The sequence below is a fragment of the Bacillus sp. AFS023182 genome (assembly GCF_002560575.1).
Classification (GTDB): domain Bacteria; phylum Bacillota; class Bacilli; order Bacillales; family Bacillaceae_G; genus Bacillus_A; species Bacillus_A arachidis.
Window position 1 is genome coordinate 115,163 of sequence record NZ_NTRO01000004.1, and the last position, 56,022, is coordinate 171,184.

Annotated in this window: 68 protein-coding genes and 2 pseudogenes (2 of these 70 only partly in view); 52 read left to right on the forward strand and 18 right to left on the reverse strand. The window is 36.5% G+C overall.

Going from position 1 to position 56,022, the window contains the following annotated elements; translation table 11 throughout:
* Both CN288_RS02255 and CN288_RS02260 read left to right on the forward strand, forming a co-directional pair.
* Positions 1–299 carry the 3' portion of a shikimate kinase gene (locus CN288_RS02255; protein ID WP_090687483.1) on the forward strand. Its footprint begins 199 nt before the window's first position, so only the last 299 of its 498 coding nucleotides appear in the window; its start codon lies beyond the left edge, outside the window; the stop codon is at positions 297–299.
* A 35-nt stretch (positions 300–334) separates the two neighbouring features.
* Positions 335–535 (forward strand): YqzE family protein, encoded by a 201-nt coding sequence (locus tag CN288_RS02260; protein WP_026589949.1) that lies wholly within the window; start codon positions 335–337, stop codon positions 533–535.
* 166 nt (positions 536–701) lie between these two features.
* On the opposite strand, the gene CN288_RS02265 is transcribed toward CN288_RS02260, so the two are convergent.
* Entirely contained in the window at positions 702–1,334 is a 633-nt protein-coding gene (locus CN288_RS02265) for a VC0807 family protein (protein ID WP_026589950.1), read from the reverse strand.
* A 354-nt stretch (positions 1,335–1,688) separates the two neighbouring features.
* Positions 1,689–1,796: a GTP pyrophosphokinase gene (locus CN288_RS29980; protein WP_307802265.1), complete on the reverse strand. Its 108-nt coding sequence runs from the start codon at positions 1,794–1,796 to the stop codon at positions 1,689–1,691.
* A gap of 84 nt (positions 1,797–1,880) precedes the next feature.
* Between CN288_RS29980 and CN288_RS02275 the strand changes: the two genes are divergently transcribed.
* The gene (locus tag CN288_RS02275; protein WP_026589951.1) at positions 1,881–2,108 is read left to right on the forward strand and encodes a hypothetical protein; all 228 of its coding nucleotides are present in this window, start codon (positions 1,881–1,883) and stop codon (positions 2,106–2,108) included.
* Between the two features lie 91 nt (positions 2,109–2,199).
* Complete coding sequence (locus CN288_RS28580) at positions 2,200–2,346, forward strand: hypothetical protein (RefSeq protein ID WP_000064866.1); 147 nt, start codon at positions 2,200–2,202, stop codon at positions 2,344–2,346.
* 13 nt (positions 2,347–2,359) lie between these two features.
* Here the strand turns inward: CN288_RS28580 and CN288_RS02285 are convergent, their stop codons facing one another.
* Together CN288_RS02285 and CN288_RS02290 are read right to left on the reverse strand one after the other, a co-directional pair.
* Positions 2,360–3,172: a YqhG family protein gene (locus CN288_RS02285; RefSeq protein WP_026589952.1), complete on the reverse strand. Its 813-nt coding sequence runs from the start codon at positions 3,170–3,172 to the stop codon at positions 2,360–2,362.
* The gene (locus tag CN288_RS02290) at positions 3,159–4,841 is read right to left on the reverse strand and encodes a DEAD/DEAH box helicase (RefSeq protein ID WP_026589953.1); all 1,683 of its coding nucleotides are present in this window, start codon (positions 4,839–4,841) and stop codon (positions 3,159–3,161) included. Before CN288_RS02290 ends, CN288_RS02285 begins: the two co-directional genes overlap by 14 nt.
* A 349-nt stretch (positions 4,842–5,190) precedes the next feature.
* Between CN288_RS02290 and gcvT the strand changes: the two genes are divergently transcribed.
* The 5 genes from gcvT to CN288_RS02315 all read left to right on the forward strand — a co-directional run bounded on the left by gcvT (position 5,191) and on the right by CN288_RS02315 (position 9,883).
* Complete coding sequence (gene gcvT / locus CN288_RS02295) at positions 5,191–6,291, forward strand: glycine cleavage system aminomethyltransferase GcvT (protein ID WP_026589954.1); 1,101 nt, start codon at positions 5,191–5,193, stop codon at positions 6,289–6,291.
* Between the two features lie 20 nt (positions 6,292–6,311).
* Positions 6,312–7,655, forward strand: coding sequence for an aminomethyl-transferring glycine dehydrogenase subunit 1 (gene gcvPA, locus CN288_RS02300; RefSeq protein ID WP_026589955.1), 1,344 nt, complete (start codon positions 6,312–6,314; stop codon positions 7,653–7,655).
* Positions 7,652–9,127 carry an aminomethyl-transferring glycine dehydrogenase subunit 2 gene (gene gcvPB / locus CN288_RS02305; RefSeq protein ID WP_026589956.1) on the forward strand — a complete coding sequence of 492 codons (1,476 nt, stop codon included), beginning with the start codon at positions 7,652–7,654 and terminating at the stop codon, positions 9,125–9,127. Before gcvPA ends, gcvPB begins: the two co-directional genes overlap by 4 nt.
* Before the next feature lie 269 nt (positions 9,128–9,396).
* Complete coding sequence (locus CN288_RS02310) at positions 9,397–9,621, forward strand: DUF3929 family protein (RefSeq protein ID WP_026589957.1); 225 nt, start codon at positions 9,397–9,399, stop codon at positions 9,619–9,621.
* A gap of 70 nt (positions 9,622–9,691) precedes the next feature.
* Positions 9,692–9,883: a hypothetical protein gene (locus CN288_RS02315; protein WP_026589958.1), complete on the forward strand. Its 192-nt coding sequence runs from the start codon at positions 9,692–9,694 to the stop codon at positions 9,881–9,883.
* 604 nt (positions 9,884–10,487) lie between these two features.
* Here CN288_RS02315 and CN288_RS02325 read toward each other — a convergent pair.
* The 5 genes from CN288_RS02325 to CN288_RS02345 all read right to left on the reverse strand — a co-directional run bounded on the left by CN288_RS02325 (position 10,488) and on the right by CN288_RS02345 (position 13,131).
* Entirely contained in the window at positions 10,488–10,742 is a 255-nt protein-coding gene (locus CN288_RS02325; protein ID WP_026589959.1) for a DUF3975 family protein, read from the reverse strand.
* A 15-nt stretch (positions 10,743–10,757) separates the two neighbouring features.
* On the reverse strand, positions 10,758–11,072 hold the full coding sequence (locus CN288_RS02330; protein WP_026589960.1) for a DMT family transporter: 315 nt from the start codon (positions 11,070–11,072) through the stop codon (positions 10,758–10,760).
* 1 nt (position 11,073) lies between these two features.
* Positions 11,074–11,406 (reverse strand): DMT family transporter, encoded by a 333-nt coding sequence (locus tag CN288_RS02335; protein WP_026589961.1) that lies wholly within the window; start codon positions 11,404–11,406, stop codon positions 11,074–11,076.
* 72 nt (positions 11,407–11,478) lie between these two features.
* Positions 11,479–12,060: a TetR/AcrR family transcriptional regulator gene (locus CN288_RS02340; protein WP_026589962.1), complete on the reverse strand. Its 582-nt coding sequence runs from the start codon at positions 12,058–12,060 to the stop codon at positions 11,479–11,481.
* Positions 12,061–12,153: 93 nt separating this feature from the next.
* Complete coding sequence (locus CN288_RS02345) at positions 12,154–13,131, reverse strand: LacI family DNA-binding transcriptional regulator (protein ID WP_026589963.1); 978 nt, start codon at positions 13,129–13,131, stop codon at positions 12,154–12,156.
* Between the two features lie 330 nt (positions 13,132–13,461).
* Here CN288_RS02345 and CN288_RS02350 point away from each other — a divergent pair, with 330 nt between their 5' ends.
* Positions 13,462–14,007, forward strand: coding sequence for a hypothetical protein (locus CN288_RS02350; protein ID WP_035414449.1), 546 nt, complete (start codon positions 13,462–13,464; stop codon positions 14,005–14,007).
* 29 nt (positions 14,008–14,036) lie between these two features.
* Here the strand turns inward: CN288_RS02350 and CN288_RS02355 are convergent, their stop codons facing one another.
* Positions 14,037–14,420 (reverse strand): rhodanese-like domain-containing protein, encoded by a 384-nt coding sequence (locus tag CN288_RS02355; RefSeq protein ID WP_026589965.1) that lies wholly within the window; start codon positions 14,418–14,420, stop codon positions 14,037–14,039.
* Between the two features lie 170 nt (positions 14,421–14,590).
* Between CN288_RS02355 and CN288_RS02360 the strand changes: the two genes are divergently transcribed.
* Complete coding sequence (locus CN288_RS02360; protein ID WP_026589966.1) at positions 14,591–15,427, forward strand: lipoate--protein ligase family protein; 837 nt, start codon at positions 14,591–14,593, stop codon at positions 15,425–15,427.
* 25 nt (positions 15,428–15,452) lie between these two features.
* On the opposite strand, the gene CN288_RS02365 is transcribed toward CN288_RS02360, so the two are convergent.
* Complete coding sequence (locus tag CN288_RS02365; RefSeq protein WP_026589967.1) at positions 15,453–16,295, reverse strand: hypothetical protein; 843 nt, start codon at positions 16,293–16,295, stop codon at positions 15,453–15,455.
* Positions 16,296–16,641: 346 nt separating this feature from the next.
* Here CN288_RS02365 and CN288_RS30150 point away from each other — a divergent pair, with 346 nt between their 5' ends.
* From CN288_RS30150 to CN288_RS02380, 4 genes and pseudogenes are all read left to right on the forward strand, one after another.
* Positions 16,642–16,713 (forward strand): hypothetical protein, encoded by a 72-nt coding sequence (locus CN288_RS30150; RefSeq protein ID WP_441296542.1) that lies wholly within the window; start codon positions 16,642–16,644, stop codon positions 16,711–16,713.
* 12 nt (positions 16,714–16,725) lie between these two features.
* A pseudogene (locus tag CN288_RS30155) lies at positions 16,726–16,800 on the forward strand (spore photoproduct lyase family protein); the annotation flags it as partial.
* Positions 16,801–17,024: 224 nt separating this feature from the next.
* Positions 17,025–17,453, forward strand: coding sequence for a transcriptional regulator MntR (gene mntR / locus CN288_RS02375; RefSeq protein WP_026589968.1), 429 nt, complete (start codon positions 17,025–17,027; stop codon positions 17,451–17,453).
* 104 nt (positions 17,454–17,557) lie between these two features.
* On the forward strand, positions 17,558–18,214 hold the full coding sequence (locus CN288_RS02380; protein ID WP_035414365.1) for an HAD family hydrolase: 657 nt from the start codon (positions 17,558–17,560) through the stop codon (positions 18,212–18,214).
* Between the two features lie 16 nt (positions 18,215–18,230).
* Here the strand turns inward: CN288_RS02380 and CN288_RS02385 are convergent, their stop codons facing one another.
* Both CN288_RS02385 and CN288_RS02390 read right to left on the reverse strand, forming a co-directional pair.
* The gene (locus tag CN288_RS02385; RefSeq protein ID WP_026589970.1) at positions 18,231–18,632 is read right to left on the reverse strand and encodes an SA1362 family protein; all 402 of its coding nucleotides are present in this window, start codon (positions 18,630–18,632) and stop codon (positions 18,231–18,233) included.
* Between the two features lie 82 nt (positions 18,633–18,714).
* A complete protein-coding gene (locus CN288_RS02390) occupies positions 18,715–19,635 on the reverse strand; it encodes a DUF1385 domain-containing protein (protein ID WP_026589971.1) in 921 nt (306 codons plus the stop codon).
* A gap of 243 nt (positions 19,636–19,878) precedes the next feature.
* On the opposite strand from CN288_RS02390, the gene CN288_RS02395 reads away from it, so the two are divergent.
* The 4 genes from CN288_RS02395 (at position 19,879) to efp (ending at position 22,502) form a co-directional block, all read left to right on the forward strand.
* Complete coding sequence (locus CN288_RS02395; protein ID WP_026589972.1) at positions 19,879–20,343, forward strand: YqhR family membrane protein; 465 nt, start codon at positions 19,879–19,881, stop codon at positions 20,341–20,343.
* A gap of 73 nt (positions 20,344–20,416) precedes the next feature.
* Positions 20,417–20,857, forward strand: a complete 441-nt coding sequence (gene aroQ / locus CN288_RS02400) for a type II 3-dehydroquinate dehydratase (RefSeq protein ID WP_026589973.1) — start codon at positions 20,417–20,419, stop codon at positions 20,855–20,857.
* 5 nt (positions 20,858–20,862) lie between these two features.
* Positions 20,863–21,924 carry a Xaa-Pro dipeptidase gene (gene pepQ / locus CN288_RS02405; RefSeq protein ID WP_026589974.1) on the forward strand — a complete coding sequence of 354 codons (1,062 nt, stop codon included), beginning with the start codon at positions 20,863–20,865 and terminating at the stop codon, positions 21,922–21,924.
* 20 nt (positions 21,925–21,944) lie between these two features.
* Positions 21,945–22,502 (forward strand): elongation factor P, encoded by a 558-nt coding sequence (gene efp / locus CN288_RS02410; protein WP_026589975.1) that lies wholly within the window; start codon positions 21,945–21,947, stop codon positions 22,500–22,502.
* Between the two features lie 37 nt (positions 22,503–22,539).
* Here efp and CN288_RS02415 read toward each other — a convergent pair whose 3' ends face one another.
* Positions 22,540–22,851 carry a hypothetical protein gene (locus CN288_RS02415; RefSeq protein ID WP_026589976.1) on the reverse strand — a complete coding sequence of 104 codons (312 nt, stop codon included), beginning with the start codon at positions 22,849–22,851 and terminating at the stop codon, positions 22,540–22,542.
* A gap of 53 nt (positions 22,852–22,904) precedes the next feature.
* Positions 22,905–23,429, reverse strand: a pseudogene (locus tag CN288_RS28585) (GNAT family N-acetyltransferase).
* A 220-nt stretch (positions 23,430–23,649) separates the two neighbouring features.
* On the opposite strand from CN288_RS28585, the gene CN288_RS02425 reads away from it, so the two are divergent.
* From CN288_RS02425 to CN288_RS02465, 9 genes are read left to right on the forward strand one after another with little or no spacing between them, the layout of a single operon-like run.
* Entirely contained in the window at positions 23,650–23,931 is a 282-nt protein-coding gene (locus CN288_RS02425; protein WP_026589977.1) for a YqhV family protein, read from the forward strand.
* A gap of 27 nt (positions 23,932–23,958) precedes the next feature.
* Positions 23,959–24,885 (forward strand): stage III sporulation protein AA, encoded by a 927-nt coding sequence (spoIIIAA, locus tag CN288_RS02430; protein WP_098301773.1) that lies wholly within the window; start codon positions 23,959–23,961, stop codon positions 24,883–24,885.
* Positions 24,879–25,394, forward strand: a complete 516-nt coding sequence (gene spoIIIAB / locus CN288_RS02435; RefSeq protein ID WP_026589979.1) for a stage III sporulation protein SpoIIIAB — start codon at positions 24,879–24,881, stop codon at positions 25,392–25,394. Before spoIIIAA ends, spoIIIAB begins: the two co-directional genes overlap by 7 nt.
* A gap of 12 nt (positions 25,395–25,406) precedes the next feature.
* Entirely contained in the window at positions 25,407–25,610 is a 204-nt protein-coding gene (gene spoIIIAC, locus CN288_RS02440) for a stage III sporulation protein AC (RefSeq protein WP_000020914.1), read from the forward strand.
* A gap of 23 nt (positions 25,611–25,633) precedes the next feature.
* The gene (spoIIIAD, locus tag CN288_RS02445) at positions 25,634–26,017 is read left to right on the forward strand and encodes a stage III sporulation protein AD (RefSeq protein WP_081810938.1); all 384 of its coding nucleotides are present in this window, start codon (positions 25,634–25,636) and stop codon (positions 26,015–26,017) included.
* Positions 26,018–26,027: 10 nt separating this feature from the next.
* Positions 26,028–27,200 carry a stage III sporulation protein AE gene (gene spoIIIAE / locus CN288_RS02450; protein WP_026589981.1) on the forward strand — a complete coding sequence of 391 codons (1,173 nt, stop codon included), beginning with the start codon at positions 26,028–26,030 and terminating at the stop codon, positions 27,198–27,200.
* Between the two features lie 12 nt (positions 27,201–27,212).
* A complete protein-coding gene (gene spoIIIAF, locus CN288_RS02455) occupies positions 27,213–27,845 on the forward strand; it encodes a stage III sporulation protein AF (protein ID WP_026589982.1) in 633 nt (210 codons plus the stop codon).
* Positions 27,835–28,500: a stage III sporulation protein AG gene (spoIIIAG, locus tag CN288_RS02460; protein WP_026589983.1), complete on the forward strand. Its 666-nt coding sequence runs from the start codon at positions 27,835–27,837 to the stop codon at positions 28,498–28,500. The genes spoIIIAF and spoIIIAG overlap by 11 nt, the downstream gene beginning before the upstream one ends.
* A 12-nt stretch (positions 28,501–28,512) precedes the next feature.
* Positions 28,513–29,163 carry a SpoIIIAH-like family protein gene (locus CN288_RS02465; RefSeq protein ID WP_026589984.1) on the forward strand — a complete coding sequence of 217 codons (651 nt, stop codon included), beginning with the start codon at positions 28,513–28,515 and terminating at the stop codon, positions 29,161–29,163.
* 38 nt (positions 29,164–29,201) lie between these two features.
* Here the strand turns inward: CN288_RS02465 and CN288_RS02470 are convergent, their stop codons facing one another.
* Entirely contained in the window at positions 29,202–29,399 is a 198-nt protein-coding gene (locus CN288_RS02470; protein ID WP_090687456.1) for a DNA recombination protein RecO, read from the reverse strand.
* A gap of 591 nt (positions 29,400–29,990) precedes the next feature.
* Here CN288_RS02470 and accB point away from each other — a divergent pair.
* The 15 genes from accB to CN288_RS02550 all read left to right on the forward strand — a co-directional run bounded on the left by accB (position 29,991) and on the right by CN288_RS02550 (position 45,343).
* On the forward strand, positions 29,991–30,479 hold the full coding sequence (gene accB, locus CN288_RS02475; RefSeq protein ID WP_026589985.1) for an acetyl-CoA carboxylase biotin carboxyl carrier protein: 489 nt from the start codon (positions 29,991–29,993) through the stop codon (positions 30,477–30,479).
* Positions 30,480–30,495: 16 nt separating this feature from the next.
* A complete protein-coding gene (gene accC / locus CN288_RS02480) occupies positions 30,496–31,848 on the forward strand; it encodes an acetyl-CoA carboxylase biotin carboxylase subunit (RefSeq protein ID WP_098301774.1) in 1,353 nt (450 codons plus the stop codon).
* A 23-nt stretch (positions 31,849–31,871) separates the two neighbouring features.
* On the forward strand, positions 31,872–32,264 hold the full coding sequence (locus tag CN288_RS02485) for an Asp23/Gls24 family envelope stress response protein (protein WP_026589987.1): 393 nt from the start codon (positions 31,872–31,874) through the stop codon (positions 32,262–32,264).
* A gap of 345 nt (positions 32,265–32,609) precedes the next feature.
* A complete protein-coding gene (gene nusB / locus CN288_RS02490; RefSeq protein ID WP_026589988.1) occupies positions 32,610–33,002 on the forward strand; it encodes a N utilization substance protein NusB in 393 nt (130 codons plus the stop codon).
* Positions 33,003–33,025: 23 nt separating this feature from the next.
* Complete coding sequence (folD, locus tag CN288_RS02495) at positions 33,026–33,886, forward strand: bifunctional methylenetetrahydrofolate dehydrogenase/methenyltetrahydrofolate cyclohydrolase FolD (protein WP_026589989.1); 861 nt, start codon at positions 33,026–33,028, stop codon at positions 33,884–33,886.
* 26 nt (positions 33,887–33,912) lie between these two features.
* Entirely contained in the window at positions 33,913–35,271 is a 1,359-nt protein-coding gene (xseA, locus tag CN288_RS02500; protein WP_026589990.1) for an exodeoxyribonuclease VII large subunit, read from the forward strand.
* Complete coding sequence (gene xseB, locus CN288_RS02505; protein ID WP_026589991.1) at positions 35,261–35,491, forward strand: exodeoxyribonuclease VII small subunit; 231 nt, start codon at positions 35,261–35,263, stop codon at positions 35,489–35,491. Before xseA ends, xseB begins: the two co-directional genes overlap by 11 nt.
* A complete protein-coding gene (locus CN288_RS02510; RefSeq protein WP_026589992.1) occupies positions 35,491–36,384 on the forward strand; it encodes a polyprenyl synthetase family protein in 894 nt (297 codons plus the stop codon). Before xseB ends, CN288_RS02510 begins: the two co-directional genes overlap by 1 nt.
* 365 nt (positions 36,385–36,749) lie before the next feature.
* On the forward strand, positions 36,750–38,642 hold the full coding sequence (dxs, locus tag CN288_RS02515; protein ID WP_026589993.1) for a 1-deoxy-D-xylulose-5-phosphate synthase: 1,893 nt from the start codon (positions 36,750–36,752) through the stop codon (positions 38,640–38,642).
* A gap of 3 nt (positions 38,643–38,645) precedes the next feature.
* Positions 38,646–39,485 (forward strand): TlyA family RNA methyltransferase, encoded by an 840-nt coding sequence (locus CN288_RS02520; protein WP_026589994.1) that lies wholly within the window; start codon positions 38,646–38,648, stop codon positions 39,483–39,485.
* A 142-nt stretch (positions 39,486–39,627) separates the two neighbouring features.
* Positions 39,628–40,077 carry an arginine repressor ArgR gene (gene argR / locus CN288_RS02525; RefSeq protein ID WP_017150893.1) on the forward strand — a complete coding sequence of 150 codons (450 nt, stop codon included), beginning with the start codon at positions 39,628–39,630 and terminating at the stop codon, positions 40,075–40,077.
* A 263-nt stretch (positions 40,078–40,340) separates the two neighbouring features.
* Positions 40,341–42,080 (forward strand): DNA repair protein RecN, encoded by a 1,740-nt coding sequence (gene recN, locus CN288_RS02530; protein WP_090687450.1) that lies wholly within the window; start codon positions 40,341–40,343, stop codon positions 42,078–42,080.
* 117 nt (positions 42,081–42,197) lie between these two features.
* Positions 42,198–43,499 (forward strand): SpoIVB peptidase, encoded by a 1,302-nt coding sequence (gene spoIVB, locus CN288_RS02535; protein WP_026589996.1) that lies wholly within the window; start codon positions 42,198–42,200, stop codon positions 43,497–43,499.
* Between the two features lie 296 nt (positions 43,500–43,795).
* The gene (spo0A, locus tag CN288_RS02545) at positions 43,796–44,590 is read left to right on the forward strand and encodes a sporulation transcription factor Spo0A (protein WP_026589997.1); all 795 of its coding nucleotides are present in this window, start codon (positions 43,796–43,798) and stop codon (positions 44,588–44,590) included.
* A 222-nt stretch (positions 44,591–44,812) separates the two neighbouring features.
* Positions 44,813–45,343 carry a hypothetical protein gene (locus tag CN288_RS02550; RefSeq protein WP_051588523.1) on the forward strand — a complete coding sequence of 177 codons (531 nt, stop codon included), beginning with the start codon at positions 44,813–44,815 and terminating at the stop codon, positions 45,341–45,343.
* 197 nt (positions 45,344–45,540) lie between these two features.
* Here CN288_RS02550 and CN288_RS02555 read toward each other — a convergent pair whose 3' ends face one another.
* Positions 45,541–45,687 carry a YycC family protein gene (locus tag CN288_RS02555; protein ID WP_081810939.1) on the reverse strand — a complete coding sequence of 49 codons (147 nt, stop codon included), beginning with the start codon at positions 45,685–45,687 and terminating at the stop codon, positions 45,541–45,543.
* A 50-nt stretch (positions 45,688–45,737) separates the two neighbouring features.
* On the opposite strand from CN288_RS02555, the gene CN288_RS02560 reads away from it, so the two are divergent.
* Positions 45,738–46,466, forward strand: a complete 729-nt coding sequence (locus CN288_RS02560; RefSeq protein WP_026589998.1) for a glycerophosphodiester phosphodiesterase — start codon at positions 45,738–45,740, stop codon at positions 46,464–46,466.
* Between the two features lie 38 nt (positions 46,467–46,504).
* Here the strand turns inward: CN288_RS02560 and CN288_RS02565 are convergent, their stop codons facing one another.
* Entirely contained in the window at positions 46,505–46,738 is a 234-nt protein-coding gene (locus tag CN288_RS02565) for a DUF2627 domain-containing protein (RefSeq protein ID WP_026589999.1), read from the reverse strand.
* A 138-nt stretch (positions 46,739–46,876) separates the two neighbouring features.
* Between CN288_RS02565 and CN288_RS02570 the strand changes: the two genes are divergently transcribed.
* The 8 genes from CN288_RS02570 to CN288_RS02610 form a co-directional block, all read left to right on the forward strand.
* A complete protein-coding gene (locus CN288_RS02570) occupies positions 46,877–48,949 on the forward strand; it encodes a sigma-54 interaction domain-containing protein (protein ID WP_098301775.1) in 2,073 nt (690 codons plus the stop codon).
* Positions 48,950–49,144: 195 nt separating this feature from the next.
* Positions 49,145–50,044 carry a phosphate butyryltransferase gene (gene yqiS, locus CN288_RS02580; RefSeq protein WP_098301776.1) on the forward strand — a complete coding sequence of 300 codons (900 nt, stop codon included), beginning with the start codon at positions 49,145–49,147 and terminating at the stop codon, positions 50,042–50,044.
* Between the two features lie 35 nt (positions 50,045–50,079).
* Positions 50,080–51,180 (forward strand): leucine dehydrogenase, encoded by a 1,101-nt coding sequence (locus CN288_RS02585; protein WP_098301777.1) that lies wholly within the window; start codon positions 50,080–50,082, stop codon positions 51,178–51,180.
* 87 nt (positions 51,181–51,267) lie between these two features.
* Positions 51,268–52,371 (forward strand): butyrate kinase, encoded by a 1,104-nt coding sequence (buk, locus tag CN288_RS02590; RefSeq protein WP_026590003.1) that lies wholly within the window; start codon positions 51,268–51,270, stop codon positions 52,369–52,371.
* A 4-nt stretch (positions 52,372–52,375) separates the two neighbouring features.
* A complete protein-coding gene (gene lpdA, locus CN288_RS02595) occupies positions 52,376–53,797 on the forward strand; it encodes a dihydrolipoyl dehydrogenase (protein ID WP_090687442.1) in 1,422 nt (473 codons plus the stop codon).
* Positions 53,798–53,823: 26 nt separating this feature from the next.
* Complete coding sequence (bfmBAA, locus tag CN288_RS02600; RefSeq protein WP_026590005.1) at positions 53,824–54,825, forward strand: 3-methyl-2-oxobutanoate dehydrogenase subunit alpha; 1,002 nt, start codon at positions 53,824–53,826, stop codon at positions 54,823–54,825.
* A gap of 13 nt (positions 54,826–54,838) precedes the next feature.
* Positions 54,839–55,822 (forward strand): 3-methyl-2-oxobutanoate dehydrogenase subunit beta, encoded by a 984-nt coding sequence (gene bfmBAB / locus CN288_RS02605; RefSeq protein ID WP_026590006.1) that lies wholly within the window; start codon positions 54,839–54,841, stop codon positions 55,820–55,822.
* 15 nt (positions 55,823–55,837) lie between these two features.
* Positions 55,838–56,022: the beginning of a dihydrolipoamide acetyltransferase family protein gene (locus CN288_RS02610; protein WP_098301778.1), read on the forward strand. 1,129 nt of this gene lie beyond the right edge of the window; only the first 185 of its 1,314 coding nucleotides appear in the window; the start codon lies at positions 55,838–55,840; its stop codon lies beyond the right edge, outside the window.

A 56,022-nucleotide genomic window follows, 5' to 3' on the forward strand; every position in this document is an offset into this window, starting at 1 on the left:
TACCGACGAGTGACTTAATTATTACAAGTGGTGGAGGGATCGTTGAGCGAGCTGAGAATCGTCAGTGGATGAAAGAGAATGGAACGATTGTGTATTTATATTGTGATCCGTATGTTATTGCAGAACGTCTTCGCGGGGATACAACGCGTCCATTATTTCAAAAAGAGAATATAGAGGCGTTTGTAGAGAAGTTTGAAAAACGCCGAGTATATTATGAAGAAGCAGATATACATATTGATACAACAAATAAAAGTGTGAAAGAGATTATGGAAGAACTAGAGAAAAAGATTAATGAATAAAAAAATGGACATACTAATCAAGTAGAGGTGATAATATGTCTACTAATGATTATGTGCGTTTTGTAACGCAACAATTTGTATCATATATGGATGCTCCAAAAGAGGATCGAAAGCAGAAAAAACAACAACGCCGCTCTGAAAAAGCACCATTTTTAAACAGATGGTTTGGTATGATACCACTTAGTGCTGCTTTGTTTTATCAAAACGTAAAGAAGAAAAGAAAGCAATCAAGTTAATAAATGAGTGGAATGATTTACCACTAGTAAATATACTAGGGCGGTATAGGGCAATTTTGGCGATGGGTGTATACTTGTCATTGATTCAACAGAGAGACCTAATAAAAATTCCCCAGTGCAATATTGCACTGGGGAATTTTTATTATTTCTTTTGATAGTTTCCAACTTATTGTGTAGATTCTGTTTGTTCAGTTACTGCGTATATTTTATTATTAACCCATACAAATCCTATTCCAATACATATGGAGATCCCCCAGCCAACAGCGGTCATGATTGCTCGCATTTCACCATATCCTTCTACACCAAAAACAGAAATGAAATAGATTTTTAAAAAGCTTTTTAAAATGAATTGGAGACCGAAAAATAGTGTTAAATATTTCAAGGCCGGATATATACGTTTGTCACGGTAAAGAGCGCGACTTTTATCTCGGTCATGTCCTTGCAAGACTGCGATATCAGCAGCGAAATATAACATGAGCGGTTTTTTAATAAAGATTGTACAGATGACAATGCAGCCGAGTACGATATGATAATATGCGTCGTTCCAAAGCATTCGCGCAGCAGAGCCAGATAGTATGTCTACTGTCGTGTTAGCAATGAGGGTAATCAAAATAAAGAACCCTGTAACGTTGAACTGTTTTTCTTTCTTAAAGCAGTACAGTGTATAAAGAATTCCCGGTACCGAGGAAATAAGCATTGCATAATAAGGATCAATATGTGCTTTTGCAAATTTCCAAATGACAAAAGGGAAGACGAGGTAAAAGACAATATCGAATATGGCTTTCTTATTTTGATTCATTATAGACCTCCTTAAGTAATAGATATATTTTACAATATAATTTCTGAATATTGTACAGGATTAGTTGATAATTAAAGTTAATAAACGATATCCCACTTCTTTTTAGTTGAAAGAGAGGATTTAGCGATGCATAGAAGTAATTAGAGTTTATTCCTACCTCATGTCAAGTAAAAACAGAAAAAGAAGCAAACACGTGAAATCATCTTCCCTTCTTCGCGGTGGTGATTTTAATTTGAGAACTTGTATACAAGTGGTAGGTTAATGTTTCGGAAACGTTTTGAGCGTGTACGAAATGAAGCAAAAGTCATAATTTAGTAGAAATAAAAAAGATTGCCCCTAGCGTGGTAATCTTTTTTAGTATATAATAATTAAAACGCTTTCATTTTTAAGGGTTTGTTCACAAAATTGACGAAAACTTAAGTTATTCCTATCGTCATGTTGTTTTATAATGAAACTAATCATCTATACATGCATACAATATTGTGAAATAAATAACATAAATAATCTATATAAATGTAAACGTTATCAAAGAGAGAGGTGGAGACAATGAGTAAATTTTTCTTCAATCATAATCCAGCAACAATAGAAGATGGAAGGCTTGTAGAATATGCTGAAATTATTTATGGTGAAGGTGGCCGTTCTGTATTAGAAAATTTAATGGTGAAAGCATCTATCAGGTTGCGTGATCGTTATCCGCATAAATCTGACGAACAGATCTCTTATCTTGTAAATCAAGGCTTACACGATATGTTTCAAAAATATGTGAAGGAATAAGAGGAGCGAAAAGCTTCTCTTATTTTTGTATAAGGATTGCACCACTAGCTGACAATAAGAATGAATTTGAAAAACATAAGGGGTGAAAAAAATGAGTAATGGCGTAGGACGTTCAAAAAAGAATCTTCCAACAGATGCAAACCATGTGAGTGCAAAAGATAGGGAATATCAAAAGCGAATGACAGAAAAACAGCAACAAGAACATAATGATGGCCGGAAGTATAATGGGAAAATATAAGAAAAGCTCCTTCTCATATGAAGGGGCTTTTCTCATGAAAAAAATGTTTAGCGGTTACATAGAAGAGGCCGCCATTTATAATTTGCATTGTAATCCGCGGTTCGTATTGTTCTTGTAAGGCTTGCTTTTCTATTTCATAGCTTTCGGGAAGCTCTTCACTTCCCTCATAAAAGCGATTAAGAAGCGATAAATCATGGTTCCAACGTACCCGTGCTTCTTCAGCCCATGTATGATCATCTGCTGCGATGAAGTTTTTTAATGCATCTTCTATTCGCTGTAGTCCACTTTGCGGTTTAATAATTGGAGTGAGTGTAAAACTGAAATCCGGTATTTTTGGTGTGAGCCGAATTTTCGCTAATGTTTCATGAAAGTTTGTAATCATCGTTCCAGAAATAAGATGAATCCCGATGGAATGAAGCATGTCTTTCTTTCGATCGCATTGATAACATACTTTTACATTGACGCCAAGCCATGGGTGAAGTGGTGTATGAGTTGTACTACCTAAATTCACTTCTTCGAATAAGCGTATGTATGAACCGAGTTCTTTTGTTGTTTGAAAAATTTGATGTAGACGAGGGGAGCCATAGTGAATAAGCTCACCTTCCTCACTGTCACTCTCTGGGTTTGTAATGAGAGTAAGTTTCATCGGATTTGGGATACCACCTGTTTTCTCGAGGTAATGCCAATAAAAAGGTCGATTCATCAATAGTTTATCCATCTCAATTGTTAATTGTACATCTAGTAGATGAGGGGAACGCTGGGAAATCTCACAGTCGTTTGCTTCGAAAAAATCCCATAAGTAATTATGAATTTCATGTTGCTGCATAACCTTGCACCTCAGCTTCGTTTCTCTTCGCGAAGTCGATGATAGATGTTAAATTTTCCATCTTGATTCGAATTTCTCCTTCGCTCTTTGACCCTGCAAAAATTTCTTGAATATGTGCATCGATATTTTTCATATTGATTCTTGTTAAAATCTCATCAAGTTCACCGATGACTCGCTCAAATAAATTAATTTTTTCATATAGAAGTTTTAAAATATGTTCTTCAACTGTATGTTTCGTTGCTAAGTTATAAATATGAACATCATTTTTTTGACCAAGCCTATGAATACGTCCAATGCGCTGTTCAAGCCGCATCGGATTCCAAGGCAAGTCATAGTTAATCATATGGCTACAAAATTGTAGGTTAATCCCTTCACCGCCTGCTTCAGTTGCGATTAACACTTGCGCATGATTTTGGAAGAGTTCTTTCATCCAATCTTTTTTTCCTCGTTTGAATCCACCTCGAAAGGGAACCGATGAAATACCATGCTGTTTTAAAAACCATTGTAAATACATTTGCGTTGCTCTGTATTCTGTAAAGATGACGACTTTATCATTAATTTCTTTTATAAGCTCTAGTGCTTGATTTGCTTTTGAATTAAAAGGAATATGGTTGATTTTGTCCATTAAAACATCGATATATGGGTCTGATATATAATTCACATTTTCTTTTTTCCTTTTTTCCACGTGTTTTTTGAGTGAATAATAAACTGCTTCACGGCTACTACATACTTCTCGTTTCAAAGTTAATGATGAAAAGGCAGAGGTAAAAGCGTCTTGTCCTTTCCAATTTTCAATTGCATTATATAACGCTTGCTCTTCCTCATTAAAATCAATAAATATTGTGCGAACATGCCTTTTCGGCCATTCGATACCTGTACCATTTCGCCGATTTCTTACCATCACTTTATTAATGAGCGCTTTTAAATCTTCATCTGACTCTGCTGAGCGATTTTTCGATGCATAATATTCCTCGAAGTTAGATTGATTGCCTAAATGTCCTGGTTTTAATAAGGAAACGAGATTGAAAATTTCATCAATTTTGTTTTGAACAGGTGTTGCAGTTAGTAATAAGCAAAACTTCTTTTTCAGTCGTTGTGCAAATTCATAGTTTTTTGTTTTGTTATTTTTAAGTTTGTGTGCTTCATCAATAATAATAAGGTCATATTCTAAGTTTAAAACGATGTCACGATGAGGTGAACGTTTTGCTGTATCAATTGATGAAACAATAACATCAGCTTGCTCCCATGAATAACTTTTCCTCTGAGCAACAGCGGGGATAAAAAATTTTGTATTCAACTCATATGCCCACTGTGAAACAAGGGAAGCAGGAACGAGTATTAATACTTTTTTTACAAGACCTCGCACCATATATTCTTTTAAAATCAGACCCGCTTCAATTGTTTTTCCAAGTCCAACCTCATCTGCTAGTATTGCCTTTCCATTCATTTGTTCAATCACAGTTTGTGCGACTTCCAACTGATGAGGAAGCGGTGTGAAGTGGGATAAATGTTTTGGTGCTTGCAAGCCATCAAATGTAGGGACAAGCAACGATCTTTCTGTTTCATAAGCTAAATTATACAGTTCCCAATTTGTCCAAGGACCGTCCTCATCAATTCGTTTTAAAAAATTATTTTTCCAAGTCCGATCTACGGAAATATCGACATTCATTAAAACTCTCCCACCTTCTGTAAACTAAAACGGTTATTGTTATACCCTTCACCAGAACGTTAATTTCTAGCGTTTTTAGGTGAAGTCATTTTCGTAAGTGTAAGATTAAAAAATTCCAAATTATTTTTTATGCTAGAATATTGATGAAATAGATCGAAAAATGTTAGGATAATGTTGTGAAATGTGTGGAATCTTTCGTATTTTATCCAAGAAAGTACTTTTTTATTTACGCTTTCATAAAAAAATACATTGAGATTCCGTATATCCCATCTTTTCTGAATAAAAAATGTTTAGATACGGGAAGCCAACTTTTAATGATTTGTCATAGACAGCATAAGGGGGAAAGAACATGATTACATTACAACGTACACCGCTATTTGATGTTTACGCGAAGTATGGTGGGAAAACAATCGACTTTGGTGGTTGGGAATTACCAGTTCAATTTTCAAGCATTAAAGAAGAGCACGAGGCTGTTCGTACAGCAGCGGGTCTGTTTGATGTGTCTCACATGGGAGAAGTTGAAGTCACAGGTACAGATAGTTTAGCATTTTTACAACGTGTTGTTACAAATGATGTTTCTACCTTAAAGGTAGGAGGAGCACAATATACAGCAATGTGTTACGAAAATGGTGGCACTGTAGATGATTTATTAATCTACAAGCGTGGTGAAGAAGACTATTTATTAGTAATCAACGCATCGAATATCGAGAAAGATTACGAATGGTTAGCAAGTCATGTAATTGGCGATACGAAGGTAGTCAATGTTTCTAGTGAAATTGCACAACTTGCAATTCAAGGACCAAAAGCAGAAGGCATTTTACAAAAAGTTGTGTCAGAAGATTTAAAAGAGATTAAGTTCTTTAAATTTAAAAACGAAGTTCTTGTAGACGGTACCCCTGCACTTGTATCTCGCACTGGTTATACAGGTGAAGATGGATTTGAAATTTACTGCAAGAGTGAAGACGCTGCAAAACTTTGGGAGAAACTTCTTGAAGTTGGAGAAGAAGACGGCTTAAAACCATGTGGTTTAGGAGCTCGTGATACACTTCGTTTTGAAGCAACGCTTCCACTTTATGGTCAAGAACTATCAAAAGATATTACACCAATTGAAGCTGGAATTGGCTTTGCAGTAAAAACAAATAAGGAAGTAGATTTCTTTGGAAAAGAAACATTAAAAGAATACAAAGAAAACGGTGCACCTCGTAAATTAGTCGGCATTGAAGTAATTGAACGCGGTATTCCTCGTACACATTATCCTGTATATGTAGGCGAAGAAAAAATCGGGGAAGTTACAAGTGGTACACAATCTCCAACGTTAAAGAAAAGTATTGGTTTAGCATTAGTTGATGTAAAATACGCAGCAGTTGATACAGAAGTAGAAATTGAGATTCGTAATAAACGTGTTAAAGCAGTAGTTGTTCCAACACCATTTTACAAACGTTCAAAGTAACGGGGAGAGGGGTAGATTTCATGTTGCATCGTTATCTTCCAATGACAGAAGAAGACAAAAAAGAAATGTTACAAACGATCGGTGTTCAAACGATCGATGAATTATTTTCTGATATTCCAGAAAGTGTTCGTTTCAAAGGGGATTTAAACATTAAACAAGCAAAGTCAGAACCAGAACTTTTAAAAGAACTGTCTGATATGGCTCGTAAAAATGCCAACTTAAAAGAATATGCATCTTTCTTAGGAGCAGGTGTATACGATCATTATGCTCCAGTAATTGTTGATCATGTTCTTTCTCGTTCAGAATTTTATACAGCGTATACGCCATACCAACCTGAAATTTCACAAGGAGAATTACAAGCAATTTTTGAATTTCAAACAATGATTTGTGAATTAACAGGAATGGATGTAGCAAACTCCTCTATGTATGACGGAGGTACGGCATTAGCAGAAGCAGCGATGCTAGCTGCAGGTCATACTCGTAAAAAGAGAATTCTTGTTTCTAAAGCAGTTCATCCAGAATCAAGAGCGGTACTTGAAACATATGCAAAAGGTCAACATCTTGAAGTTGTTGAAATTGATTATAAAAACGGTGTAACAGATTTAGACGTATTACAAAGTGAAGTGGACGATACAGTAGCTTGTGTAATTGTTCAATATCCAAACTTCTTCGGACAAGTGGAAAAATTAGCTGCTATTGAAAAAATCGTTCATCAGCAAAAATCATTATTTATCGTTTCTTCAAACCCATTATCATTAGGTGCTTTAACACCACCAGGGAAATTGGGTGCTGATATTGTCATCGGTGATGCACAACCATTTGGTATCCCAACACAGTTTGGTGGACCACACTGCGGTTATTTTGCAACAACGAAAACATTTATGCGTAAAATTCCAGGACGTCTTGTAGGACAAACTGTGGATTCAGATGGCAAACGTGGCTTCGTACTAACATTACAAGCTCGTGAGCAACATATTCGTCGTGATAAAGCGACATCTAACATTTGTTCAAACCAAGCACTAAATGCATTAGCGGCATCTGTAGCAATGACAGCGCTTGGAAGACAAGGTGTGAAAGAAATGGCACGCCAAAACATTTCGAAGGCACAATACGCAAAACGCCAATTTGAAGAAAAAGGATTTACTGTAATATTTGCCGGACCATTCTTCAATGAGTTTGTTGTAGATTGCAAGCGTCCAGTACAAGAAGTAAATGATGCATTAGTACAAAAGAATATTATCGGTGGTTACGACCTAGGCCGTGATTATAAAGAATTAGAGAATCATATGCTACTAGCTGTAACAGAACTTCGTACAAAAGAAGAAATTGACACACTTGTAAACGAAATGGGGGCTATCCAATGAAGAACCAAGACCAAGCACTTATTTTTGAAATGAGTAGAAAAGGACGCGTAGGATATAGCTTACCCCAATTAGATGTAGAAGAAGTGAAATTAGAAGATGTGTTTGAGAACGATTATATTCGTTCAGAAGATGCAGAGCTTCCAGAAGTATCTGAACTAGACATTATGCGTCATTACACAGCGCTTTCAAACCGTAATCACGGTGTTGATTCTGGATTCTATCCATTAGGATCTTGTACGATGAAGTACAATCCAAAAATTAACGAAAACGTGGCACGTTTCCCAGGATTTGCACACATTCATCCGCTTCAAGATGAAAAAACAGTGCAAGGTGCAATGGAATTAATGTATGACTTACAAGAACATTTAATTGAAATCACAGGAATGGATACTGTTACACTTCAACCAGCAGCTGGTGCACATGGGGAATGGACAGGATTAATGCTAATCCGTGCATATCATGAAGCAAATGGTGATTATAACCGTACAAAAGTTATTGTTCCTGACTCTGCGCACGGAACAAATCCAGCATCTGCAACAGTAGCAGGTTTTGAAACAATTACAGTTAAATCAAATGAAAATGGCCTTGTTGACTTAGAAGATTTAAAACGTGTTGTGAATGAAGAGACAGCAGCACTTATGTTAACAAATCCAAATACACTTGGTTTATTTGAAGAAAATATTTTAGAAATGGCAGAAATCGTTCATAATGCGGGTGGGAAATTGTATTATGATGGTGCGAACTTAAATGCAGTATTAAGCCAAGCACGTCCTGGCGATATGGGATTTGACGTTGTACATTTAAACCTTCATAAAACATTTACAGGTCCACATGGTGGCGGTGGCCCGGGCTCTGGCCCAGTAGGTGTAAAAGAAGATTTAATTCCGTTCTTACCAAAACCAATTTTAGAGAAAACAGAAAATGGCTATCACTTTAACTACGATCGTCCACAAGCGATTGGACGCGTGAAACCATTCTATGGAAACTTTGGTATCAACGTTCGTGCTTATACGTATATTCGTTCTATGGGTCCAGATGGTCTACGTGCAGTAACAGAATATGCTGTATTAAATGCAAACTATATGATGAGAAGATTAGCACCATTCTACGATCTTCCATTTGATAGACATTGTAAGCATGAATTTGTATTATCAGGACGTCGTCAAAAGAAACTTGGCGTACGTACGTTAGATATCGCAAAACGTCTGCTTGATTTTGGCTACCATCCACCAACAATTTACTTCCCGTTAAACGTGGAAGAATGTATTATGATTGAGCCAACAGAAACAGAATCAAAAGAAACATTAGATGGATTCATTGATAAGATGATTCAAATCGCAAAAGAAGCAGAAGAAAATCCAGAAGTTGTACAAGAAGCACCACATACAACAGTAATTAAACGTCTTGATGAAACAATGGCTGCTCGTAAACCAGTGTTACGTTATCAAAAGCCAGCTCCTGTACAAGTTTGAGTACATGTGAAATGAAAAGAACTCGCTATACGCGGGTTCTTTTTTTTGTGGAGAATCTGTGCAGAAATTATGAAAATAATGTAAATAATTTTTATGTTTTATGTAACAGTGTAGAGGAAAGTTGTTTTTTAGGCTTTTTTGTTGAAAAAGTCGGTTTGATAAAATTGTGTATTTTTGTTAGAATTTTATTGAAATTAAGAGGGCGTAATGAGAGAGACATAACTCATTTTTATGTATATGTGAAAAAACGAACAATTTGGGGTGAGGAAATGGGCTATAAGTGTTACAGGATGGTGTATCATTTAGAAAACGGTAAAACGATTAAAGATATAAAGGAATTTTGTTATCGAGATCATGGGAAAATGTTAGAACGTGTAGCACATCGTGTAATGGATAACGAAGAAGTGACGGCGATTGATAAACAAGGAACAATTATTTCAATAGCTTGTGATGACATTGTAAAGGTAGAACTTGATTATATAAAAGAAAGTTAACCTTGAGTCATATCGAATTATTCGATAAAATATACTGTTGAATGGTGAAGTGAGAAGAGAGGAGCTTATTATGGGTAGTACAAGACACTTTTATATGTTTATTTTAGCGTTTGTACTTGTTGTGGCATTAACGGTATATTTAATTGTTGATAGCAGCTGGTACAATGCGGTGCATCCGGCATTTCTTATTTTTATGTACATAGGAATTGCGGTTGTTAGTTTTGGGATGAGAGACGAAATGTTAGATCGCTTTGAGAAGTGATACATATATGGAAGACCAACAGGGAATTGTTGGTCTTTTTTTCTTGTCCAAAATAAGGAGTTTGTTACTATAGCTGATGTAATTATATGTATATGCGTTGTTTTTGGATGGGATTTTATAAAAAGGTGTCTCATTATAAGACACCTTTTTTCAATAAGAGAAATAACACAGAAGTAACTTATAAACAGAAACGGTGCTCGGCATATCTTTTGGCGCATGTAATATGAGGCTGAAACATATAACAAAGAAAAGAAATAAGAAAAATAACAATAGGATATGTTTATGTATGGAATTTTGCATGTAATCAGCTCCTTTTTGTGTAGTATGCCCTAAAGGAGTGAAGATATAGTTAGATTTGAAAAAATGGGGAAGAGACATGTAATGAGGAAACAGAGGTTAAAAGGGAGAATATTAATGAAATCTGCATTGTTCTTTCCTTAAATCTTAGTATGCTTGATTTTTACTCGGATATTGATATTTTAAAAAGGTGAATAATATTATCGGTACTAGTGTTTTTATTCTTGGAATACTATGCCTTATTGTATCGAATTTCTTTAAAAATCCAAAATATAGGAATCATTAAGGGTGAAAAAAGACAGTCACTTCACTTTTCGGAAGAACTGTCTTTTTTACTTAATTTGCCCCAAATCTTGGCGATACTCCAAATGATAAGAATTGTAATAGAGGCAATTATCGACCAAACGATGGATGCAATTTCAAGCGCCATGTTCGGAAGGAATGTAAGAACAGAAATTGCTTTATGAAATAGCCATTCTATAATATGAAAGCTTATTTGCAGTAGAATAACGATTCCGAGTATAATCCCAGTTAGGATTTGTTTTCCTTTTGCTTTCCACATGACGATCACCCCACGTTAGCTCATTAATTTTAAGCCAACTGCCCCGCATAAAATGCAGCTTAAAAAGGCAAGGCGACGCCAATCAGCTGATTCGCGGAATAAAAGAATGCCTAGCAGCGCACTTCCGGCAGTCCCAATTCCAGTCCAAATCGCGTAAGCTGTTCCCATCGGTAACGAGTTCATTGCTAGTGATAAGAAGAAGAAGCTTACGCCGAAGTTAGCAATTAAAATAAGTTTTGGTGCCCAGCCTTTCTTTTCAGTGGCTACTTTCATAAACAGTACACCAACAATCTCACAAATACCAGCAATAATTAAAAATACCCATGCCATTTTATGCAGCCTCCTTCTCTTCTTGTTCACCTGTTACTCGTTTTAAACCAATTACTCCAAAGAAAATTAAACCAATTAATAAAACTTTTATAATTGAAAAAGGTTCTCCGAAAATAAAAATCTCTGTAAGAACGATTCCGCCAGCCCCGATTCCTGTAAACACAGCATATACAGTTCCTACAGGTAAATCTTTATAAGCTTTAAACAATAGGACGAAACTTATTGCGATTAAAAGAGCAACACCGATCCATTCAATTGGTGTTGTTGCGTGCTTTAGTCCAATCACCCAAAAAATTTCAATAATGCCAGCTAAAATTACATAAATCCATGCCATATATTATTTCTCCTTCCTACCAGTCGTTAGGTAAAGGGCTGAAAAACGACGCATTGCTAAGTAAGCAATCCGTCATTTTGAAAGACCATTCCAAAATACTTTCCAAGAGGCGTTTAAGCGGGTCTTAAAGCGATTTAAACCTGCGAATAGTAGTTCAACCATAAGACCGTCAATTAAGCATAAATAAGCCTCTAAAGCGTCTTTTATTTCAATATTATGCAGTTCACCTTGTTCGTTTGCTCGTTTGAATACAGGAAATAAAAGTTCTCTGATGTTTTCAATGTGAGCATTTGCTTTTTCAATAATTTGTTCGCGAAATGCATCCGGCGGAAAATAAGAAGTGCGTAACCAAAACATTGATTCTTCACTTTCACCAAATCGCTTTGCGTAACCTTTCAATAAGTTTACAAGTAATGCTTCAGTAGATGATTCTGAAAAATTTTCCATATCATCTGTAAAGCATTGTAAATCTTTTTGCAAGGCTGCTTCTAAGCAGGTGAAATATAATTCTTCTTTTCCTTTAAAGTGTGCGTAAATTGATGGTTTTTTAATCCCGACCTCTTGAGCAATATTTGCTAATGAAGTCCCTTCATAGCCATAGCGTGCGAAATGAGAAAGTGCTACAGCTTTAATGCGGTTTGCTGTCATCTTCATCCCCTACCTACCGTTCGTTAGTTTGAGTATAAAAGAAAGAAAAAATAAAGTCAATAAGGAAAACTCTAAAAAGAGCACCTAATTTGGTACTCTTTACACGGTTTGACGCTCAATTAATCGGAAAGAGAGCTCTTTTGAATCAATAGTCATTTGTTCATTTTGTATTTGTTTATAAAACATTGAAAATGCATGAAATCCCATACTTAATCCCGGATGTTCAATAGTTGTAATTTCTAGTGCTTCAGAAACTTCGTGGTTATCAAATCCTAGTATTGCGATATCATCTGGAACGCGTAGACCTTGTTTTTTTGCTTCCGTTAATAAACCAGCTGCAACTTGATCGTTTGCAGCAAAGATAGCAGTTGGGCGTTCCTTCATTTTTAATATGTTTTGCATAACTTTGGAACCGTCTTTCATCGTGTAGCATTGATAGAACATCCAGTTTTTATGTACCATTTTTCCAGATGAATGGAGTGCATCAAAAAATGCTTGTTTTCTTTGCATTGTGTTGGCACTATTTTCACGAGCTAGACAAACACCGATGTGACTATGTCCTTTGTGTAATAAGTATTCTGTACCAATACGAAATCCTTCATAATGATTAACATAAACAGATGAAATAAGTGGATGCATCATCTTTTCACAAGAAATAATAGGAGCAAATTTTGCATAAGGTTCAATTGTCTCCCATGAGCTTGTACGTGAGCAAATAATCATGCCATCAAATTGCTTCATTTTCATCATTTCTAGAACACGAAGTTCCTCCTTACTATCATAGTTGGTTTGACAAAGATTAATATGATAGCCCGCAGCCAATGCTTCATTTCCAATCCCTTCAATAATGGTACTGAAATAGGGTAAGTTGATAAAAGGAAGCATTACCCCCACTGTAAATGTTTTCCCTCTTAATAAATGAACTGCATTTATATTTTTTGCATAATTTAATTCTTCAACAGCATCTAAAACGCGTTTTCGCTTTTCATCGCTGACGTAGGGATGGTCATTTAGCACGCGCGAAACCGTCGTGATAGATACCCCAGCGATTTTCGCAATTTGTTTTATATTTGCCATATGTATCACCTCTTCGTTCATTATATAGGCAAATAGATAGGAATGGAAAAAAATAATGGGAAAAGCTTGACCTGAAAAGCTTTTCACAATCTATGTTATAAAAGACCTACTGTTATTCGCGTCACCTTTTTATTTTGGGCGTAAGAGTAGCAGGAAGTCTTTTTTTGTCTAAATAAAAATGCTGTGTCAAAATCTGTGAGATAAACGGGGAAAGTTTTCAAAGGGAGAGTTGACAGGTGGAGCGAATATGAACAACATATTAACGCTTTGTTCGCAAAAGGAGCGGGATGAAAGGGCGGAAACAAATTGAAAAAAAGAATCATTTGTTTCGTGTTTTCTAGTATGTTACTGAGTTCATGTTCATTCCAACAAACAGCGAAAGAGGAAAAACAATTTGTGGGAAATGCGGATGGAGCTGTAGATCTTGTATCTGGTCCCATTTCGTTAAAGGATACAAAAAAATATTTTTCGGAAGCATTTAAAGTTCCGACATATTTGCCGTACGATGTTATGAGTGGTGTAAAAGGAGAAGTAAGAACAATTGGAAAGAAGAACGCGGTCTTAACGATTAAATATAAACAACAGGAAAAAAGAAGAAAAGATTATATAGAATTAACAGTTGCTAACTTTTCCTATAGTTTTCCGTATATTGTAGAACAAAATCGATTTCAGGAACAGATGAAGTTGAATAATGGGGCAACTGCTTATTTTAAAAATAGGGATGAATTTGAACAAGGGGAAGAATTTGCAACGCTCATATGGAAAGAGAAAGGATTAGAATATCAATTGTTATATCGCAATGTAGAATTAAGAAATGAAGAAGTAGTAAAACAAAACTTAGCATATATTGCGAACAACATGGAAGAAAAGAACTAGCTGATGAGTCATGCTAGTTCTTCAAAATATTATTTCTTTTTAATTCTGCCTGTCCAAGATTTAAATCCACCTTGTAATTGGTAGAAATCTTTGTAACCCTGTTTTTTTAGATATTGAGCCGCACGTCCTGTACGGAATCCACTTTGACAGTATAAATAAACAGGTTGGTCTTTACGTAGCTCTTTGTAACGCATACGGATTTGTGATAGCGGAATATTACGAGCACCTAAAATATGACCAGCGTTAAATTCATCTGCTTCACGAATATCGATAAGCTGTGCTTTACGGTAGCCAGCGCGAAATTCTTCTTCTGAAAGTGTTTTAATCAATTTCTTCTGATAGAAAAACATCCATACAGAGTAGCCGATGAATGCTAGAACTACGGCTAGTATAATAATTAAGTTTGTTGACACGATTCTATCGCTCCCTTTTTTCTTATCCTACTTTCAATATTATAATGCCCGTATGTATTTATGCAACAGGTTCGTTCGGTGAGAAGAAGAAATTTCGTATTCTTTCACAAATTTTGTCGAATTTGTTAGACTAGATATTGTGAAAAATAATTGGTTACATGAGGTGCAGGATGGGAAAAGAAAAATGGTGCTATATTAACTCTGGTCAATGTTCACCGGCATTCAATATGGCGTTAGATGAATGTTTATTAAATTGGCAAAGTGAAAAGAAAATGCCACCAACAATTCGTTTTTATGAATGGGAAGTGCCAACATTAACAGTGGGGTATTTTCAACGTGTAGAAAAAGATATCAATATGGATGTAGTAAAAGAGAAGGAATATGGATTTGTTCGCCGTCAAACAGGTGGTAGGGGAGTATTGCACGATAAGGAATTAACGTACAGTGTTATTGTCTCTGAAGATCATCCGAATATGCCTAGAACAGTTACAGAAGCGTATCGCGTAATTTCTCAAGGGCTACTTGAAGGTTTTAAGGCGCTAGGATTAGAAGCGTACTATGCGGTTCCAAAAACAGAAGCGGATCGTGAAAATTTAAAAAATCCACGTTCAGGTGTATGTTTTGACGCTCCGTCTTGGTATGAAATTGTTGTAGAAGGCCGGAAAATTGCTGGAAGTGCACAAACGCGCCAAAAAGGAGTTATCCTACAGCATGGATCTATTCCGTTAGAAATTGATTTAGATGAGCTGTATGACTTATTTTTATTCCCAAATGAGCGAGTGAAAGAGCGTATGAAGAGCATGTTTTCTTCTAAAGCGGTCGCAATCAATGAATTAACAGACCGTACATTTACGATTGAACAGTTGATTGAAGCGTTCCAAGTTGGATTTGAAAAAGGCTTAGATGTGGAGCTAGTCCCGTATGAACTAACGGAAGAACAGCTTCAAGAAGTGCAAACATTAGCAAAAGAAAAATATGAGAGCGATGAGTGGAATTATAAAAAATAAGGAGGTGGNNCCACCTCCTTATTTTTTATAGTAAATTCAGTACTTTTTCTACTTTAATCCCTTTTTCTTGTAAAGAACGAAGGCGATTTACGACATCCATAATTTCTTTATCAAAAGTAACGCTAATACCTTGGCTTTGTAATTCTTCTTTTAAATTTTCAATAGAATCATCTATATCGATGCCAAGCTCGTAATCTTGACATACTTCAATTGTCTTTTTCACAAGTTTTACATAATTTTCTTGTAGTTTTGAGTTTGTTTCAGCCGCAGTTGTTTGTTTCGGCTTTGTAGGCATAACCGTAACTGTTTCTTTCTTTGCGACTGGAGTAGGTACTTCATTTTTTATAGGTGCTGGTTTAGGTGCCGCTACAACTGTTTCTGAACGCACTGGTTTAGGTGCTGGTGCCGGAATAGGTTTAGGCGTTGCAACAGGTTCCTCAACACGTGTAATAGGTTTAGGTGACGCTGTAACTACCTTTGGTGCCTCTACGACTACTTCCTTCTTTGGCGCAGCTTCTACTGGTGTTATTTCTTGTTCTGCAGCTTCTTTATTTTCTTTGCTCCACATAACGCGTTCAATTTCTAGAGAAACATTATTTTTGTTCATTGCTGTTAATGTAACTTTACCAACTTCAGCGTTTCCAGTGAAATCAACAATTTTATAAATGACACTCTTGTTCCAATCCACGTTTCCGCTCAAAAATAATTCTTCGTTACATTTCGGCGTTAAGCCCTCGATTTTAATTTCTGCGTTTACACCGTTTTCACTATATACCATAATTAGCGAAGCATTTACATCTTCGTCTGCTAACATTAGTTCACGAACCATTTTGCCGGTGCGTACTTGCGTTTTCTTCTTAAGTGACATCAAATTTCTCCTCTCAAAAATTCAGTAATAATAAAAAAATCGTATAACGAAAAATAATTGCTCACGAAGATTTATGATACCGATAATAAAAGCATCACGTCAACAATTTACGTTAATTATTTTGTATTTTTCTTTTTTTCTTTATGAAATTTTTCAGTTTGTAAAATTAGACAGAAGAAAAACAGCGTTATTAGTGTACTGTTGCTCATACTAAAAGCAGGGGGAAAGTTATATAAAGCTATTTATGCCAAAGGTTGTTTATTTTGAAATACAGGCACTTGAGTAATTATATGATAAGTTTACATGGATGGGTCTAGAAATTTGAGAGACAACATCCCATAATCAGATTCGTGATTTATCTGAAGAGAATGATTTGCAGAAATATCGTAATGCGAAAACGATTGAGTGTATTGGATAGAGTGAATAAGATCGTCTTCGTTACATTACGAAATATTCGCATGTAGATCATTTGTTGGATGCAAAGCATAATGGAAAACACGTTTTCGCTTTGTAGTGAGGTTAGAGGAGACAATAAGGGGATGTATTCACAAAAATTTTCCAAATACTGAAATTCAATATTCCGTATAGGGGAATTTGTACTATACAGATTCTTTTTTTGTTTCAGGGCATTTGATCGGTTCGACTCTTGTCATGATACCCTTTCTGGTGTATCATTTTATTGATTGCTTCGTGCGGAAAATATAAAATGAAATTGGATGGAGGAAACCGATGCCTACCCCTAGTATGGAAGATTATATTGAACAAATTTATTTGTTGATTGATGAAAAGGGATATGCCCGCGTGTCTGATATTGCTGAAGCGCTTAGTGTACATCCATCCTCTGTAACGAAAATGGTACAAAAATTAGATAAAGATGAGTATCTAATTTATGAAAAATATAGAGGGCTTGTATTAACAACAAAAGGGAAAAAAATCGGGGAGCGTCTTGTATATCGTCATGAGTTATTAGAACAATTTATGCGTATTATCGGTGTGGATGAAAGTAAGATTTATAATGATGTAGAAGGAATTGAACATCATTTAAGTTGGGAAGCTATTGACCGCATTGGTGATTTAGTACAATATTTTGAGCAAGATGAGCTTCGAATTGAAACACTTCGCGGCGTTCAAAAAGCAAATGAAGAGCAGGGAAAGTAAAGGGAACGAAGTGCGTTTCCTTTTTTGTTTAGAAAAGGAAATTCCTTTATTTAAATTGAATATATAGAGATGTGAAAAATCGTTTTGTAAAAGGTGGGATAGGAATGAAAGCAATTATTTTTGACTTTGATGGATTAATTGTAGATACAGAGACAATTTGGTTCCAATCTTTTCAGGAAGTGATTCACGAATATGGTGGTGAGTTACCTCTAGAAGAGTTTGCGAAATGTATTGGAACAACAGATGAAGTACTTTATACATATATTGAACAACAATTGAAAGAGCAATTTAATAAAAAATTGCTAAAAGAAAAAGTTTCGGCGTTACATCAAGAGAAAATGAAAATACCAGTCGTTCGTGATGGTGTGAAAGAATATTTAGAAGAAGCAAAAAGTCTTGGAGTAAAAATTGGTTTAGCTTCTAGTTCTTCAAGAAAGTGGGTTATCGGATTTTTAGAAGATTTAGGGATTCGAGAGTATTTTGAAGTTATTAAAACAAAAGAAGATGTTGAGAAAGTAAAACCGGATCCAGCACTGTATAAGGCAGCTATTGAAGAATTGAAAGTTGATGCATCAGAAGCTGTTGTGTTTGAGGATTCAGTGAATGGATTGAAAGCAGCGATTGCAGCGGAATTAAAATGTGTCGTTGTTCCTAATGAAGTTACAAAGACTTTGCAGTTTGAAAATCACCATCTTCGCTTAGGGAGTATGAAAGAAAAGAGTTTAACAGAAGTGCTTCAATATGTGAGAGAGCATAAATGAAAAAAGACCGCATTTCCTAAAAGGAAGCGCGGTCTTTCTTTTTATTTTTTTTACCCTCAATCACGGTTAAATGGGATTGTTTTCGCTTCCGCTTTAACAATGATGAATTGCTTTTCTTAACTTTGTCATCAGAAGCATTTCGTTTTAATAAAGAATTGCTTAGGGGTGCTACATTTTGTTTTCCGTATTTTCGGTTCGATTGTTTCGCAGCACGCTTATAAGAGTTTTGCGAATTGGCGGAACCGCTGGAATTTGTAAACATTTTATATAATACATAAAAGACACCAACAACAAGTAACATGATGACAATGTTTTTAACCATTCCATATGGATCAGTAATTGCAGATGATACGAGACCAAATATTGCTAGCCCAATAATAAGTACGAATAAAGCGAACGTAAACGAACGACCGTTCATAGGGAACACCTCCTAAATAACATATATTAAAATTAGTATATTAGCGACAAGGAAAGGAGTTGAGTACCATTTTAAAAAATTATTATTGTTTTTTCTCCAAACGTAATAATTCTTCAAAGGATGCAATCGCAACTTCAACTTGATCATCTTCTGGTTCTTTTGTTGTTAATAGTTGCAGCCATAATCCTGGGTATCCTAATACACGTAAGATTGGAATATCTCGTAATCGATTTGTAAACTGTAAGACTTCAAAAGAAATACCTAGAACAACTGGAATTAATAGAATTCGGTTTACGACTCTGACCCAAAGCGGATCAGTTGGAACAAGAAAGTAGACAAACATTCCGATAATGACTGTAAATATAATGAAACTACTACCACAACGATAATGAAGGCGAGTTTGTTTTTGGACATTTGCTACTGTCAGCGGAAGATTGTTTTCATAAGCGTTGATAACCTTGTGTTCCGCACCGTGATATTGAAACACACGCTTAATGATCGGAGTTAGGGACACAATATATATATAGCTCAGTAAAAGGATGAGCTTAATGATGCTTTCGACAATAATTTGCCCAGTGTGAGATGGGAAAAATGGTCTTGTCAATTCTGCTAAAAGTGCGGGAACTGCTGTGAAAATAACTTTACCGAATATGAACGATAAGACACCGACTGCGGCTACTCCTAATATCATCGTTAATTTGGATTGTTCTTCTTGTTTGTTTACAAGCTGTTCATCGTCTTCAGGATGAACGTCAAATCGTTCTGAAGCAAAGTTTAAGTGCTTTGCTCCATTAGCACTTGCATCAATGATAGCGGCGATACCACGTAGAAATGGAATCTTCTTTAGCGTAGATAATACTTTATTCTGCACACGTCGTAGTCGATAAAATTCGATTGATTTATCTTTACGACGAACCGCTGTAACAGTATATTCTCTACCACCAAACATAACTCCTTCTATGACCGCTTGCCCACCGTATATTTGTTTTGTCTCCTCTGCCATGTTAACACCAACCTGTATTTGTTTCTCTCTTATGTAGAAAAGAGGCAATTGTCACACTTGGTTCTGTCATTGTGAGATTTGACAATCACCGAGTTTCCTTTATTTTATCGACAAACACAAGCTGCTGACAAGAAAAATTGTTGCAGGAGCCAGACATTTCTTATTCTTTTTATAGACAAAATTCGCATGATTTAAACATGCTTCAAAATAGTTTCGGACATACTAGTAAGCGGAGGTGTTGATGTGAAGCAAGAACAATCAGGAATAAATAAATTTGTACAGATTGGTTTGTTTGGCGGTTTTTTTTGGGGAAGTATATGGTATTTTCTTCATGTTTTTTCATTTACAGAAGCTGGACCAAACTATTTGCTTTTACCATTTGCGTTTGGATCATGGAAAGAAGGCGTTTGGGGAAATGTATTAGGTATTGTCTGTATTGGGATTCTCTCTATTTTGGTGGCCTTTCTCTATAAGGTTCTTTTTAAAAGATTTGAAGGGATACTACCTGGGATCATTTATGGTTTCTTTTGGTGGAGTATTTTATTTTTGGGGCTAGGTTCTATTGCACCTGTTATAAAAAATGCACTTCATTTACCAAAAGAAACAATTGTCACAACGATATGTATTTTTATTTTATATGGTGTATTTATCACATATTCTGTTTCGTTTGAAGCGAACAACATGAATCAAGGGGAAGGGGCAGAGTAGACAAACTATTCAAATAAGTGACTCCTGTGTTAAAATGTTGTATAGACATTTTTATATTAAGGAGTTTACAAATATGAAAAGATTACTCCTCGTTAACGGTCCTAATCTAAATCGCCTTGGTGTCCGAGAGGTGAATGTATATGGGAAAGGAACGTTAGCGACACTTGAAACAGAGATGAAGCAAGAAGCAGAGAAATTGGGAGTGGAGTTAGAATGTTTTCAATCGAATCATGAAGGTGTTCTTATTGACATCATTCATGAGGCCGATGACATATATGAAGGAATCATTCTAAATCCAGGAGCATTTACGCATTATAGCTATGCGATTCGGGATGCGATTGCGAGCATTTCGATTCCGGTTATTGAAGTACATATTTCCAACATACACCAGCGCGAATCGTTTCGCCATGAATCTGTGACGGCAGCTGCCACTACAGGACAAATTGTTGGATTTGGTTTTTATGGCTATAAGTTAGCGTTATTTGCATTAATGGAGAAACTTAGGGAGGCATAAAACTGATGGAAAAGATCACGAAGTTAAGAAGTGCATTTGATGAAGCTGGTATTGATGGTATTTTATTAACGAATGAATATAGTCGTAGATATATGACGAACTTTACAGGGACAGCTGGTGTTGTACTTATTTCTAACGATCGTGCTTTATTTATTACAGATTTCCGCTATGTAGAGCAAGCTAGTAAACAAGCTGTTAGTTATGAGATTGTACAACATACAGGACTAATTCTGGATGAAGTTGCGAAACAAGTGAAAAACTTGGGGATTCAAAAGCTTGGCTTTGAGCAAGATGATCTTACATATAGCTCTTATACAGCACATAAAGAAGCCGTTGAAGCGGAATTTGTTCCAACTTCTGGGCTTGTAGAAAAGTTACGCTTGATTAAGACGGATTCAGAGATTAAGATATTAAAGGAAGCTGCACAGATTGCAGATGCTGCCTTTGAACATATTCTATCATTCATTCGCCCAGGCGTATCTGAAATTGAAGTGTCAAATGAACTTGAATTTTTCATGAGAAAACAAGGAGCAACATCTTCTTCGTTTGATATTATCGTTGCTTCAGGACTTCGTTCAGCACTGCCGCATGGTGTGGCATCTGAAAAAGTGATAGAAAAAGGAGATTTCGTAACATTAGACTTCGGTGCTTATTATAAAGGATATTGCTCTGATATTACACGTACGATTGCAGTCGGCGAACCATCTGATAAATTAAAAGAAATTTATAATGTCGTTTTAGAAGCGCAAATCCGTGGTGTAAACGGCATTAAAGCTGGTTTAACTGGTCGTGAAGCAGATGCATTAACACGTGACTACATAACGGAAAAAGGATACGGTGAATATTTTGGGCATTCTACTGGTCATGGAGTGGGTCTTGAGATTCATGAAGCACCAGGTTTAGCGTTCCGCTCTGAAACGGTACTTGAGCCTGGTATGGCTGTAACAGTAGAGCCAGGTATTTATATTCCAGGTGTTGGTGGTGTGCGTATCGAGGACGATATCATCATAACAAGTGAAGGTAATGAAGTAATCACGAAGTCTCCGAAAGAACTTATTATTTTGTAATACACAGGAGGATTTTTTGCATGATTTCAGTAAATGATTTTCGTACAGGTTTAACAATTTCAGTGGACAATGGCCTTTGGCAAGTTCTAGATTTCCAACACGTAAAGCCAGGTAAAGGTGCTGCGTTCGTTCGTTCTAAATTACGTAACCTTCGCACAGGTTCTGTTCAAGAAAAAACATTCCGTGCAGGTGAAAAGGTAGAAAAAGCACATATCGAAAACCGTCGTATGCAATACTTATACGCGAGCGGTGAGTCTCACGTATTCATGGATAACGGAACTTATGAGCAAATCGAACTTGGTGAAACTCAAATCGAGCGCGAGCTAAAATTCTTAAAAGAAAATATGGAAGTAGCTATTATGACATACCAAGGCGAAGTACTTGGGGTTGAACTTCCAAATACTGTAGAGTTAAAAGTTGTTGAAACAGAGCCAGGTATTAAAGGTGACACAGCTTCTAACGTAACAAAACCAGCTACATTAGAAACTGGTCTTGTTGTACAAGTACCAATCTTCATTAACGAAGGCGAAATGCTGATCATCAACACAGGTGAAGGTAAATACGTTTCTCGTGCATAGTTAGAAAAAGCACTCGTGATCATCACGAGTGCTTTTTCTATATGAAATAAGGTAAGTAATAAATAACACTTATAATAAGGCTAATCACTACAAGAATGGATGTTCCGAATGTGAAAGGATTCCAATTGATCTGAAATGGCCTTATTTCTCCTGTCTCTACGCCAGTCATTCCCTTATATACTGCGTGATCCATATTCGCATTGCGGTTCATATTTAAAGTAGTGAGCCAAGAAACTCCAAATATACTCAGACTACTTAGGAAGAATACCTCCATAAATGACCAATCTACTATTTTAGAAAATAAAAAAATACCGATTACTTCCAATATAATTATGTAAAGAGCACGCATAAGGTTCATTCTAATCACCTCTCTATTTTTTAAAAGTAACTTCCTTATCAGCATCAATCATTTTGTTGTAACCACCTTAAAAAATTTTTTCGAGATACGGCATGTAGTACACAAGGAACTTTTGTTTCTTATTCTAATAAAGCGTGTTCCTTTGGGAATTGCTCCTCCATATGTAATGAAATATAAGGTAACTTTTCCTGCGCTTTTAAAGAACGAACATTCGCCGTTTTTGCACCGGAAAATACATATATAAGATCTAATTCTTCAAATGCAATTTTAAATATTTCTTTTTTAGCAGCCTCATTGTAACCTTGCCCCCAATAAGGATAACCGAGCCAACTACCAATATGAGATGTCTTTTTTTGGTGATCAATATGTTTGAGAGAAGTAATGCCAATTATTTCTTTTTTTCATTGACAATTATTCTGGATAGAGATTTCCCTTTTCGTTCTTCTTTCATTGCAAAACGAATAAATGCTTTTGTATCCTCGGGGGTATCTACTTTTATTCCTAGGGGCGTCCTTCACATGTGCATCACCTGATAAAGTAAAAAGGATTTCTGCATATTGTAAATCCAGTGGTACTAATGTTACGTGTTACATTCCCCCGCCCTCCTTCTTGCATTTAGTATAACATAAGTAGATGTGAATATTCGGAATTTTATGGAATTTAATACAGAAAATATGTTTTTACTTCTGAAATAGACAACCTCTGCATATGGTTGTACAAATATGATCTTTCAGCCTAAAGATTTTGTCAGCTATTTGTAAAGGAATTGTTAGGAGAGAGGGTGGGAGAATGAAACAGTGGCTGGCGGCAATGGAAACATCCGTGCTTGTCATGGGTTTGCTTCGGTTGTTTTCAGGTAGCGCGGAAATATTCGCCGCTTTGCTTATGCTCTATGTGAATGATGCAAAAAAAGCATTGTTTATAAATGGTATGTTGGCATTTGTTGGACCGACTGTATTAATTTTAACGATGTCAATTGGAATTGCGAGCGTTGCGAGTGAGATTTCTTTTTTAAAGCTTTTTTTTCTCGCTCTTGGAATAGGCTGCATTTTTATTGCGGTGTTGAAATAGTAAGTCAAGTATGGTGGGGAGAATCCTATGAAAGAAGTATTAGAGGTTTTACCAAAAACGATGAGACAGTTCATTGAGGGCTGTGAACAATATAGCAAGTTAGAAGAAATCCGAGTTCGAATCGGAAGGCCACTTGAGTGTATTGCACATGGAGAAGTGTTCTTTTCTGACTATATTGTTACAGCAGAGGATGCTATCTACTTGTTGAATAAGCTGAGTCAATATTCCATTTATACGATGGAAGAGGAGTTGAAGCGCGGATATGTTACCTTGCGCGGTGGACACAGAATTGGCTTAGCTGGAAAAGTAATTACTGAGAAAAGTGCAGTGAAAATGATTCGGGATGTGTCGTCATTTAATATTCGGATTGCACGTCAAAAAATTGGAATTGCTGAGCCGCTTCTGCCCTATTTGTATGATACACGTTGGCTAAATACGATGGTAATTGGGCCGCCACAAACAGGGAAAACGACACTTCTAAGGGATGTTGCACGTTGTATGAGCCAAGGGGTTCGTTCTCATGAAATTCCATCTTGTAAAGTTGGGATTGTTGATGAGCGTTCGGAAATTGCCGGATGTGTAAAAGGGATTCCGCAATATGAATTTGGTCCGCGTGTTGATGTATTGGATGCATGCCCGAAAGCAGAAGGAATGATGATGATGATTCGTTCCATGAGCCCGGATATATTAATAGTGGATGAAATTGGGCGTATAGAAGATAGTGAAGCAATTATGGAGGCGGTCCATGCAGGTGTTCAGCTTTTTATAAGTGCTCATGGATTTTCTTTTGATGATGTAATGAAAAGGCCATCTTTAAAGGGTGTGATGGAACTTGGTGTGTTTGATCGCTTTATTGAACTATCGAAAGCAAAGGGGCCTGGAACAGTTGCTCAAGTAAAGGATAAAGATGGAAAACCGGTTCAAAAACGAGGGAAGGTTCAAAGTGTATGGTAAAAATCTTTGGTGCGGTGTTAATTGTAGCGGTTACCACTTTTTTTGGTTTATCGTACGCTAAGAGGTATAGTGAACGCCCACGTCAACTTAGGCTTTTAAAGGCAGCACTGCAATCGCTAGAAGCTGAAATCATGTATGGACATACGCCTTTATCAGAAGCGGCAGAGCGTTTAGTTAAACAAATGCCCAAGCCTTTAAATTGGATATTTCAAAGTTTTTCAAAGCGATTAGATAGCGGTGAGCAAACAGTTAGAGATGCTTGGCTTGATAGTTTGCAAGAAAATTGGAAGCTCACTGCATTTAAACAAACTGAATATGAGATTTTACAACAATTTGGTGAAACATTAGGACAGCATGACCGTGAATCGCAGCAAAAACATATTCGCTTATGTATTACACATTTAGAAAGAGAAGAGGGTGAAGCGAAAGCGCTACAATTTCAATATGAAAAGATGATAAAGAGTTTGGGTGTATTAGCAGGGCTACTTATCGTAATTTTACTGCTATAGGGGGGAAGGGCGATGTCCATCGATGTTGGATTAATATTTCAAATCGCCGGAATCGGCATTGTTTTAGCTTTCATTCATACAGTACTAAAAGAGTTAAAGCGGGAGGATATTGCAAACTGGGTGATTCTTGTCGGTTTTGTCGTTATTTTATTTCATGTTGCATTTTTAATTAATACTTTGTTTGACAAGATTAAAAGTGTCTTTCTTTTCCAGTAAAGGGGGCGGTTCGAATCGAAATCTTGCAAATTGTCGGATTGGGCCTCGTTGCGACATTTTTAGCAGCTGTGCTAAATCAACATAAATCTAGTATTACTTCTTTATTTATTGTGTTCATTGCGAGTGTAATGTTTCTGCTACTAATTGATCAAATTCATTCCATTCTAAAAATGATTGAGAGAGTTGCAAGTGAGGCGAAAGTGAGCAATGTCTATGTAGAGACGCTGCTGAAGATTATTGGAATTGCCTACATTGCCGAGTTTGGAGCACAAATTACAAAAGATGCTGGTCAAGGTGCAATCGCATCAAAAATTGAACTAGCGGGAAAAATTTTAATTCTTGTTATGGCGATTCCGATTTTAACGGTTGTCATTGAAACCATTCTCGGTTTCTTACCTACCGGATAAGGAGGAGTGAATGTTGCGAAGGCTTGGAAAAAAGCTGCTGTTTGCTTGCTTCCTTTTCTTTTCTTTACCAATTGTTGTACAAGCTTCTCCTATAGAAAAAAACGTCGTAGATCAGCAATTGGATAAGCTTGGGATAGAAGATGTGAAGCAGTATTGGGACGGGCTTGTCACGAAATATGGAGGCTATTTACCAGAAAGCCAAAAGGGAAGCTTTATGGAATTTGTAAAGGGCGAAAAGGAATTTTCGATAAAAGAATGGATGACAGGGCTATTAAAATATTTATTTCATGAGCTTATTGCAAATGGAAAGCTGCTTGGAACGCTTATTATGCTCACAATTTTTAGTGCATTATTACAGTCGTTACAATCTGCTTTTTCAAAGAGTAGTGTGAGTAAAATTGCAGATGCAGTTGTATACATGGTACTAATTATTTTTGCTTTAAATAGTTTTTATGTAGTAATGACATATGCGCGAGAAACGATTCAAACGATGGTAGATTTCATATTGGCGCTACTTCCTATTCTTTTAGCGCTCATAGCGACAGGAGGCGGGGTTGTATCGGTATCATTCTTCCATCCGATTATCATTTTTTTAATGAATACAAGTGGGCTACTTATGAACTATATTGTACTTCCACTTTTATTACTCGCGACCATTTTAAGCATTGTAAGTACAATGAGTGATCAATATAAAGTTACGAAATTGTCCAAGCTCTTGCAAAATGTAAGTGTGGGGATCATTGGTATCTTTCTAACAATTTTTCTAGGCGTATTATCTGTGCAAGGGACAGCAACAGCAGTTGCTGATGGTATTGCTGTTAAAACTGCGAAGTTTGTAACAGGGAACTTTATTCCAGTGGTAGGGCGGATGTTCACAGAAGCGGCAGATACGGTTATTAGTGCTTCTGGATTGTTAAAGAATACGGTAGGGATTATTGGGCTTATTATTTTATGTTTAATTGCAGCTTTTCCAGCCATTCAAATCTTTTGTATTGCATTTATTTATAAATTTGCTGCAGCGGTACTACAGCCGGTTGGTGGAGGGGCTATTATTAAATGTTTAGACATTATTGGGAAAAGTATTATTTATGTATTTGCCTGTTTATCTATCGTATCTTTTATGTTTTTTTTAAGCATTACCATCATTATTGCTGCGGGGAACATTACTCTCATGATGCGATAGGAGGTGACAGATATGCAATTTATTACAGAGTGGATTCGAAATATTATCGTATTTTTACTCTTAGCGACAATGCTTCATCTTATCCTTCCTAACTCGAATTTGCAAAAGTATGTCAAGTTTGTTGTAGGTCTATTGTTAGTTGTATTGATCTTAACGCCGCTATTTAAATTATTGCAAACAGATGTAAATGAAGTGATTGCAAATTTTAATCAAGAAAAATACGTAGCAGATGGATCAATAAAAAATTCAATTGACACAAAGAAAAAAGAAATACAAGCCCTCACACGTGCATATAGTTTAGAAGAGATGGCTGTCAAAATGAAAAAAGAAGTTGGGAAAGAATTTGAGAAAAAGTATGGCGTGACAGTGTCTGAAATAAAAGTAATCGCAGCAGAAACGAAAGAAGAAGTAAAAACAGCAAAGGATATTCAATCTGTTATTGTGACATTAAAAGAAATGGAGCCGAAAAAAAGCGATGCAATTGAAACAGTAAAACCAGTTGAAATTAATACGAAAGAACCACGAGAAACTTCGGAAGAAACAAACATAGAAATGAAAGAGTTTTTTTCAAGCAGGTGGCAACTAGAGGGTAAACAAATCCAAGTTCAAATGGAAGGGAGGACAGGTAGAGTAAATGGACAATAAAGATAAAAATTCGAAATTCTCATTTTTTCGCAACTTATTAAAAGGGGACGAAAAAGACGATAAGGAGAAGGGGAAAAAGGTAACACCGAAGTTTTTACTTGTCCTACTTATACTTGGAATGTTGCTTATGTTTTCTAGTAATTTTTTTCAACCTAAAAAAGAAGAAGTACCTGTGTTTAAAGAAAAGACAAGTCAAGAGACCGAAAAAGAAGTACCGACCTTTGGGCAAAAAAAGAGCGATAATATGTCAGCTGTAGAAAAATATGAAAAAGCGTATGAACAAGAATTGAAAACGGCATTAGAAGATATAACAGGGGTTAAAGATGTGTCTATTGAAGTGAATTTGGATTCATCTGAAGAAAAAATACTAGAAAAAAATATTGTAAAACGATCACAAACAACAGGTGAAACAGATAAAACTGGAGGTAAAAGGCAAGTTGAAGATGAATCTACTGATGAAAAAACAGTGATTATACGCGAAGGTGATAAAGAAACTCCAATTGTACTACGAACAGAGAAACCGAAAGTGCGAGGCGTTCTTGTTGTAGCAAAAGGAGTGGATAATATACAAATTAAAGCGATGGTGAAGGAAGCGGTGACACGTATGCTTGATGTGCCATCACACCGCGTTGCGGTACTACCAAAAAAGAGTTAGGGAGGAAATAAAGTGTTAAAAAAACAAACAGTTTGGTTATTAACAATGCTAAGTTTAGTTGTTGTGTTATCTGTTTATTATGTAACAACGCCTGACAAGATGAACACTGCAACACCAACAGCGGGTGAAAAGGTTGGACAAGAAAAGCAAGGTGTTGAAAAAGAAGTGACGAAAGAAGCAACAAAAGAAACAACAAAAGAAACAACAAAAGAAACATCCAATAAAGAAACAGATAAAAAAGAGGATGGTAAAAAAGAGACAAGTAAAAAAGAAACAAATAAAAAAGAAAGCAATGTATCAGTACAATCAAGTGATGAGAATTTTACAGCCTTACGTATGCAATTGGAGGATCAACGTAGTGCACAAAAAGAAAAATTGCAAGATGTTATGAAATCAGAAAAATCTTCTGCTGAAGAAATAAGTAAAGCAAAAGATGAATTAAACGCAATCGATAAGATGCAGACAAAAGAAGGTTTGCTTGAAACAGTTATTAAATCACAAGGCGGTTATAATGATGCGCTAGTAAGAGCAGATGGAAATGATATTAAAGTAACAGTAAAAGCTGCAAAGCATTCTCAGAAAGAAGCGAATAAGATTATCCAACTTGTTCGAGCTGAGGCGGGATTAAAAGATGTAGGTGTCAAGTTTGACCCAGTTAAATAAAATGTATGATATATCAATAGCAAGAATAATAGAAAAAGCTATCGCTTTCGATAGCTTTTTTCTATGTCACTTTTTTGTGCTGTTTCAATCTTTTCTATAGGAAAAGGAGAAATGCGCTGCGAGTAAAAAATTAAAGGTTCGTGGTAATGATGATTACTATTTCCATATTTTACATGAGTGAAGACGACGATGAGCCATATCAATACAGCTGGAACGAACAAGATGAGCCATATCATATTTCTGCACCTCACTACAAGATATTTTACTTTGAATATACTATTCGTATATGAAGGAAGGATGAACGGCTTGTAAATAAAAAAATAATATTTGGTAAAAATATGTATTGATAAATCAACAAATGCAGGGGTACATAAAAATGAAAAAGAAACCTTTTTTGAGGGAGCGAATTCGTCTGTGCATAGAAGCGATCAGGTCCTTCTTTGTTCCTCGTAGTAGCGATTTATATGTTGGAGAATCAAAATGTATTAGTAGAAATATGCTTTGTATTTCGTAGTTTTAATAAAGAAAAAACATGTTTTTTCTGAAGTGGTCTTGCCAATTTTGAGTGAAACTTGGTATTATTACTAGGTAATAAATCATTTAGTGAAATAATATTCTTACAGGAGTTTCGATTTATTGTAAAGAAATATAAAGTTGGAATGTTGAAAATATTTATCGTAAAATGAGAATAACAAATATTTTTATCTAGTAAGTGTCATAGAAATAAGCTTTCTAGTAGAATCATCGTATTTTTACAACCGAAACAGTTTTATATATGTTGGTAGTTGTAAAAACGAGACAAACAAGTGTATGGGAGTGGATTTTACATGTTTAAAATTCAAGAAGTTCGTGAACTAATTAAATTAATTGATAGCTCTAACATTGATGAATTTGAATACAAAAAAGATGGCACGACAATTAAAATGAAAAAGCGCGGTAATGAAGTGGTTTCTGTGCAAACTGCTCCAGTTATGAAGCAAGCGCTACAAACACAGGCTGTAGAAATCGAAACTGCGGTAGCGGCGGCGCAAGTAGAAGCACCGAAGCAGGAAGAGAAGAAAGCTGTTCAAGATGAGAATTTACATAAAATCGTATCACCGATGGTAGGTACATTCTATGCTTCTTCTTCTCCTGATACACCTCCATATGTAAGTGTTGGAGATCGTGTTTCAGAAGGGACAGTAGTTTGCATTGTTGAAGCGATGAAACTTTTTAATGAAATTGAAGCAGAGGTAAATGGAGAAATTGTTGAAATTCTTGTCAACAATGGACAACTTGTTGAATATGGACAACCGCTATTTCTTGTAAAAGCGTAATAAGGGAGTCTTTGTGATGATAAAAAAAGTATTGATAGCTAATCGTGGGGAAATTGCTGTACGAATTATTCGTGCTTGTAAAGAGATGAATATTGAAACAGTTGCTATTTATTCAGAGGCGGACAAAGAATCACTTCATGTGAAAATTGCAGATGAAGCGTATTGTGTTGGGCCAACGGTATCAAAAGAAAGCTATTTAAATTTAACGAATATTATAAGCGTTGCAAAATTAACAGGTTGTGATGCAATTCACCCTGGTTATGGATTTTTAGCTGAAAATGCTGATTTTGCAGAACTATGCCGTGAATGTAATTTGATTTTTATCGGACCTAGCCCCGAAGCAATTTCAAAAATGGGTACAAAAGACGTTGCTCGTGATACAATGAAAGAAGCAGGAGTTCCAATTGTACCGGGTTCACAAGGAATTATAAAAAACATAGAAGAAGCGATCGAGCTTGCAAAGCAAATTGGATATCCCGTTATTATTAAAGCAACTGCAGGTGGCGGTGGAAAAGGTATTCGCGTTGCGCGTTATGAAGAGGAGCTTGTAAAGGGGATTCAAATTACACAGCAAGAAGCTAGTACCGCTTTTGGGAACCCTGGTGTATACTTAGAAAAGTACGTTGAAGATTTCCGCCATGTTGAGATTCAAATAATGGCAGATGCACATGGCAATGCGATTCATTTAGGAGAGCGTGATTGTACAATTCAGCGCCGTTTGCAAAAATTATTAGAAGAAAGCCCTTCTCCTGCTCTTGATGCGAATATTCGCGAGAAAATGGGTGAAGCAGCGGTAAAAGCAGCGGTAGCGGTTGATTATACAGGTGCTGGTACGGTTGAGTTTATTTATGAATATAAAACGAAAAGCTTTTACTTTATGGAAATGAACACACGAATTCAAGTAGAACATCCGGTTACAGAGATGGTAACAGGGATGGACTTAATTAAAGAACAAATTCGTGTTGCTTCAGGAGAAAAGCTATCGCTACAGCAAGAAGAAGTACAATTTAGTGGATGGGCAATTGAATGTCGAATTAATGCGGAAAATCCTGCCAAAAACTTTATGCCATCTCCAGGGAAAGTAGAAATGTACTTACCACCAGGAGGATTTGGTATTCGCGTCGATTCAGCTGTTTATCCTGGTTATTCAATTCCACCTTTTTATGATTCGATGATTGCGAAATTAATTGTTCACGGAAAAACACGTGAAGAAGCAATTGCAAAAATGAAACGAGCGCTTAGTGAATTTGTCATTGAAGGCGTACATACGACAATCCCATTCCATTTACAATTGCTAGATCATCCTGATTTTATAAAAGGGGAATTTAATACGAAATTTTTGGAAGAGCATGAACTTGTGACGCAGTGATACATTTAAAGGAGGTTTTTTTCATGGCTGAACATATGTTAGATATGGGTCAAGATACAACCCTTGGAAAAGTAGAAATTGCACCAGAAGTAATTGAGGTAATTGCAGGTATTGCAGCTGCTGAAGTAGATGGAGTAGCTGCAATGCGCGGTAACTTTGCTACAGATGTTGTTGAAAAGTTAGGAAAGAAAAATCATGGTAAAGGCGTAAAGGTTGAATTAGTAAACGAAGATATTATTGTTGACGTTTATGTTGTTATGTATTTTGGTGTAGCAATTCCAGTTGTTGCACAAAAAATTCAAGATAATATTCGTCAAGCGCTCTTTACAATGACGGGTCTTGAGCCAAAAGAAGTGAATGTTCACATTGTTGGTGTAACATTCGAAACGCAAAAAACAGAAATCGAGCCAGTGTAAAAATGAAAAGGTGCCTCGTCAAAAAGGCACCTTTTTTTCTTGTTTCATTTCTTCACACACAAAACCCTCTAATTATTATACTATTTCAAAAATAGAAAAAATAAGCAAGAAATGATGCGTTTTAAAAAAAACGTACATTGTGATATGATATGGAACTTGAAGTTAATCTTTTTATTATTTTTCAGCCTTATAACTCGTGTATGAAACGATAAATTGTGGTATTATCATTGTATTATAAAGTTGAAAAATCAATGAAAACTGTAAGGGTAAGTAAATTGACGGCTTATAAATTATAATAATATAACAAAACATAAGGAAAGACTTGAAGTATAAAGGAGAGTTACAATGAAACGTAGGACGGCTAGAGAAAGAGCCATGCAAGCATTATATCAAATGGATATTACTGGTGAATTAGAGCCGAAAGTAGCGGTGGAAAATACGCTAGAAGAAGGCGAAGAAACAAATGAGTTTTTAGAATCACTTGTTGTTGGTTTTGTAGAACATAAAGAAGCGATTGATGAAGCAATTCGTCAAAATTTAAAGAAGTGGAAATTAGAACGTATTAGTATTGTGGATCGCAGTATTTTACGTCTAGCTGTGTATGAAATGAAGTACATGGAAGAAATTCCGCATAATGTAACAATTAACGAGGCAATTGAGATTGCCAAAACATTTGGGGATGAGGAATCTCGTCGTTTTATAAACGGCGTTTTATCTAATATAAAAGACACACTGTAATTTCTTTAAGGGGGAATCTTAAAATGGTAGCAGTAATCATCAAAGGCAATGAAGTTGCGGAGAAAAAACGAGCACAATTAAAAGAAGAAGTTGTGAAGTTGAAAGAACAAGGGATTGTACCAGGATTAGCTGTTATTTTAGTTGGAGAAGATCCAGCGTCTCGTTCCTATGTAAAAGGAAAAGAAAAGGGCTGTGAACAAGTTGGAATTTATTCAGAGCTAATTGAGTTTCCAGATACAATTACAGAAGAGCGTTTGTTAGCTGAAATCGATCGCTTAAATGAAGATGACCGTATTAATGGAATATTAGTGCAACTACCTTTACCGAAACATATTGAAGAAAAAGCTATCATTGAAAGAATCTCACCTGAAAAGGATGTAGATGGATTCCATCCAATCTGCGTTGGTCGTATGATGACAGGCCAAGATACATTCCTTCCATGTACACCGCATGGTATTGTTGAATTAGTAAAAGAAACAAATCTTGATATTACAGGAAAACATGTTGTTGTAATTGGAAGAAGTAATATTGTTGGAAAACCAGTGGGACAGTTATTTTTAAATGAAAATGCGACTGTAACATATTGTCACTCCAAAACGAAAAATATAAAAGAATTATCAAAGTTAGCGGATATTTTAATTGTAGCTGTTGGAAGACCAAAAATGGTAACTGCTGACTATATAAAAGAAGGCGCAGTTGTAATTGATGTTGGTGTTAATCGTCTAGACACAGGAAAACTATGCGGTGATGTTGACTTTGATAATGTACTGGATATCGCAGGCTATATTACACCAGTACCAAAAGGAGTCGGTCCAATGACAATTACAATGCTTCTTCATAATACAGTTGAATCTGCAAAACGTGCAGGGGTTGTTTGTAAATAATTTGAATCGGCTATGAGGAGAGAGAGATGGAAAAGCAATATTTAACCGTTACAGCATTAACACGCTATATAAAAACAAAAATAGAGTATGACCCGCATTTACAGTCTGTTTGGTTAAAAGGAGAAATTTCAAACTTTAAATATCATAGCCGTGGCCATATGTATTTCACATTAAAGGATGAAAATGCAAGGATAGCAGCGGTTATGTTTGCGGGGCATAATCGTAATATAAAGTTTAGACCAGAAGATGGAATGAAGGTACTTGTAAAAGGGAAAATCTCTGTCTATGAAGCAAGTGGTTCATATCAAATTTATGTTAATGACATGCAGCCTGATGGAGTTGGTAATCTTCATTTAGCTTATGAACAATTAAAGGTAAGACTAGAGGAAGAAGGGTTGTTTTCACAAGTATATAAACAGCCAATTCCTGCATATGCAAAAACAATTGGTGTCATCACATCACCAACGGGAGCAGCGATTCGTGATATTATAACAACGATTAAACGTCGTTATCCAATTGGCAATGTGATTGTATTTCCTGTACTTGTACAAGGGGAGTTTGCGGCTCCCTCAATTGTACAAGCGATTCAAACAGCGAACGATATGAGGGAGATAGATGTATTAATTGTCGGGCGTGGAGGCGGCTCTATTGAAGAGCTATGGGCCTTTAATGAAGAAATGGTTGCACGGGCGATTTTTACAAGTGAAATTCCAATCATCTCAGCAGTTGGACATGAAACAGACTTTACAATTGCAGATTTTGTAGCAGATTTACGTGCACCAACTCCAACAGCAGCAGCAGAACTTGCAGTACCTAATATACTTGAATTACAAGAGAAAGTGTTGCAACGAACCCTTCGTCTGCAAAGAGCAATGCGAGAAACGTTACATAAAAAGCAAGAACAGTTGCAAACACTTCAAAAATCGTATGCGTTTCGTTATCCAAAGCAAGTGTATGAACAAAAAGAAGAACAGTTAGATCGCACTCTTGAGCAGCTTATTTTAGCCAAAGAACGTTATATAGAGAAAAAGATAAATCAGTTAAAACAACTTTCATTTTATTTGGAGAAGCATCATCCCTCTCAAAAGATTTTACAAACAAAGACAAGAATACAAACATTGCAGAAGCAATTACAACGCGAAATGCAAACATTACTGCAAACGAAAGAATTTGCATTTATGGGGGCGGCTCAAAAACTAGAAGCATTAAGTCCGCTGAAAGTAATGATGAGAGGTTATGGACTTGTGTATAGCGAGAAAAAGCAAGTGTTAAAAAGTGTGAAAGATGTCGGTCTTGGTGACGTTGTTTCAGTACAATTACAAGATGGTGTTTTAGATTGTAACGTATCGGGCGTAGAGGAGCGTGAATTAAACAATGGAAAATAAATTAAGCTTTGAAGAAGCAATTTCTCAGCTTGAACATCTCGTTTCTAAGCTCGAACAAGGTGATGTTCCTTTAGAAGAGGCAATCTCATATTTTAAAGAAGGTATGGAGTTGTCTAAGCTATGTGATGAGAAGTTGAAAGATGTACAAGAACAAATGGCGGTTATCCTGGGAGAAGATGGGGAGCTTAGCCCATTTACGGCTGTAGGAGATGAAGCATAGTGGCATATGTAGCTTTTGATGCTTTTGTGAAAGAAAGTAAAACTTTCGTCGAGGGGCAGCTTGTACGCTATGTAAATCAATTACAATGTCCAAATGTACTTCGTGAAGCGATGACATACTCATTGGAAGCGGGTGGAAAACGTCTTCGTCCGTTACTTTTATTTGCAACGTTGCAAGCTTTTGGAAAAGAAAGAGAACTGGGCATAGGAGCAGCTTGTGCTCTTGAAATGATTCATACGTATTCGTTAATTCATGATGATTTACCATGTATGGATGACGATGATTTAAGAAGAGGAAAACCAACAAATCATAAAGTGTTTGGTGAAGCGATGGCTGTTTTAGCAGGAGATGGCTTATTAACATATGCTTTCCAAGTAGTGTCAGCGTATGATCATCAAGATATTTCTGCAGAAACAAAACTAAGGCTTGCGCTTGAACTTGCCAAAGCAGCTGGACCAGAAGGAATGGTTGCCGGACAGGTAGCGGATATGGAGGCGGAAGGAAAGCAACTGTTACTTAGAGAATTAGAATATATTCATAGGCATAAAACAGGGCGTTTATTAGAGTATGCTGTGCTTGCGGGAGCTATACTTGCAGGAGCAACTAGAGAGCAAGAAGAAAAACTACTTGCATTTGCAAAATATATCGGTCTGGCTTTTCAAATTCGCGATGATATTTTAGATGTAGAAGGAACAGAAGAAGAGATTGGAAAACCAATAGGTAGTGATGTTTCCAATGAAAAAAGTACATATACTACGTTGTTTACGATAGATGAAGCAAAATGTATCTTAGGAGAAACAATTGCTAAAGCGAAAGATGCGATAGCATCTTTACGATTACAAGATGAATATTTATTATCCATTTGTGATTTAATAGCAAAGCGTAATAACTAATATAGAAGCGTTTTCATTTGTTGAGTCATTCTTCATTTTGTGGTATAAATGTAGAAAAAGGTTTTTCTTTTTTTGTTATTGGCAAAAATATATTTAGATTACGTTGCCGTTATCACTTTGTGTTAGCGGCTCTTTTTTCATCGTATAGAGAAGCTGCAATCAATAATCCTTTGAATCGAATCACTTCTTAATAGAAAGGGATAATTCACTTTCTTAGAAGGTAGAGAAGGATGGAAAATTGTTTGCTAAAGTAGGGTAGAATAGAGTGTAATAGGAAAACCAGTAAAGAATTTCTTGTGTTGTACAAATATTTTTTATAATATTTGACATGTTGACAGATTATGAAACGAAAGTGAGTGATCCATGTGGATCTAACGCAAATTCAAAACCCTAGTTTTTTGAAAGATATGTCTATCAGCGAACTAGAGGCACTGAGTGAGGATATTCGGAAGTTTTTAATTGAAGAGCTTTCTCAAACAGGTGGACATATTGCTCCTAACTTAGGTGTAGTAGAACTCACAATTGCTCTGCATAAATTATTTGATAGTCCAAACGATAAATTTTTATGGGATGTAGGACATCAATCCTATGTGCATAAAATTTTAACAGGGCGTGCAAAAGAGTTTGGTACATTAAGACAATATAAAGGTCTATGTGGTTTCCCAAAACGTTGCGAGAGTGAGCATGATGTATGGGAAACAGGCCATAGTTCAACTTCATTATCTGCTGCGATGGGAATGGCTCTGGCGCGCGATTTAAAGAAAACGAAAGAATGTGTTATACCAATCATAGGGGATGGCGCTTTAACGGGTGGAATGGCTTTAGAAGCGTTAAACCATATCGGACATGAAAAAACAGATATGATTGTTATTCTTAATGATAATGAAATGTCGATTGCGCCGAATGTTGGTGCACTTCATAATGTACTTGGTCGCTTACGTACCGCTGGGAAATACCAGTGGGTGAAAGATGAACTAGAGTATTTACTTAAGAAGATTCCAGCAGTTGGCGGGAAGGTTGCAGCAACGGCAGAAAAAGTAAAAGATAGCTTAAAATATTTACTTGTATCAGGTGTCTTTTTTGAAGAGTTAGGGTTTACATATTTAGGTCCTGTTGACGGGCATAGTTATGAAAACTTGTTTGAAACGCTTCAATATGCAAAGAAAACAAAAGGGCCAGTGCTTGTTCATGTCATTACGAAAAAAGGAAAAGGTTATAAACCTGCCGAGAGTGATGTCATTGGGACTTGGCATGGAACAGGGCCATATAAAATTGAATCGGGAGACTTTGTGAAACCGAAGGAAGTTGCACCAGCATGGAGTTCTGTTGTAAGTGATACGGTTCATAAGCTTGCAAGAACAGATGAGCGCATCGTTGCGATTACACCAGCGATGCCAGTTGGTTCTAAGCTAGAAAAGTTTCATAAAGAGTTTCCAAATCGTATGATTGATGTTGGAATTGCTGAGCAACATGCAACAACGATGGCCGCTGGGATGGCAACGCAAGGAATGAAGCCGTTCTTAGCAATATATTCAACTTTCTTGCAGCGTGCATATGACCAAGTTGTTCATGATATATGTCGTCAAAATTTAAATGTCTTCATTGGAATTGACCGTGCAGGACTAGTTGGGGCAGATGGTGAAACGCATCAAGGTGTATTTGATATCGCATTTTTACGTCATTTACCGAACTTGGTACTCATGATGCCGAAAGATGAAAATGAAGGTCAGCATTTAGTATATACAGCGATGCAGTATGAAGATGGTCCAATTGCTCTGCGTTATCCTCGTGGAAATGGACTTGGAGTTCAAATGGATGAAGAATTCAAAGCGATTCCAATTGGTACATGGGAAACATTAAAAGAAGGCACGCAAGCAGCAATTTTAACATTTGGTACAACGATTCCAATGGCAATGGAAGCAGCGGAGCGTCTTGAAAAAGCTGGAGTTTCAGTGAAAGTTGTGAATGCTCGTTTTATTAAGCCAATGGATGAAACGTATTTACATGAACTCTTAGGAAAAAATATGCCGATTTTAACAATTGAAGAAGCTTGTTTAATCGGTGGATTTGGTACAGGTGTAGCAGAATTTGCTACTGAGCATGGATATCATAGTGCTTTAATTGAACGAATGGGTATTCCAGATTATTTCATTGAACATGGTAGTGTTACAAAGCTGTTAGAAGAAATTGGTTTAACGACAGATGCTGTTGTGGACCGTATTCATACAATGATTCCATCAAAACAAAAAAGGGCGTAACAAATGAGTGTAAAAAAAGAAAGAGTAGATGTACTATTAGTAGAACGAGGGCTTATAGAAACACGCGAAAAGGCAAAACGCGCTGTTATGGCAGGACTAGTGTATGCAAATGAAATGAGACTCGATAAGCCAGGGGAAAAAATACCACAAGATACACCGATTACGGTAAAAGGACAAGTCATGCCATATGTGAGCCGTGGCGGTTATAAGTTAGAGAAGGCATTAGAGACTTTTCACCTTGATTTACAAGATAAAATTATGTTAGATATTGGTTCATCAACTGGTGGCTTTACAGATTGTGCGCTGCAAAACGGTGCGAAGTTATCTTACGCTTTAGATGTAGGGTACAATCAACTCGCTTGGAAGCTTCGTCAAGATGAGCGAGTTGTTGTCATGGAACGAACGAATTTTCGTTATGTAACACCGACCGATTTAGAGCGTGGATTACCGCAATTTGCTAGCATTGATGTTTCATTTATATCATTAAAATTAATTTTGCCAGTCTTAAAAACAATATTGACTCCAAATGGTGATGTTGCGGCTTTAATTAAACCACAATTTGAAGCCGGAAGAGAGCAGGTTGGGAAGAAAGGTATTGTTCGCGATCGTAAAGTTCATGAAGCTGTCGTAGAAATGATCATTGATTTCGCAATAAAAGAAGGATATGATGTTGAAAATTTAACATACTCTCCAATTACGGGTGGAGACGGAAATATTGAGTTTTTAATTCATTTAACGTGGCATGGTGAGCGTGAGAGTGGTGAAAATCATTCCCTAGTTTCTGTAGAGCAAGTTGTAACAGCAGCTCATGAGGTCTTAAAACAAAAAGGGAAAGAGGAATAACGATTGTTGTTCCTCTTTTTGTTCGAATTGTATAATGATTGTAAAAACAATTATGTACAAGTAAACGATTATAAGTTAACATAAATAAGTGAAGTATACCAATGTTTAAACTATGGTAAGAGATAGTGTGAGGTGCAAATGTATGAATAAAGGTCAGCGCCATATTAAAATTAGAGAAATTATCGCGAATAAAGAAATCGAAACGCAAGATGAACTAGTTGATATTTTACGTAATGAAGGCTTTAATGTAACGCAAGCAACTGTGTCACGTGACATTAAAGAGTTGCACTTAGTGAAAGTGCCATTACATGATGGTCGCTATAAATATAGCTTGCCAGCAGATCAACGATTCAATCCGTTGCAAAAATTAAAACGTAATCTCGTCGATTCGTTTGTAAAGTTAGACACAGCAGGACATATGCTTGTGTTAAAAACATTACCTGGTAACGCGCACGCGCTCGGAGCACTTATTGATCATTTAGAATGGGATGAGATTATCGGAACCATTTGTGGTGACGATACTTGCTTAATCATTTGTCGTACGCCTGAAGATACAGGTTTTGTATCAGATCGTTTCTTAAATATGCTGTAAAGAAAGAATCTTGTTTATTTTTTGCTTTAAGCAAAAAGTAAACAAGATATTTTTTTGTTATGGGAAAAATAGATAAATGTAAAGTGGAATATAGTGTTTGTTAGAATGAAGTTAGGAAATCGATGGATTGACCCGTAAAACAAATGTTTGGTACAATGGAGCGGGCTAGAAGAGTAAATGATACATGTAATAACTACTTGAGCGAAAAGTGCTCAGCGGAAGCCCTTAGTAGAGGATTAGTTTATAACGAGGTGAATGGAGCATTGTTATCGGAATTATCGATTAGAAACTTTGCTATTATTGAGTCATTAAATATTTCTTTTCAAAAAGGTTTAACAGTTTTGAGTGGTGAAACAGGTGCCGGTAAATCAATTATTATTGATGCAATTAGCTTACTTGTTGGTGGCCGTGGTTCAGCAGAGTTTGTTAGGTACGGAACAGAGAAAGCTGAAATCGAAGGTTTATTTTATATAGAGGATGACAAGCATCCATGTATTGCGAAAGCTGAAGAGCTAGATATTGAAATTGAAGATGGAATGATCATTTTAAAACGGGATATTGCTGCGAACGGGAAAAGTGTATGTCGTGTAAATGGTAAGCTTGTTACATTGAGTATATTAAAAGAGATTGGGAAAACACTTGTCGATATTCATGGACAACATGAAACACAAGATTTGATGAATGAGGAACGTCATTTGTTTATGCTCGATCATTTTGATGGGGATCGTATCGTGAACCAATTAGAAATATATCAAGGTGTACACGCTGAGTATGAGCAGTTGAAGAGGCATCTTAAATCTCTAACAGAGAATGAACAACAGATGGCACATCGATTAGATTTAATTCAATTCCAGCATGAAGAAATTCGTAAAGCAGATTTGAAGGTTGATGAAGAACATGAATTGACGGAAGAGAGATTAAAAATCTCCAATTTCGAAAAAATTTATAAAGCGCTTGGTGATGCATACCGTTCATTAAGTGAAGATGGCGGTGGGCTCGATCATGTACGAAATGCAATGGGACAAATGGAAAGTATTACACACCTAGATGAGGCATATCAAGAAAATCATGATTCGATTGCTAATAGTTATTACTTGTTAGAAGAGGTTGCCTATCAGCTTCGGGAAAAGTTAGACATGATGGAATATGATCCGAATCGCTTAGACGAAATTGAAACACGTTTAAATGAAATTCGTATGTTAAAGAGAAAGTATGGAAATACTGTAGAAGAGATTTTGGCGTATGCTGATAAAATAGAACAAGAAATTTTTACAATTGAAAATAAAGATATACATATTGAAACGACGAAAAAGAAATTAAAAGAAGTAGAAAATGTAGTTTTAAAGGAAGCAACGATGTTGAGTGATATGCGTCATCAGCTGGCAGATCACCTTACGAACGCAATCCACCAAGAATTAAAAGAACTCTATATGGAAAAAACGAAATTTGAAGTGAGGATTGCGAAAAGGGAAGGAAGTATTGATGATCCGCTTGTAGACGGGATGCCAGTGAAATGTACGATGGATGGATATGATCATGTGGAATTTTATATTTCAACAAATCCAGGTGAACCATTAAAACAACTTTCAAAAGTAGCTTCTGGTGGAGAATTATCCCGTATTATTTTAGCTTTGAAAAGTATTTTTTCTAAGCATCAAGGTGTTGCATCTGTCATTTTTGATGAAGTAGATACGGGAGTGAGTGGCCGGGTAGCACAAGCGATCGCGGAAAAAATTTATCGTGTATCTGTAAACTCACAAGTACTTTGTATTACGCACTTACCTCAAGTAGCATCGATGGCGGATTCACATTTATTTATCCGTAAACAAGTTGCAAATGATCGGACGATTACATCAGTTGCTGTATTAAGTACAGAGGATAAGGTAACGGAGATCGCTCGAATGATTTCTGGCGTGGAAATTACCGATTTAACGACGGAACATGCTAAAGAGTTACTTATGCAAGCACATCGTTTTAAACAGACAGCAGAGGCTATCCAATAATGGATAGCCTTTTTGCTCAAATGATGATTTCTTAATTCTTCCGGTTATAAACAGAGCGTTGCAAGGAGAAATTAAAAGATGAAGTCGTTAGGCTGAATGTGGGTAGGAGCGAGGAGAGTGAACAAATTGAAATTAGAGCAATTTCGAAAAATAATAGGTCTTTGTCTCCTTGTTTCATTAGTTTTTATCGGATGTTTTAAACCGCTTCGTACGTTTATTTCATCCCCAAAGCAACTTGTTATTTTTGAGGGACAACAATCAGAAATAACATCATTTCCAGTTTTCCAGGCTTCATCGACAAATCATAGTGTTTTTACAGTGAGTTCAAATAAAGAACAGAAATCCGGACTTGTAGTAAATTCGCATCAAACTGGTGAAGCGGATATGGTTTTTCAACTTGCTGGTTTTCCAGTAAAAAAAGTAAATGTTAAAGTATTGAAAGATTTTAAAGTGATTCCAGGCGGCCAATCAATTGGAGTAAAATTGAATACAAAAGGTGTACTTGTTGTTGGGCATCATTTAATTCAAACAGAGAGAGGTAAAGTATCACCTGGAGAAGTGGCTGGTGTACAAGTTGGGGATATGATTACTGAAATTAATGGAAAAACAATTGAAAAAATGAGTGATGTGGCACCTTTTATCCATGACAGCGGACAAACAGGTGAACCGATTAATCTTGTTTTATTACGAGATGGTAAGTATATTCGTACAAAACTAACACCAGAAAAAGGTAATGGTGAGTCGTCTTACCGAATTGGTTTATATATTCGTGATTCAGCTGCTGGTATTGGAACAATGACGTTTGTTCATCCGGATTCCATGAAATATGGAGCACTTGGGCATGTTATTTCTGATAATGATACGAAAAAACCAATTCAAGTAGAAGACGGACAGATTGTTCGTTCGACAGTTACTTCTATCGAACGCGGTAGTCATGGAAATCCAGGAGAAAAATTAGCAAGGTTTTCACCGGATCGTGAAGTAATTGGTAATATTACAACAAATAGTCCGTTTGGTATTTTTGGTAAATTAAATACAGGCATAAAAAATGGCATAATGGATGAGGCGATGCCGATTGCTTTATCTCATCAAGTGAAAGAAGGACCGGCAAAAATATTAACAGTTATCGATCAAGACAAAGTAGAGGCATTTGATATCGAAATCGTAAGCACGGTACCACAAAAGTTCCCAGCGACAAAAGGAATGGTTGTAAAAGTTACAGATAAACGTTTGTTGGCCAAAACAGGTGGTATTGTTCAAGGGATGAGTGGTAGCCCAATTGTTCAAAATGGAAAAATGATTGGTGCTGTTACACATGTATTTGTGAATGATCCGACTTCGGGGTATGGTGTTCATATTGAATGGATGTTACATGAAGCAGGAATTAATATTTATGAGCAAGAGAAAAAAGCAAGCTGACTAACATCAGCTTGCTTTTTTTTTTTTTTTTTTTGAGAAATTCGTTGAAATTTTGTAAAAGCTCCGCAAGAGCTGCTTTTTGTTGTAAAATAAAACAAAAGAGTGAACGTTTCGTTGTAAACCTATGATGGAATGTGTAAAGAAAGAAAATAAATGAACGATAAACATATTTTTTTGTGATTTTATCGGAAATTAAGAAACTTTAAAAGGGAAATTTCACACAATTGTCGAACAATTCATGTAGCCTAGAAGCTTACACATGTCGGGAGAATCGATTCGGTAAGGGAGGAAAAGCTGTGGAGAAAATTAAAGTGTGTCTTGTGGATGATAATAAGGAACTAGTATCAATGTTAGAAAGTTATGTTGCTGCCCAAGATGATATGGAAGTAATTGGGATTGCTTATAATGGTCAAGAGTGTTTAAATTTACTGAAAGAGAAACAACCAGATGTACTCGTTTTGGATATTATTATGCCGCATTTAGATGGTTTAGCGGTATTAGAGAAAATGCGGCATATTGAACGACTAAGGCAGCCGAATGTTATTATGTTAACAGCATTTGGACAAGAGGATGTAACGAAAAAAGCAGTTGATTTAGGTGCCTCTTATTTTATCTTAAAGCCATTTGATATGGAAAATTTAACGAGCCATATTCGTCAAGTAAGCGGTAAAACGAATACTACAATTAAACGTCCACTACCATCTTTCCGATCTGCAACAACAGTAGATGGAAAACCGAAGAATCTAGATGCGAGTATTACCAGCATCATTCATGAAATTGGTGTACCAGCTCATATTAAAGGATACATGTATTTGCGAGAGGCGATCTCTATGGTATATAACGATATCGAGCTTCTTGGCTCTATTACGAAAGTTTTATACCCGGATATTGCAAAAAAATATAATACGACAGCAAGCCGTGTAGAACGCGCAATCCGCCATGCAATTGAAGTGGCGTGGAGCCGTGGGAATATTGATTCAATCTCGTCCTTATTTGGTTATACTGTATCGATGTCAAAAGCAAAACCTACGAATTCAGAATTTATCGCGATGGTAGCAGATAAGTTAAGGCTTGAACATAAGGCTTCGTAAGTGTTGTTGTATCAAGATGTTAAGCGTATTTCATAACAAAATTTAATAGCCAATAAATTACGTATGTAGGCAATAAAGTACATAAGTAATTGGCGGTTAATTTAAAAACCTTTTATTTATTGGATTAGAAGTTTATTCCGATAGATAGGAGGTTTTTATTATGTTACGCTGGAAATAAGAGGTATCTTTTTAGAAAATAGAAAAAGGAGTATAAGGACTGATATGAAATTTGTGGTGATTAATGAAAATACAGAAGAGGGATTTCAAGATTTAACGTTTAATATTACACATTATTGGAGAGAGAAAGGGTATCATGTTGTTAAAGCTTTTGGTCAATTTGAAGGGGAAATTGTTGGATTCATGATTGCTTTTAAAAATAATATGATAAGGGGTATAAGTACTGAAGGGGAAATAAATGATAACGCTTTTCATCAAAACGGTATTGTATTTTATTCTTTGGGGAGTGATTCCGATTATTTAGTAAACGTTATATCACATTTATACTTATCGAAAGATAGTAATTCTAAAATGAATAATGTAGTACCTTTTACGTGTTTTACATTAGCGGGTGATCCATCAAATTTTGAAAATGAAATTCTAAAATTTAAATTGTTTTTTGATGAAGATGAAGAATTAAATCGTTATTGCGAACTATATGTGAATATTGATTTGAGGCGTAAGGTTCTAGAATTGAAGGAAAAGGACGAGGAGTATAGAGAAAATATCGTAATGGCTTTAACATTGCCAATCTAAATGGGTTCACTATCGAGGTTATAAAGTAAGAGGTGTTTTTCTTTCGCATTAAAAAATGTTTGTTAATGATGGGCAACTGTGCACTCACATTATTTTCGTTTAAACTATAAGGTTTTATGTGAAATTGCTCAGTGATAAGATGAATTAAAAAGGGAATAAATTGAGGGTAATAAAAAGCCCTGCAAAACAGGACTATATTATTCTTTATCTTTATTTTGTTTTTCTAATTCAACTAACTTTTGAATTAAAATATGCTGTGGCATATGCATAATTTGTTCAAGTGGAACACCTAGAGCTTTTGATAGGCGAATTGCAGTGTCTGGAGAAATTTGTAATGGTCTCATAGAAGTACCTCCTTTTTCGTATAGTATAGCATAAGATTGGGGGAGAGAGGATGACTCTTGTATTTGCTCACAGAGGTGCAGCTGGGACGTATCCAGAAAATACAATGATTTCGTTTGAAGCTGCGGAATCATTTCGAGCAGATGGTATTGAATTGGATGTACAGTTTACAAAAGACAAAAAAATCGTTGTTATTCATGATGAAACGGTCAATCGTACAACGAACGGTAAGGGTGCTGTTCGAAATTATTTATATGAAGATTTACGGAAGTTAGATGCCAGTTACAAGTTTTCTGAAAAAGTAGGGTTCTGCAAAATTCCTTTACTGGAGGAAGTGCTAGAATGGCTACAATCTAATTCATTGTTGCTTAACATTGAATTAAAAAATAATAAAATTCCATATCATGGTTTAGAAGAAGAGGTTATAACACTTGTAAGAAAATTTGCCTTAGAAGATCGAATCATTTTCTCCTCTTTTAATCATTACAGTATGAAGATGTGTCATATGATGGCCCCGGATATTCAAACGGCTATTTTATATCGAGAAGGTTTACATAGTCCGTGGGCGTATGCGCAAAAAATGGGTGCTACTGCTATTCATCCGAATTATCGTTACCTTCCTGATGCGATTGCTGAATTAACAATGGAATGTGGAGTTGATGTTCGTCCGTATACGATAAATGATGAGACGGTCATGCGTAAATATTTTGATATGAATATATCAGCAATTATTACTGATTATCCAGAAACTGCTAGAGTACTATTGCAAGTGGAAAAATGAGACCCTTAATGAAAGAAGGTCTCATTTTTTATGTTTACTTATCTTCGAAAACGGGCTTGAACTTTATTTCGCTTACGATCGCGGTATAATACGAAGCCGCCAAAGATATAAAAACCGATTGCAAAGCAGAATACACCTATTAAAAATTGCAACCACAATACAGGAATGGGAGATAAAAGGATGCCGAATACAGTATCTCTCATTAGTTTTATCCCTAGCACTGCTAATGAAATAGGAATAAGTGCTAAGAGAAGAGCAAAGTAACGCTGCATAGGTAATGCTCCTTTTCAGATAATTTTGTATATATTAAATGATGTTATATAAAAAGGGGGTTTGTCAAGAGGGGGCTGAACGAGTAAGATAAGGGTGTGCAAAATTTTGCAGAGATACTTCGAGGGGAAGTGTAATGTGTGAAACAAAAAGTGTTAATTATTGGAGCGGGCGAAGGTGGAAGTACGATTCTGAGCTTGCTACAGAGTTCAAATATATTTGAGATTATAGGGATGATTGATATAAACCCAAAGGCGAAAGGATTGCAACTTGCAAAAGAACGACATATTGCAATTGGAACGAATATAGAGCCCTTTTTGGCAACTGATATTGATGTGATGTTTGATATGACAGGGGATTATCAATTACATAAAGTTCTTTTAGAAAGCAAACGAGAAAACACCCTTTTGATACCAGGAGATATTGCGAAGATTGTTACGAGGTTAGCACATGAGAAGGAAGAGCTAATTGAAAAATTAAAAGAACAAACGCAGCAAGGGAATTTAATTTTAAATTCTACTCATGATGGAATGATCGTGATTGATTCAGAAGGGTATGTAAAATTATTTAATAAAAGTGCAGAACGTATAACAGGTTATAAGTCCGGAGAAGCGATAGGGAAATACATTTTCGAAGTAATCCCGACTAGTAAATTACTTCGCATTATACGAACGAAACAAATAGAAGTGAATCATGAACTGACATTAGGGAATGGAAAGAAGATTATTACAACGCGCATTCCTATTTTGAAAGAAGACGGAGAGGTTCAAGGGGCATTTGCAATTTTTAAAGATATTACAGAAGTTGTAGACTTGGCGGAAGAGGTTACAGATTTAAAAGAAATTCAAACATTATTAGAAGCGATCATTCATTCGTCTGAGGAAGCGATTTCTGTTGTAGATGAGAAGGGGAGAGGTCTTGTAATTAATCCTGCTTATACAAAATTAACCGGTCTAAACGAGGATGACATTATTGGGAAACCGGCGACGACTGATATTGTAGAAGGCGAGAGTATGCATATGAAAGTACTTCGGACGCGTAGAGCTGTTCGGGGGATACATATGAAGATTGGACAGAAAAAACGAGATGTAGTTGTAAATGTGGCACCGGTTATTGTTGATGGTATATTGAAGGGCAGCGTTGGTGTTATTCGTGATGTGTCAGAAATTCAAAAGTTAACGCATGAATTAAATCGGGCAAGACAAATTATTCGAACGCTCGAAGCAAAATATTCTTTTGAGGATATTGTGGGGACGTCTGATGAAACGATGGCCGCAATTGAACAAGCAAAACTTGGAGCGAATACACCGGCAACTGTATTGCTCCGAGGAGAGTCAGGAACTGGAAAAGAGTTATTTGCGCATGCTATTCATAATGGGAGTAATCGAAAGTACAATAAATTTGTGCGTGTGAACTGTGCTGCTATTTCAGAAACGCTATTAGAAAGTGAACTGTTTGGTTATGAAGAAGGAGCATTTTCTGGTGCGAGAAGAGGTGGTAAACGTGGCTTCTTTGAAGAAGCGAACAATGGGAGTATTTTTTTAGATGAGATTGGAGAAGTTTCTGCAAGTACACAAGCGAAATTACTGCGTGTTTTACAGGAGAAAGAGATTGTGAAGGTGGGAGGGACAAAGCCGATTCCTATTAATGTTCGGGTTATTGCAGCCACACATGTAAATTTAGAAAAAGCAATTTTGGAAGGTGAGTTTCGAGAAGACTTATATTATCGCTTAAATAAAATTCCGATCCAAATTCCTTCTCTTCGTCAGCGGAAGGAAGATATTCCTGTTATATCAGAACGATTGATTCAAAAAATTAACCAAGATTATGGCCGTAATGTAGAAGGGTTAACAGAAGCGGCTATTGAATATTTGCAATCGTATGATTGGCCTGGGAATGTGAGAGAGCTAGAAAATATTTTGGGACGGGCCATTATTTTTATGAACTATAATGAAATGTATATTGAGGTGCATCATTTACCTTCTTTGCATAAGGGAGATCAAGTGGAGGTAAAGGGGACTAGTTTGCTACCTAAATTAGAAGAAAGGTCTCTTGAAAACTTGGTAACAGAATTTGAAGGGAATATTATACATGAATATTTAGAGGAATTTGAAGGGAATAAAACAAAGACGGCAAAAGCGTTAGGAATTTCAGTTCGAAATTTATATTATAAGTTAGAAAAGTATGACCGTGCAAAAAATAGCATGCAATAAATTGCGTACCATGCAATTTATTGCATGGTATGTAAAAAACGACATTTTAAGACAGAATATTATGTGATTTTTCAAAGTACTGATTTTACTGCATTTTGTATACGTTTTCATAATTGGTATGACCACTTTAAAAAGTTGGCACGGTATTTGCTTATTAAATAGACGAGGGACGACGGAAAGGGTTGATTACAAAATATGAAGTTGCAAAACCTAATTGATCAAGCAGCCGGAAAGCCAAGAAAAACTGTGGCTGTCGCAGTAGCTGAAGATCATGAAGTAATTGAGGCAGTAGTTAAAGCAATACAATTACAGTTAGCTCAATTTCGTCTATATGGAAATCAAGAAATAATTATGTGTATGTTACAAGAGCATGGATTACAAGCTTCAGACCATGTTCAAGTGATTGCAGCATCATCAAATATCGAGGCTGCGGAACTTTCTGTTAAGGCAGTAAGAAATGGTGAAGCCGATGTGCTTATGAAGGGGAACATCCCAACAGCAAGTATTTTAAAAGCAGTATTAAATAAAGAGTGGGGACTTCGCAAAGGTAGCGTATTATCGCATGTAGCGGCATTTGAAGTTCCAAATTATGATCGCTTTATTTTCGTCACAGATGCAGCAATGAATATTGCACCTGATGTACAGCAAAAAGCTGCTATTATACAAAATACTGTTGAAGTTGCCCGGGCAATAGGAATTGAATTACCGAAAGTGGCTCCAGTTGCAGCGGTGGAAGTTATTAATCCAGCAATGCAGGCAACAATTGATGCAGCAATGTTGACACAAATGAATCGTCGTGGACAAATTAAAAATTGTGTCGTTGATGGACCACTTGCTTTAGATAATGCTGTATCACAAATTGCAGCAGAACACAAAGGCATTGTAAGTGATGTAGCAGGTAAGGCAGACATTTTACTCGTCCCAACGATTGAAGCCGGAAACGTGCTATATAAATCGCTTGTTTATTTTGCAAATGCAAATGTAGGAGCGATGATTGCTGGCGCGAAAGCACCAATTGTTTTAACATCTCGTGCCGATTCGGCAGAAACAAAAGTATATTCATTAGCTTTAGCAGTTGCGACTGCTTCTAAATAAACCAAAAGGGTAAAAACAATTAGGGGGAAATGACAATGACATTAGAAATCTTCGAATACTTAGAAAAATATGATTATGAGCAAGTAGTATTTTGTCAAGATAAAGAATCTGGATTAAAAGCAATCATTGCAATTCATGATACAACACTTGGACCGGCACTTGGTGGAACAAGAATGTGGACATATGATTCTGAAGAAGCGGCGATTGAAGATGCATTGCGTCTTGCAAAAGGGATGACATATAAAAACGCAGCAGCTGGTTTAAACTTAGGTGGTGCAAAAACAGTTATCATCGGTGACCCACGTAAAGATAAAAGTGAAGCAATGTTCCGTGCGCTAGGACGTTATATCCAAGGCTTAAACGGTCGTTATATTACTGCAGAAGATGTTGGTACAACGGTTGATGATATGGATATTATTCATGAAGAGACTGACTTTGTAACAGGTATTTCACCTTCATTCGGTTCTTCTGGTAACCCATCTCCAGTAACTGCTTATGGTGTTTACCGTGGTATGAAAGCAGCAGCAAAAGAAGCATTTGGTACAGATAGCTTAGAAGGAAAAGTAATTGCTGTTCAAGGTGTTGGAAATGTAGCATATCACTTATGCAAACATTTACATGCTGAGGGAGCACAATTAATCGTTACAGACATTAATAAAGAAGCAGTACAACGTGCAGTAGAAGAATTTGGTGCAACAGCAGTTGAGCCAAACGAAATTTACGGTGTAGAATGTGACATTTACGCACCATGTGCACTAGGGGCAACAGTGAATGATGAAACAATTCCACAACTGAAAGCAAAAGTAATTGCGGGTTCTGCAAATAACCAATTAAAAGAAGATCGTCATGGCGATACGATTCATGAAATGGGAATTGTATATGCACCGGATTATGTAATTAATGCGGGCGGCGTAATTAACGTAGCGGATGAGTTATATGGATACAATAGAGAACGTGCATTAAAACGCGTAGAATCTATTTATGACACAATTGCAAAAGTAATTGAAATTTCAAAACGTGATGGTGTACCAACTTATCTTGCAGCAGATCGTCTAGCTGAAGAGCGTATTGCAAGTTTAAAAAATACACGTAGTACATTCTTACGCAACGGCCATAACATTATTAGCCGTCGCTAATCTATCATATATAAATTTTACAAAAGCTGTGGTTACCTCTTATGAGGTTTCCACTGCCTTTTGAATTTAAAGGTGGAGGTAGCAACATTGTCTTTAAATCGAATCCTTGTTATTAATCCGGGTAGTACATCAACAAAAATAGGTGTTTTTGATAATGAAAGACCTGTTCTAGAAGAAACGATTCGTCATGATGTAGATAAAATTGGGAAATATAAACGAATTATTGATCAATATGAATTCCGAAAAGAAACCATTTTAGAAGTTCTTCATTCTCATGGTATTAATATTTCAAAATTAAACGCTGTTTGTGGCCGCGGGGGATTACTTCGTCCGATTGAAGGTGGTACGTATACAGTAAATGAATCGATGTTAGAAGATTTGAAAAGTGGATATAGCGGTCATCATGCATCAAATCTTGGAGGGATTTTAGCATATGAAATCGCTTCTGGATTAAATATTCCGGCATTCATCGTTGATCCAGTTGTTGTTGATGAAATGGCACCGATTGCACGCATTAGTGGAATAGCTGGCATGGAGCGGAAAAGTATTTTTCATGCGTTAAATCAAAAAGCGGTAGCTCGTAAGGTTGCAGCAGAGCTTGATCGTAAATATGAAGACTTAAACCTATTAATTGCTCATATGGGCGGTGGGATTACAGTTGGTGCTCATAAAAATGGAAAAGTTATCGATGTAAATAATGGCTTAAACGGAGAAGGGCCATTTAGTCCAGAACGTGCTGGAACAGTACCAGTTGGACAGTTAGTTGAAATGTGTTTCTCTGGTGAGTATTACCGCGATGAAATGATGAAAAAGATTGTTGGACAAGGCGGGTTAGTGAGTCTCATTGGCACAAATGATGCAATTAAGGTTGAAAACATGGTTGAGAAAGGTGATCCTGAGGCAACACTTATTTATAAAGCAATGGCGTACCAAGTTGCAAAAGAAATTGGTGGGGCAAGTGCCGTTCTTCATGGGAAAGTCGATGCAATTGTTTTAACAGGTGGACTTGCATATAGTAAAATCCTTGTTGATGAAATTAAAGAGCGTGTTCATTGGATTGCAGATGTCATTGTACATCCTGGAGAAGATGAATTACAAGCATTAGCAGAAGGAGCGCTTCGTGTGTTACGTGAGGAAGAAGCTCCAAAAGAGTATGTTGTACGAGAAAAAGAAACGGTAGCTAGGGGTTGAGATAATGGCAAAAGAATATGATTTAGTCATCGTTGGCGGCGGTACTGGTGGATATGTTGCTGCCATTCGTGCATCACAATTAGGGCTAAAAACAGCGCTTGTTGAAAAAGATAATCTTGGCGGAACTTGCTTACACAAAGGGTGTATCCCTAGTAAAGCATTGCTACGCAGTGCTGAAGTATATGCAACTACGAAAAAGAGTGAAGAGTTTGGCGTTGTAACGAGCAATGTAGAATTAAACTTTGCAAAAGTGCAAGAGCGTAAAGAAAAAATTGTAACGCAGCTTCATAAAGGTGTTCAACATTTAATGAAGCAAGGTAAAATTGATGTGTTTGAAGGTATCGGCCGAATCCTTGGACCTTCTATCTTCTCTCCAATGCCAGGAACCATTTCGGTTGAACTTGCAAGTGGTGAAGAGAATGAAATGCTTATTCCAAAAAATGTTCTGATTGCAACAGGATCTCGTCCAAATTCATTACCAGGTTTAGAATTAGATGGAGAATATGTAATGTCATCAGATCATGCTTTAAAAATGGAAACACTTCCGAAGTCCATTATTATTGTGGGCGGCGGTGTAATCGGGATTGAATGGGCATCTATGCTTGCTGACTTCGGTGTAGAAGTTACTGTTTTAGAATATGCAAAACATGTCCTGCCGCTTGAGGATCAAGATGTTTCTAAAGAAATGCAACGTCTATTCAAGAAAAAAGGTATTAAAGTAGTGACGGGTGCAAAAGTATTACCAGAAACATTGGTAAAAGATAATGGAGTAGCAATTCAAGCAGAACACAATGGTGAAAATAAAGAATTCAAGGCAGAAAAAATGCTTGTATCTGTAGGAAGACAAGCGAATACACAAAATATCGGTTTAGAGAATACAGAAATTGTCGTAGAAAAAGGATACATTCAAACAAATGAATTTTATCAAACGAAAGAATCACATATTTATGCAATTGGTGATGTAATCGGCGGCTTACAGCTTGCACACGTTGCTTCTCATGAAGGTATTGTTGCTGTAGAACATATAGCTGGTAAAGAGGTTATGCCAATCGATTACTCTATGGTATCGAAATGTGTATACAGTAGTCCAGAAGTAGCTTCTGTTGGTTTAACGGAACAAGAAGCAAAAGAAAAAGGTTATAAATTAAAAGTAGGTAAATTCTCATTCCGTGCAATAGGAAAAGCGCTTGTATATGGCGAATCAGATGGCTTTGTCAAACTTGTAGTTGATGAAGAAACAAATGATATTCTTGGTGTTCATATGATTGGTCCACATGTAACGGATATGATTTCTGAAGCAGGTCTTGCAAGAGTGCTTGATGCAACACCTTGGGAAGTGGCACATACAATTCATCCGCATCCATCATTATCAGAAGCGATTGGTGAAGCTGCGTTAGCAGTAGATGGAAAAGCGTTACACGCATAAAAATGTGGATTTAGGAGGTTATAAAAATGGCAGAAGTAAAAGAAAAGCGCCATGAAGAACTTGGCTTAAGTGATGAGCAAGTATTAGAAATGTATCGTACGATGTTACTTGCACGTAAAATTGACGAACGTATGTGGTTATTAAACCGTGCAGGGAAAATTCCATTCGTAATTTCTTGTCAAGGACAGGAAGCTGCGCAAGTAGGTGCAGCATTTGCACTTGATCGCGAAAAAGATTATGCATTGCCATATTATCGTGATATGGGTGTAGTACTAGCATTTGGTATGACAGCAAAAGAGCTTATGTTATCTGGCTTTGCAAAAGCAGGAGACCCAAACTCTGGTGGCCGTCAAATGCCTGGTCACTTCGGTCAAAAGAAAAACCGTATTGTGACAGGATCGTCTCCAGTTACAACGCAAGTACCGCATGCAGTTGGTATTGCTTTAGCTGGAAAGATGGAGAAGAAAGATTTAGTAACGTTTGTAACATTTGGTGAAGGTTCTTCTAACCAGGGTGACTTCCACGAAGGTGCAAACTTTGCTGGTGTACACAAATTGCCTGTTATTTTCATGTGTGAGAATAACAAATATGCAATTTCTATTCCTGTTGAAAAGCAATTAGCATGTAAGAATGTATCAGATCGTGCGATTGGTTATGGTATGCCAGGATATACAGTAGACGGAAATGATCCACTTGCAGTATATAAAGCTGTAAAAGAAGCAGCTGATCGTGGCCGCAGAGGTGAAGGTCCAACTTTAATTGAAACGGTATCATATCGTTTGACAGCACACTCTAGTGATGACGATGATCGTGTATATCGTGATAAAGAAGAAGTAGAAGAGGCAAAGAAAAAAGATTCAATCTTTACATTTGCTGCTTATTTAAAGGAAGTTGGCGTGTTAACAGAGGAATCTGAAAAACAACTGTTAGATGAAATTATGCATATCGTAAACGAAGCTACAGAATATGCAGAAAATGCTCCGTATGCAGCACCTGAAGACGCATTGAAGCACGTATACGCAGAATAGGGGGGAACGTTTCATGGCTGTAATGTCTTATATTGACGCGATTACATTAGCGATGCGCGAGGAAATGGAACGCGATGAGAAAGTATTTGTATTAGGAGAAGACGTTGGTAAAAAAGGTGGCGTATTTAAAGCGACAACTGGATTGTATGATCAATTTGGTGAAGATCGTGCCCTTGATACACCGCTTGCAGAATCTGCAATTGCTGGGGTAGCAATTGGTGCGGCAATGTACGGAATGCGTCCAATTGCTGAAATGCAATTTGCTGATTTCATTATGCCGGCAGTAAACCAAATTGTTTCTGAGGCAGCGAAAATTCGTTACCGTTCTAATAACGACTGGACTTGTCCAGTTACTATACGTGCACCATTTGGTGGCGGTGTTCATGGTGCGTTATATCATTCGCAGTCTGTAGAAGCAATGTTCGCAAATCAACCAGGTTTAAAAATTGTCATTCCTTCTACACCATATGATGCAAAAGGGTTATTAAAAGCAGCAATTCGTGATGAAGATCCAGTACTATTCTTTGAACATAAACGTGCATATCGTTTAATTAAAGGCGAAGTACCAGAGGACGATTATGTATTACCAATCGGAAAGGCAGATGTAAAACGTGAAGGTGATGATATTACGGTCATCACATATGGATTATGTGTTCACTTTGCCCTTCAAGCTGCTGAAAAATTAGCGAAAGATGGCATTTCTGCTCACATTCTTGATTTACGTACTGTGTATCCATTAGATAAAGAAGCGATTATTGAAGCAGCTTCAAAAACTGGTAAAGTTCTTCTTGTAACAGAAGATAATAAAGAAGGAAGCATCATAAGTGAAGTAGCAGCAATTATTGCAGAAAATTGCTTATTCGATTTAGATGCACCAATTGCACGTCTTGCAGGTCCAGACGTTCCAGCAATGCCATATGCACCAACAATGGAAAAATTCTTTATGGTAAATCCAGATAAAGTTGAAAAAGCAATGCGTGAACTTGCGGAATTTTAATCGGGGGGACTATACATGGCTGTAGAAAATATTACAATGCCTCAGCTTGGGGAAAGTGTAACAGAAGGTACAATTAGTAAATGGCTCGTAAATGTTGGCGATCATGTAAATAAATATGATCCGCTTGCAGAAGTAATGACAGATAAAGTAAATGCAGAAGTGCCATCTTCTTTCACTGGAATTGTGAAAGAGTTAATCGC

What these genes read in the sequence shown, in the direction of transcription:
- CN288_RS02260 (WP_026589949.1), top strand. Translation starts at nt 335, where the DNA reads ATGTCTACTAATGATTATGTGCGTTTTGTAACGCAACAATTTGTATCA.
- CN288_RS02265 (WP_026589950.1), bottom strand. Translation starts at nt 1,334, where the DNA reads ATGAATCAAAATAAGAAAGCCATATTCGATATTGTCTTTTACCTCGTC.
- CN288_RS29980 (WP_307802265.1), bottom strand. Translation starts at nt 1,796, where the DNA reads ATGATTAGTTTCATTATAAAACAACATGACGATAGGAATAACTTAAGT.
- CN288_RS02275 (WP_026589951.1), top strand. Translation starts at nt 1,881, where the DNA reads ATGAGTAAATTTTTCTTCAATCATAATCCAGCAACAATAGAAGATGGA.
- CN288_RS28580 (WP_000064866.1), top strand. Translation starts at nt 2,200, where the DNA reads ATGAGTAATGGCGTAGGACGTTCAAAAAAGAATCTTCCAACAGATGCA.
- CN288_RS02285 (WP_026589952.1), bottom strand. Translation starts at nt 3,172, where the DNA reads ATGCAGCAACATGAAATTCATAATTACTTATGGGATTTTTTCGAAGCA.
- CN288_RS02290 (WP_026589953.1), bottom strand. Translation starts at nt 4,841, where the DNA reads ATGAATGTCGATATTTCCGTAGATCGGACTTGGAAAAATAATTTTTTA.
- gcvT (WP_026589954.1), top strand. Translation starts at nt 5,191, where the DNA reads ATGATTACATTACAACGTACACCGCTATTTGATGTTTACGCGAAGTAT.
- gcvPA (WP_026589955.1), top strand. Translation starts at nt 6,312, where the DNA reads ATGTTGCATCGTTATCTTCCAATGACAGAAGAAGACAAAAAAGAAATG.
- gcvPB (WP_026589956.1), top strand. Translation starts at nt 7,652, where the DNA reads ATGAAGAACCAAGACCAAGCACTTATTTTTGAAATGAGTAGAAAAGGA.
- CN288_RS02310 (WP_026589957.1), top strand. Translation starts at nt 9,397, where the DNA reads ATGGGCTATAAGTGTTACAGGATGGTGTATCATTTAGAAAACGGTAAA.
- CN288_RS02315 (WP_026589958.1), top strand. Translation starts at nt 9,692, where the DNA reads ATGGGTAGTACAAGACACTTTTATATGTTTATTTTAGCGTTTGTACTT.
- CN288_RS02325 (WP_026589959.1), bottom strand. Translation starts at nt 10,742, where the DNA reads ATGTGGAAAGCAAAAGGAAAACAAATCCTAACTGGGATTATACTCGGA.
- CN288_RS02330 (WP_026589960.1), bottom strand. Translation starts at nt 11,072, where the DNA reads ATGGCATGGGTATTTTTAATTATTGCTGGTATTTGTGAGATTGTTGGT.
- CN288_RS02335 (WP_026589961.1), bottom strand. Translation starts at nt 11,406, where the DNA reads ATGGCATGGATTTATGTAATTTTAGCTGGCATTATTGAAATTTTTTGG.
- CN288_RS02340 (WP_026589962.1), bottom strand. Translation starts at nt 12,060, where the DNA reads ATGAAGATGACAGCAAACCGCATTAAAGCTGTAGCACTTTCTCATTTC.
- CN288_RS02345 (WP_026589963.1), bottom strand. Translation starts at nt 13,131, where the DNA reads ATGGCAAATATAAAACAAATTGCGAAAATCGCTGGGGTATCTATCACG.
- CN288_RS02360 (WP_026589966.1), top strand. Translation starts at nt 14,591, where the DNA reads ATGGGAAAAGAAAAATGGTGCTATATTAACTCTGGTCAATGTTCACCG.
- CN288_RS02365 (WP_026589967.1), bottom strand. Translation starts at nt 16,295, where the DNA reads ATGTCACTTAAGAAGAAAACGCAAGTACGCACCGGCAAAATGGTTCGT.
- mntR (WP_026589968.1), top strand. Translation starts at nt 17,025, where the DNA reads ATGCCTACCCCTAGTATGGAAGATTATATTGAACAAATTTATTTGTTG.
- CN288_RS02380 (WP_035414365.1), top strand. Translation starts at nt 17,558, where the DNA reads ATGAAAGCAATTATTTTTGACTTTGATGGATTAATTGTAGATACAGAG.
- CN288_RS02385 (WP_026589970.1), bottom strand. Translation starts at nt 18,632, where the DNA reads ATGAACGGTCGTTCGTTTACGTTCGCTTTATTCGTACTTATTATTGGG.
- CN288_RS02390 (WP_026589971.1), bottom strand. Translation starts at nt 19,635, where the DNA reads ATGGCAGAGGAGACAAAACAAATATACGGTGGGCAAGCGGTCATAGAA.
- aroQ (WP_026589973.1), top strand. Translation starts at nt 20,417, where the DNA reads ATGAAAAGATTACTCCTCGTTAACGGTCCTAATCTAAATCGCCTTGGT.
- pepQ (WP_026589974.1), top strand. Translation starts at nt 20,863, where the DNA reads ATGGAAAAGATCACGAAGTTAAGAAGTGCATTTGATGAAGCTGGTATT.
- efp (WP_026589975.1), top strand. Translation starts at nt 21,945, where the DNA reads ATGATTTCAGTAAATGATTTTCGTACAGGTTTAACAATTTCAGTGGAC.
- CN288_RS02415 (WP_026589976.1), bottom strand. Translation starts at nt 22,851, where the DNA reads ATGCGTGCTCTTTACATAATTATATTGGAAGTAATCGGTATTTTTTTA.
- CN288_RS02425 (WP_026589977.1), top strand. Translation starts at nt 23,650, where the DNA reads ATGAAACAGTGGCTGGCGGCAATGGAAACATCCGTGCTTGTCATGGGT.
- spoIIIAA (WP_098301773.1), top strand. Translation starts at nt 23,959, where the DNA reads ATGAAAGAAGTATTAGAGGTTTTACCAAAAACGATGAGACAGTTCATT.
- spoIIIAB (WP_026589979.1), top strand. Translation starts at nt 24,879, where the DNA reads ATGGTAAAAATCTTTGGTGCGGTGTTAATTGTAGCGGTTACCACTTTT.
- spoIIIAC (WP_000020914.1), top strand. Translation starts at nt 25,407, where the DNA reads ATGTCCATCGATGTTGGATTAATATTTCAAATCGCCGGAATCGGCATT.
- spoIIIAE (WP_026589981.1), top strand. Translation starts at nt 26,028, where the DNA reads ATGTTGCGAAGGCTTGGAAAAAAGCTGCTGTTTGCTTGCTTCCTTTTC.
- spoIIIAF (WP_026589982.1), top strand. Translation starts at nt 27,213, where the DNA reads ATGCAATTTATTACAGAGTGGATTCGAAATATTATCGTATTTTTACTC.
- spoIIIAG (WP_026589983.1), top strand. Translation starts at nt 27,835, where the DNA reads ATGGACAATAAAGATAAAAATTCGAAATTCTCATTTTTTCGCAACTTA.
- CN288_RS02470 (WP_090687456.1), bottom strand. Translation starts at nt 29,399, where the DNA reads ATGATATGGCTCATCTTGTTCGTTCCAGCTGTATTGATATGGCTCATC.
- accB (WP_026589985.1), top strand. Translation starts at nt 29,991, where the DNA reads ATGTTTAAAATTCAAGAAGTTCGTGAACTAATTAAATTAATTGATAGC.
- accC (WP_098301774.1), top strand. Translation starts at nt 30,496, where the DNA reads ATGATAAAAAAAGTATTGATAGCTAATCGTGGGGAAATTGCTGTACGA.
- CN288_RS02485 (WP_026589987.1), top strand. Translation starts at nt 31,872, where the DNA reads ATGGCTGAACATATGTTAGATATGGGTCAAGATACAACCCTTGGAAAA.
- nusB (WP_026589988.1), top strand. Translation starts at nt 32,610, where the DNA reads ATGAAACGTAGGACGGCTAGAGAAAGAGCCATGCAAGCATTATATCAA.
- folD (WP_026589989.1), top strand. Translation starts at nt 33,026, where the DNA reads ATGGTAGCAGTAATCATCAAAGGCAATGAAGTTGCGGAGAAAAAACGA.
- xseA (WP_026589990.1), top strand. Translation starts at nt 33,913, where the DNA reads ATGGAAAAGCAATATTTAACCGTTACAGCATTAACACGCTATATAAAA.
- xseB (WP_026589991.1), top strand. Translation starts at nt 35,261, where the DNA reads ATGGAAAATAAATTAAGCTTTGAAGAAGCAATTTCTCAGCTTGAACAT.
- CN288_RS02520 (WP_026589994.1), top strand. Translation starts at nt 38,646, where the DNA reads ATGAGTGTAAAAAAAGAAAGAGTAGATGTACTATTAGTAGAACGAGGG.
- argR (WP_017150893.1), top strand. Translation starts at nt 39,628, where the DNA reads ATGAATAAAGGTCAGCGCCATATTAAAATTAGAGAAATTATCGCGAAT.
- CN288_RS02550 (WP_051588523.1), top strand. Translation starts at nt 44,813, where the DNA reads ATGAAATTTGTGGTGATTAATGAAAATACAGAAGAGGGATTTCAAGAT.
- CN288_RS02555 (WP_081810939.1), bottom strand. Translation starts at nt 45,687, where the DNA reads ATGAGACCATTACAAATTTCTCCAGACACTGCAATTCGCCTATCAAAA.
- CN288_RS02560 (WP_026589998.1), top strand. Translation starts at nt 45,738, where the DNA reads ATGACTCTTGTATTTGCTCACAGAGGTGCAGCTGGGACGTATCCAGAA.
- CN288_RS02565 (WP_026589999.1), bottom strand. Translation starts at nt 46,738, where the DNA reads ATGCAGCGTTACTTTGCTCTTCTCTTAGCACTTATTCCTATTTCATTA.
- yqiS (WP_098301776.1), top strand. Translation starts at nt 49,145, where the DNA reads ATGAAGTTGCAAAACCTAATTGATCAAGCAGCCGGAAAGCCAAGAAAA.
- CN288_RS02585 (WP_098301777.1), top strand. Translation starts at nt 50,080, where the DNA reads ATGACATTAGAAATCTTCGAATACTTAGAAAAATATGATTATGAGCAA.
- lpdA (WP_090687442.1), top strand. Translation starts at nt 52,376, where the DNA reads ATGGCAAAAGAATATGATTTAGTCATCGTTGGCGGCGGTACTGGTGGA.
- bfmBAA (WP_026590005.1), top strand. Translation starts at nt 53,824, where the DNA reads ATGGCAGAAGTAAAAGAAAAGCGCCATGAAGAACTTGGCTTAAGTGAT.
- bfmBAB (WP_026590006.1), top strand. Translation starts at nt 54,839, where the DNA reads ATGGCTGTAATGTCTTATATTGACGCGATTACATTAGCGATGCGCGAG.